At 63.8% G+C, this 55,860-nt stretch carries 50 protein-coding genes and 3 pseudogenes (2 of these 53 running past the window's edge); 27 read left to right on the forward strand and 26 right to left on the reverse strand.

Features of this window, described 5'->3' with window-relative positions; translation table 11 throughout:
- Positions 1-197 (forward strand): annotated as a pseudogene (locus ABD884_RS01165) (dihydrofolate reductase family protein); its annotated part reaches 132 nt to the left of the window's first position; the annotation flags it as partial.
- Between the two features lie 120 nt (positions 198-317).
- Here ABD884_RS01165 and ABD884_RS01170 read toward each other — a convergent pair.
- Entirely contained in the window at positions 318-728 is a 411-nt protein-coding gene (locus ABD884_RS01170) for a carboxymuconolactone decarboxylase family protein (protein ID WP_345034265.1), read from the reverse strand.
- Between the two features lie 113 nt (positions 729-841).
- On the opposite strand from ABD884_RS01170, the gene ABD884_RS01175 reads away from it, so the two are divergent.
- Positions 842-1,477 carry a TetR/AcrR family transcriptional regulator gene (locus ABD884_RS01175; protein ID WP_345034279.1) on the forward strand — a complete coding sequence of 212 codons (636 nt, stop codon included), beginning with the start codon at positions 842-844 and terminating at the stop codon, positions 1,475-1,477.
- Here ABD884_RS01175 and ABD884_RS01180 read toward each other — a convergent pair.
- From ABD884_RS01180 to ABD884_RS01190, 3 genes and pseudogenes are all read right to left on the reverse strand, one after another.
- The gene (locus ABD884_RS01180) at positions 1,464-2,210 is read right to left on the reverse strand and encodes a carboxymuconolactone decarboxylase family protein (RefSeq protein ID WP_345034286.1); all 747 of its coding nucleotides are present in this window, start codon (positions 2,208-2,210) and stop codon (positions 1,464-1,466) included. The two genes, ABD884_RS01175 and ABD884_RS01180, sit on opposite strands and share 14 nt — an antisense overlap.
- Before the next feature lie 91 nt (positions 2,211-2,301).
- Positions 2,302-2,772, reverse strand: coding sequence for a ribose-5-phosphate isomerase (locus ABD884_RS01185; RefSeq protein WP_376953705.1), 471 nt, complete (start codon positions 2,770-2,772; stop codon positions 2,302-2,304).
- A gap of 126 nt (positions 2,773-2,898) precedes the next feature.
- Positions 2,899-3,417, reverse strand: a pseudogene (locus ABD884_RS01190) (DAK2 domain-containing protein); the annotation flags it as partial.
- Between ABD884_RS01190 and ABD884_RS01195 the strand changes: the two are divergent.
- From ABD884_RS01195 to ABD884_RS01210, 4 genes and pseudogenes are all read left to right on the forward strand, one after another.
- Positions 3,391-3,606, forward strand: a pseudogene (locus ABD884_RS01195) (FCD domain-containing protein); the annotation flags it as partial. The pseudogenes ABD884_RS01190 and ABD884_RS01195 sit on opposite strands and share 27 nt — an antisense overlap.
- 73 nt (positions 3,607-3,679) lie before the next feature.
- Positions 3,680-3,886: an antitoxin MazE family protein gene (locus ABD884_RS01200; RefSeq protein WP_028265446.1), complete on the forward strand. Its 207-nt coding sequence runs from the start codon at positions 3,680-3,682 to the stop codon at positions 3,884-3,886.
- Positions 3,883-4,209: a type II toxin-antitoxin system PemK/MazF family toxin gene (locus ABD884_RS01205; RefSeq protein WP_345034314.1), complete on the forward strand. Its 327-nt coding sequence runs from the start codon at positions 3,883-3,885 to the stop codon at positions 4,207-4,209. The genes ABD884_RS01200 and ABD884_RS01205 overlap by 4 nt, the downstream gene beginning before the upstream one ends.
- A gap of 140 nt (positions 4,210-4,349) precedes the next feature.
- A complete protein-coding gene (locus ABD884_RS01210; protein ID WP_345034322.1) occupies positions 4,350-5,804 on the forward strand; it encodes an MFS transporter in 1,455 nt (484 codons plus the stop codon).
- Here the strand turns inward: ABD884_RS01210 and ABD884_RS01215 are convergent.
- The 4 genes from ABD884_RS01215 to ABD884_RS01230 form a co-directional block, all read right to left on the reverse strand.
- Positions 5,767-8,169 carry an ATP-binding cassette domain-containing protein gene (locus tag ABD884_RS01215; RefSeq protein ID WP_345034326.1) on the reverse strand — a complete coding sequence of 801 codons (2,403 nt, stop codon included), beginning with the start codon at positions 8,167-8,169 and terminating at the stop codon, positions 5,767-5,769. The two genes, ABD884_RS01210 and ABD884_RS01215, sit on opposite strands and share 38 nt — an antisense overlap.
- 95 nt (positions 8,170-8,264) lie before the next feature.
- The gene (locus tag ABD884_RS01220; protein ID WP_345034334.1) at positions 8,265-8,621 is read right to left on the reverse strand and encodes a VOC family protein; all 357 of its coding nucleotides are present in this window, start codon (positions 8,619-8,621) and stop codon (positions 8,265-8,267) included.
- A 118-nt stretch (positions 8,622-8,739) separates the two neighbouring features.
- Complete coding sequence (locus ABD884_RS01225; RefSeq protein WP_345034340.1) at positions 8,740-9,213, reverse strand: NUDIX hydrolase; 474 nt, start codon at positions 9,211-9,213, stop codon at positions 8,740-8,742.
- 22 nt (positions 9,214-9,235) lie between these two features.
- Positions 9,236-9,559, reverse strand: a complete 324-nt coding sequence (locus ABD884_RS01230) for a DUF2630 family protein (protein ID WP_345034345.1) — start codon at positions 9,557-9,559, stop codon at positions 9,236-9,238.
- Positions 9,560-9,645: 86 nt separating this feature from the next.
- Between ABD884_RS01230 and ABD884_RS01235 the strand changes: the two genes are divergently transcribed.
- A complete protein-coding gene (locus ABD884_RS01235; RefSeq protein ID WP_376953642.1) occupies positions 9,646-10,257 on the forward strand; it encodes a DnaJ family domain-containing protein in 612 nt (203 codons plus the stop codon).
- Positions 10,258-10,266: 9 nt separating this feature from the next.
- On the opposite strand, the gene ABD884_RS01240 is transcribed toward ABD884_RS01235, so the two are convergent.
- Both ABD884_RS01240 and ABD884_RS01245 read right to left on the reverse strand, forming a co-directional pair.
- Entirely contained in the window at positions 10,267-11,070 is an 804-nt protein-coding gene (locus ABD884_RS01240) for an SDR family NAD(P)-dependent oxidoreductase (RefSeq protein WP_345034355.1), read from the reverse strand.
- Positions 11,067-11,810, reverse strand: a complete 744-nt coding sequence (locus ABD884_RS01245; RefSeq protein ID WP_345034359.1) for a hypothetical protein — start codon at positions 11,808-11,810, stop codon at positions 11,067-11,069. Before ABD884_RS01245 ends, ABD884_RS01240 begins: the two co-directional genes overlap by 4 nt.
- Before the next feature lie 79 nt (positions 11,811-11,889).
- Here ABD884_RS01245 and ABD884_RS01250 point away from each other — a divergent pair, with 79 nt between their 5' ends.
- The gene (locus ABD884_RS01250) at positions 11,890-12,420 is read left to right on the forward strand and encodes a MarR family winged helix-turn-helix transcriptional regulator (RefSeq protein ID WP_345034370.1); all 531 of its coding nucleotides are present in this window, start codon (positions 11,890-11,892) and stop codon (positions 12,418-12,420) included.
- Between the two features lie 142 nt (positions 12,421-12,562).
- Positions 12,563-12,865, forward strand: coding sequence for a DUF4193 domain-containing protein (locus ABD884_RS01255; RefSeq protein ID WP_345054348.1), 303 nt, complete (start codon positions 12,563-12,565; stop codon positions 12,863-12,865).
- Positions 12,866-12,889: 24 nt separating this feature from the next.
- On the opposite strand, the gene ABD884_RS01260 is transcribed toward ABD884_RS01255, so the two are convergent.
- On the reverse strand, positions 12,890-14,440 hold the full coding sequence (locus tag ABD884_RS01260) for a CYTH and CHAD domain-containing protein (protein ID WP_345034378.1): 1,551 nt from the start codon (positions 14,438-14,440) through the stop codon (positions 12,890-12,892).
- Between the two features lie 392 nt (positions 14,441-14,832).
- On the opposite strand from ABD884_RS01260, the gene ABD884_RS01265 reads away from it, so the two are divergent.
- Positions 14,833-15,132: a ribbon-helix-helix domain-containing protein gene (locus ABD884_RS01265; protein WP_345034381.1), complete on the forward strand. Its 300-nt coding sequence runs from the start codon at positions 14,833-14,835 to the stop codon at positions 15,130-15,132.
- 22 nt (positions 15,133-15,154) lie between these two features.
- Here ABD884_RS01265 and ABD884_RS01270 read toward each other — a convergent pair whose 3' ends face one another.
- The 3 genes from ABD884_RS01270 to ABD884_RS01280 form a co-directional block, all read right to left on the reverse strand.
- A complete protein-coding gene (locus ABD884_RS01270) occupies positions 15,155-15,496 on the reverse strand; it encodes a hypothetical protein (protein WP_345034384.1) in 342 nt (113 codons plus the stop codon).
- Positions 15,497-15,691: 195 nt separating this feature from the next.
- The gene (locus tag ABD884_RS01275) at positions 15,692-17,506 is read right to left on the reverse strand and encodes an alkaline phosphatase family protein (protein ID WP_345034402.1); all 1,815 of its coding nucleotides are present in this window, start codon (positions 17,504-17,506) and stop codon (positions 15,692-15,694) included.
- Positions 17,507-17,636: 130 nt separating this feature from the next.
- Positions 17,637-19,811, reverse strand: a complete 2,175-nt coding sequence (locus ABD884_RS01280; RefSeq protein WP_345034420.1) for a transglycosylase domain-containing protein — start codon at positions 19,809-19,811, stop codon at positions 17,637-17,639.
- 206 nt (positions 19,812-20,017) lie between these two features.
- Here ABD884_RS01280 and ABD884_RS01285 point away from each other — a divergent pair, with 206 nt between their 5' ends.
- The 4 genes from ABD884_RS01285 (at position 20,018) to ABD884_RS01300 (ending at position 23,869) form a co-directional block, all read left to right on the forward strand.
- Positions 20,018-20,290 carry a hypothetical protein gene (locus ABD884_RS01285; protein ID WP_345034424.1) on the forward strand — a complete coding sequence of 91 codons (273 nt, stop codon included), beginning with the start codon at positions 20,018-20,020 and terminating at the stop codon, positions 20,288-20,290.
- 65 nt (positions 20,291-20,355) lie between these two features.
- Positions 20,356-21,288 carry a threonine/serine dehydratase gene (locus tag ABD884_RS01290; RefSeq protein WP_345034431.1) on the forward strand — a complete coding sequence of 311 codons (933 nt, stop codon included), beginning with the start codon at positions 20,356-20,358 and terminating at the stop codon, positions 21,286-21,288.
- Between the two features lie 59 nt (positions 21,289-21,347).
- Positions 21,348-21,971, forward strand: a complete 624-nt coding sequence (locus tag ABD884_RS01295) for an adenylate kinase (RefSeq protein ID WP_345034438.1) — start codon at positions 21,348-21,350, stop codon at positions 21,969-21,971.
- Positions 21,972-22,012: 41 nt separating this feature from the next.
- Positions 22,013-23,869 (forward strand): glycoside hydrolase family 15 protein, encoded by a 1,857-nt coding sequence (locus ABD884_RS01300; RefSeq protein WP_376953703.1) that lies wholly within the window; start codon positions 22,013-22,015, stop codon positions 23,867-23,869.
- Here ABD884_RS01300 and ABD884_RS01305 read toward each other — a convergent pair.
- Positions 23,849-26,458, reverse strand: coding sequence for a bifunctional lysylphosphatidylglycerol flippase/synthetase MprF (locus tag ABD884_RS01305; protein ID WP_345034449.1), 2,610 nt, complete (start codon positions 26,456-26,458; stop codon positions 23,849-23,851). The two genes, ABD884_RS01300 and ABD884_RS01305, sit on opposite strands and share 21 nt — an antisense overlap.
- A gap of 237 nt (positions 26,459-26,695) precedes the next feature.
- Here ABD884_RS01305 and ABD884_RS01310 point away from each other — a divergent pair, with 237 nt between their 5' ends.
- The 3 genes from ABD884_RS01310 (at position 26,696) to ABD884_RS01320 (ending at position 28,833) form a co-directional block, all read left to right on the forward strand.
- The gene (locus tag ABD884_RS01310; RefSeq protein ID WP_345034456.1) at positions 26,696-27,535 is read left to right on the forward strand and encodes an SGNH/GDSL hydrolase family protein; all 840 of its coding nucleotides are present in this window, start codon (positions 26,696-26,698) and stop codon (positions 27,533-27,535) included.
- A gap of 65 nt (positions 27,536-27,600) precedes the next feature.
- Positions 27,601-28,473, forward strand: coding sequence for an NAD-dependent epimerase/dehydratase family protein (locus ABD884_RS01315; RefSeq protein WP_345034463.1), 873 nt, complete (start codon positions 27,601-27,603; stop codon positions 28,471-28,473).
- A gap of 114 nt (positions 28,474-28,587) precedes the next feature.
- Positions 28,588-28,833 (forward strand): hypothetical protein, encoded by a 246-nt coding sequence (locus tag ABD884_RS01320; RefSeq protein ID WP_028265426.1) that lies wholly within the window; start codon positions 28,588-28,590, stop codon positions 28,831-28,833.
- A 16-nt stretch (positions 28,834-28,849) separates the two neighbouring features.
- On the opposite strand, the gene ABD884_RS01325 is transcribed toward ABD884_RS01320, so the two are convergent.
- The 5 genes from ABD884_RS01325 to ABD884_RS01345 all read right to left on the reverse strand — a co-directional run bounded on the left by ABD884_RS01325 (position 28,850) and on the right by ABD884_RS01345 (position 35,399).
- Positions 28,850-30,070, reverse strand: coding sequence for a serine hydrolase domain-containing protein (locus ABD884_RS01325; protein ID WP_345034472.1), 1,221 nt, complete (start codon positions 30,068-30,070; stop codon positions 28,850-28,852).
- A 193-nt stretch (positions 30,071-30,263) separates the two neighbouring features.
- Positions 30,264-31,076, reverse strand: a complete 813-nt coding sequence (locus ABD884_RS01330) for a bifunctional allantoicase/(S)-ureidoglycine aminohydrolase (RefSeq protein ID WP_345054353.1) — start codon at positions 31,074-31,076, stop codon at positions 30,264-30,266.
- A gap of 10 nt (positions 31,077-31,086) precedes the next feature.
- Positions 31,087-32,367: a DUF6986 family protein gene (locus ABD884_RS01335; protein ID WP_345034475.1), complete on the reverse strand. Its 1,281-nt coding sequence runs from the start codon at positions 32,365-32,367 to the stop codon at positions 31,087-31,089.
- Positions 32,368-32,369: 2 nt separating this feature from the next.
- The gene (gene aceB / locus ABD884_RS01340; protein WP_345034480.1) at positions 32,370-33,965 is read right to left on the reverse strand and encodes a malate synthase A; all 1,596 of its coding nucleotides are present in this window, start codon (positions 33,963-33,965) and stop codon (positions 32,370-32,372) included.
- 15 nt (positions 33,966-33,980) lie between these two features.
- The gene (locus ABD884_RS01345; RefSeq protein WP_345034485.1) at positions 33,981-35,399 is read right to left on the reverse strand and encodes an NAD-dependent malic enzyme; all 1,419 of its coding nucleotides are present in this window, start codon (positions 35,397-35,399) and stop codon (positions 33,981-33,983) included.
- Positions 35,400-35,610: 211 nt separating this feature from the next.
- Between ABD884_RS01345 and ABD884_RS01350 the strand changes: the two genes are divergently transcribed.
- Positions 35,611-36,366 carry an IclR family transcriptional regulator gene (locus tag ABD884_RS01350; protein ID WP_345034492.1) on the forward strand — a complete coding sequence of 252 codons (756 nt, stop codon included), beginning with the start codon at positions 35,611-35,613 and terminating at the stop codon, positions 36,364-36,366.
- Between the two features lie 140 nt (positions 36,367-36,506).
- On the opposite strand, the gene ABD884_RS01355 is transcribed toward ABD884_RS01350, so the two are convergent.
- Together ABD884_RS01355 and pucL are read right to left on the reverse strand one after the other, a co-directional pair.
- Positions 36,507-38,006, reverse strand: a complete 1,500-nt coding sequence (locus ABD884_RS01355; RefSeq protein ID WP_345034498.1) for a nucleobase:cation symporter-2 family protein — start codon at positions 38,004-38,006, stop codon at positions 36,507-36,509.
- A 171-nt stretch (positions 38,007-38,177) separates the two neighbouring features.
- Entirely contained in the window at positions 38,178-39,092 is a 915-nt protein-coding gene (pucL, locus tag ABD884_RS01360; protein WP_028265419.1) for a factor-independent urate hydroxylase, read from the reverse strand.
- 426 nt (positions 39,093-39,518) lie between these two features.
- Here pucL and ABD884_RS01365 point away from each other — a divergent pair, with 426 nt between their 5' ends.
- Positions 39,519-39,695: a hypothetical protein gene (locus tag ABD884_RS01365; RefSeq protein WP_197023118.1), complete on the forward strand. Its 177-nt coding sequence runs from the start codon at positions 39,519-39,521 to the stop codon at positions 39,693-39,695.
- Between the two features lie 122 nt (positions 39,696-39,817).
- Here ABD884_RS01365 and ABD884_RS01370 read toward each other — a convergent pair whose 3' ends face one another.
- Together ABD884_RS01370 and ABD884_RS01375 are read right to left on the reverse strand one after the other, a co-directional pair.
- Positions 39,818-40,561 (reverse strand): DUF2510 domain-containing protein, encoded by a 744-nt coding sequence (locus ABD884_RS01370; protein ID WP_345034513.1) that lies wholly within the window; start codon positions 40,559-40,561, stop codon positions 39,818-39,820.
- Positions 40,562-40,595: 34 nt separating this feature from the next.
- Positions 40,596-41,999 (reverse strand): 8-oxoguanine deaminase, encoded by a 1,404-nt coding sequence (locus ABD884_RS01375; RefSeq protein ID WP_345054357.1) that lies wholly within the window; start codon positions 41,997-41,999, stop codon positions 40,596-40,598.
- Between the two features lie 389 nt (positions 42,000-42,388).
- Here ABD884_RS01375 and ABD884_RS01380 point away from each other — a divergent pair, with 389 nt between their 5' ends.
- The 5 genes from ABD884_RS01380 (at position 42,389) to ABD884_RS01400 (ending at position 49,776) form a co-directional block, all read left to right on the forward strand.
- Positions 42,389-42,883, forward strand: a complete 495-nt coding sequence (locus ABD884_RS01380) for a nucleoside deaminase (RefSeq protein WP_345034518.1) — start codon at positions 42,389-42,391, stop codon at positions 42,881-42,883.
- Positions 42,884-42,898: 15 nt separating this feature from the next.
- Complete coding sequence (locus ABD884_RS01385; protein WP_376953700.1) at positions 42,899-44,470, forward strand: NCS2 family permease; 1,572 nt, start codon at positions 42,899-42,901, stop codon at positions 44,468-44,470.
- A gap of 301 nt (positions 44,471-44,771) precedes the next feature.
- Entirely contained in the window at positions 44,772-45,992 is a 1,221-nt protein-coding gene (locus ABD884_RS01390) for an XdhC family protein (protein ID WP_345034527.1), read from the forward strand.
- Positions 45,983-46,939, forward strand: coding sequence for an FAD binding domain-containing protein (locus tag ABD884_RS01395; RefSeq protein WP_345034536.1), 957 nt, complete (start codon positions 45,983-45,985; stop codon positions 46,937-46,939). Before ABD884_RS01390 ends, ABD884_RS01395 begins: the two co-directional genes overlap by 10 nt.
- Positions 46,940-46,941: 2 nt before the next feature.
- Positions 46,942-49,776 carry a molybdopterin-dependent oxidoreductase gene (locus ABD884_RS01400; protein ID WP_345034542.1) on the forward strand — a complete coding sequence of 945 codons (2,835 nt, stop codon included), beginning with the start codon at positions 46,942-46,944 and terminating at the stop codon, positions 49,774-49,776.
- Positions 49,777-49,813: 37 nt separating this feature from the next.
- Here the strand turns inward: ABD884_RS01400 and nboR are convergent, their stop codons facing one another.
- Positions 49,814-50,455: a nicotine blue oxidoreductase gene (nboR, locus tag ABD884_RS01405; RefSeq protein WP_345034548.1), complete on the reverse strand. Its 642-nt coding sequence runs from the start codon at positions 50,453-50,455 to the stop codon at positions 49,814-49,816.
- Positions 50,456-50,644: 189 nt separating this feature from the next.
- Between nboR and ABD884_RS01410 the strand changes: the two genes are divergently transcribed.
- Positions 50,645-50,839: a YegP family protein gene (locus tag ABD884_RS01410; RefSeq protein ID WP_345034556.1), complete on the forward strand. Its 195-nt coding sequence runs from the start codon at positions 50,645-50,647 to the stop codon at positions 50,837-50,839.
- Positions 50,840-50,893: 54 nt separating this feature from the next.
- Here the strand turns inward: ABD884_RS01410 and aceE are convergent, their stop codons facing one another.
- Entirely contained in the window at positions 50,894-53,674 is a 2,781-nt protein-coding gene (aceE, locus tag ABD884_RS01415; protein WP_345034569.1) for a pyruvate dehydrogenase (acetyl-transferring), homodimeric type, read from the reverse strand.
- 342 nt (positions 53,675-54,016) lie between these two features.
- Between aceE and ABD884_RS01420 the strand changes: the two genes are divergently transcribed.
- Entirely contained in the window at positions 54,017-55,585 is a 1,569-nt protein-coding gene (locus ABD884_RS01420; protein ID WP_345034574.1) for an NCS1 family nucleobase:cation symporter-1, read from the forward strand.
- 122 nt (positions 55,586-55,707) lie between these two features.
- Positions 55,708-55,860, forward strand: the 5' portion of a protein-coding gene (locus ABD884_RS01425; RefSeq protein WP_345034584.1) for an aspartate/glutamate racemase family protein. 606 nt of this gene lie beyond the right edge of the window; 153 of the gene's 759 nt are visible here — the first part of the coding sequence; it begins with the start codon at positions 55,708-55,710; the stop codon falls past the right edge of the window.

The following is a 55,860-nucleotide window of genomic DNA, read 5'->3' on the forward strand; positions in this document are numbered from 1 at the left end:
TCCTCGACGATCGAGAAGGTCGATTGGAACACCCGTCTGGTCACGGGCGGCGCGATCGACGAGTATGCGATCGTTACCCATCCGGTCCTGGTGGGCGGTGGCACTCCGTTCTTCACCTGGACGGCTGGGTGAACCTAAACCTGGTGGAGACGCGCGAGTTCTTTCCGCGGACCACTCCCGGATGCGCTCCTGGTTGAAGTCGTAGCCGTAAACCTCCTGTCCGAGCTCGGCGAGGTGTGCGCCGATGTTACCGCCGATGGGTCCTAGCCCAATGACCAAATGCATGAGGATTCCCTAAGCGTGATGAGGGGGGTGGATTAGTCGGCGGCTTCCGGGGTGAGGCCCCGCTCTGCCATGACTTCCTTGACGAGGGTCAGGGCGTTGAGCACCCTCGGGAATCCGATATAGGGGATGCAGTGGATCAGGGCGCCGACGATTTTCTCCTTGCTCAGGCCCACGGTGAAGCCCGTATTGATGTGCAGCTTCAGCTGGGGTTCGGTGCCCAGGGCCACCCGTGTGGAGATGGTTACCATGGTTTGCTCCTGTTGGGTCAAACCCGTGCGGGAGTAGATGTCGCCGAAGGCGAAGGAGACGATGTAGTCGGAAAGGTCGGGGTCCAATTCCTTGTATGACTCCACGAGTTTGGCGTGGTCGAAGGTGTTGGCGTGTTCGGTGGAGACGAGCTCCATCATGCGGTCGAGGCCGCGCTGATAGCGATCCGTGATCATGTGCGTATTCCTCTTTGTCTAGTGGGAAATAACGTCCCGTGTACTTTTGCGAAACGCTACGTTGCGTTACAATAGTAGCATCGAACAACGAGTTGCGAAAAGATGGTTGAGGAATGAATTTTCTACAGGGAGTCGACGGTTCCCCGGCCGGCGCGGATGCGGGGCACCGCGCGGGTTCCGGGCATTCGGGACGGCGCGCGCGGTCCGAACAGAAGATTCTTGACGCCACGCGGGAACTTCTGGGGGAGGAAGGGTTCGCCAGCTTAACGGTGGAAGGCGTCGCTGCGCGGGCGGGAGTGGCGAAGACGACGATCTACCGGCGGTACCGTTCCAGGAATGATCTTGCCCTGGCCGTCTTGCTGGACATGGTGGGTGACGTCAGCACCCGGCCATACGCCGAGGAAACCGAAACCGAACTGACGAAGCTAGTGGACCGGACAGCCGAGCTCATGCGCACCTCGGTGATGGGACGGATCATGAAGGGCCTGGTCTCGGAAGTCGCCGCAGATCCCGAGCTTGCACAGGTTTATCGGGAACGGGTAGTGAGCCACCGGCTGGCGGACGTACGTGCCTTGGTTGAGCATGGCATCTCAAGGGGGGAGCTGAGGGCCGACCTCGACGCTGAAATGGTCACGGACCTGCTGCTCGGCCCCATCTATTACCGCTTCTTCCTCAGTGGTGCCCCGTTGGACGAGGGTTTCGCTAAGCGCCTCGTCACCACCTTGCTCCCGGCTTTCACCCCTCGTTGATCACGCGAAGGGCGTTGAGCGTGCGGGGATAGCCGATGTAGGGCAGAAGCTGGGTGACGACGTCGAGCAATATTGCCCGACCGTTGCCGACGTTCATGTTTGCGGCCACGTGCCCCTTGACCTGCGGCTCGCACCCGCCAAGCGAAACGAGCATCGAGAAGGTGAGGAGCTCGCGCATCGGCACAGTGATGCCGGTGCGTGTCACATGGTCGCCGAAGCAGTTTGCCGACAGGTAGCGCTGGAAGTGCATCTCGTCGTCGGGAGCTGAGGCGTACATCTTCTCGATGACCTCGGCCCCGATGATGGCTTTCTGCACCGCGAGGCCCTTCTCCGCCCGGTCCTCGGCGGTGGTGGTCAACTGGCCCGGCAGCGGCAGTTCGACGCCGTTCTCAGTGAGGATCTCGTTCGTGGCACGGATGAAGTCAAGGACCTTGGCCATGCCGACATATGGAACTGCCTGGTAAACGATTTCCTTGATTTCAATCGGCGTGACGCCCACGGTGAGCGCTGCGCCCAGCGTGACCCGGTATTCGCTCAGGGCCTGCGAGGCGATCATCGACGCAAGCTGGACCATGAGGCGGGTCCGTGTGTCCAGGTTTCCATGGCGCAGCACTTCGTCGAAAGCGAAATTGTTGAAGTAGTTGAAGAGTTCGGGATCGGTCACCTGAAGCGGGGAGACACGCCCCGGGAACAGCTCCTCGTGGTTCCTGCGCGCTTCCTCGGTAATGGCCATGGCTGTCCTCCCGAGCCTCGGTGGTCTCCTTCAACCACTCAACACCAAGTCCGAGCGGAAGGGGAGACCCCGCCGCACTCGGCGGCAGGGCTCAGCAGCCCTCGAAATCCGTGAGGACCTTGACCTTGTCCGCTGATGCCGATGCCGGGTCGAAGGAATAACCGAGCCACTCCCGGGCAAGCCTGCTGGCAAGTTCCACCCCGACCACGCGCTGGCCCATGGTGAGCACCTGGCAGTCGTTGGACAGGATGGAACGCTCCACGGAGAAGGAATCGTGCGCGGTGGTGGCGCGGATACCGTCCACCTTGTTCGCTGCGATGGCCACGCCGATTCCCGTACCGCAGAACAGGATGGCCCGGTCCGCATGACCGTCCCTGATGAGCTCGGCCGCCTTGATCCCGACGTAAGGGTACGGCGTGGTGAAGTCTTCCCCAGAGTCGCTGCGGTTGACGCCAATATCGATGATTTCGCTGACCCTCGGATCGTTCCGCAAGTCAGCCATGATCCGGTCTTTGTAATCCACGCCTGCTTCGTCGGAGCCCAGAACGAGTCGGAAACCCATGGTTCGTCTTTTCGTGGTCATGCGATGGCTCCGGAGTGCTTGCCGGAAGCCACGACGGCGCCAGCGGAGCCAGCATTCCTGGGGTGGACAAGGTGCAGCTTCGGCCCAGGCAACTTCCGGAAGGACATCCTCGGACACGAGCTTGTTGAAGGTGTCCACGAAGGGGAGCAGGGCATCCACCATGGTCTTGTCGCCCACGTCGGCCTTCCCCAGTTCGATGATCCGTGCAGCGAACGCTGTCATGCCGGCTGCCAGTTCGCCTGGTCTTGGTCCTTGCTCATTGCCGAGGGATTCGCCGAAAGCCCGAAGGGCTGCGCCCCGCAGAACTCCCGACGTTCCGCCGGCCTTGTCCGCCCAAGCATCGCCGGCGGCCCCCAACATTTCGCCGGCTCCGGCACCGTTGGCCAGCGCCTTCGCGGCGGCCGACGTGGCGGCGTCGATGCCGCGGACCATCCCGCGGCCGTGGTCGCCGTCGCCCGCTACCGCGTCCATGTGGCCAAGCTGCGTTTCGGCGTCATGTAGTGCTTCCCTTGCAGCCTCCAGGGCGGCCGCGCAGTTCGCGGCGTAGTCGCGTGAGTCCGGGGCGGCCGCGAACTCCGGGGCGACAGCGCCGCCGTCCTCACCGGCAACGAGACACTGCTTCATTCCTGGGAATCGCTGGAGGGATCCATCCGGATGTCCATCATGTTCGCGGGGCTGGAAAAGGGCGTCAAGAACATGAGCGTCGAGCGCCACCACGACATTGTGGCCGCCATCGAAACCGGGGATGCGTCACTGGCCCGCAAGACCATCATCGAGCATATGGACAGCGCTGCCGCGGTGTTGGTCGCATAGGGGCTCGACGGCGGGTGCCCGCGGCGGCTTCTGCATCTGTCGCAAGAGAATCGTTACATGTAACATTGATTTCATGGCAGTTCGAGATCGGGTCGGCGAATACCGTAAGCGGATGCGCGAGCACGGCTTCCGTCCCATCCAGATATGGGTGCCGGACGTTCGGTCTCATGGGTTCGACGCCGAAGCCCACCGGCAGGCCGCTGCCGTGGCAGCTGCTGGACAGCACTCCGATGACCAAGAGTTCATCGAGGCTGTGGCAGCGTCCTGGGACGACGAGTGAACCGCGGCGAACTCTGGACAGTAGCCGGCGGCGTCTACGCCTCCAAGCCACGGCCAGCGCTTGTGATCCAGGATGACCGATTCGACGTCACCGATTCCGTTACGGTGCTTCCTCTGACAACAACCCTGATCGGTGCACCTCTCCTGCGGGTCGGTGTGTCCGCCTCGGAGCTGTCAGGCTTGCGGCAAGAAAGTCAGGTGATGATCGACAAGTTGACGACGGTACGCCGTTCCAACGTGCAAAGCCGGGTCGGCCGCTTGACGGCCGCTCAGCTCGTTGAGATTGAAAGGGCTTTGCTGGTATTCCTCGGCCTTGCCGGCTAGCACAGCGTCCGAGCCCTCCGGCGGGCGTCCGCGACGGCGGCGCTCAACTTCGCGGTAACCGCGCCTCCGGTGGGGGTCACTGCCAGTACCCCTCACGGTAGAGACTCCCTCATTTTTCCGGCAGGTTATTTCCTTAACCCATGACACACCCCGAAACCACGTTGCCGGCTCCGGTTCCCCCGTCGGACATGGCCGATGGCCCACGGGCACGCCTCACGCTCGCGATTGCGTCCCTGGGATTCTTTTTGATCACCTTGGATATCCTGATCGTCAACGTCGCGCTCACCAGTATCGGGCGGGAACTCGGCGGCGGGCCGGCCGGGCTGCAGTGGGTCATCGACGGGTACACGCTGATGTTCGCCGCGTTGTTGCTGTTTGCAGGCAACCTGTCGGATCGGATCGGCGCGAAGACCGCGCTGGGATGGGGTATCGCGCTGTTCCTCGCGTCGTCGGTCGCCTGCGCACTAGCGCCGACGTCGGGGGTTCTCATTGCTGCCCGCTTCCTTCAAGGGGGAGCGGCATCCATCATGTTGCCGGCATCGATGGCACTGATTCGACAGGCCTTTCCGGATCCCCGCCGTCGGGCACACGCCCTCGGGATCTGGGCCGTCGGAGGGGCCGTCGCCGGCGCTGTCGGCCCCTTGGTCGGCGGCCTGCTCACCACGGTGAACTGGCGACTCGTGTTCGGCATCAACCTTCCGGTCTGCATTGCGATGCTCGTACTTCTGGCCTCCGTTGCCACCTCGCCCCGCCGCCCCAGCCCTTTCGACTGGGCCGGTCAGGCCGCAGCGGTCGTCGCCCTGACCGCGTCGATGTACGGGCTCATCACGGGTGGTTCCGAGGGTTTCGGCACGGTGACCGTGGTGGCCAGCCTGGTGCTCGCAGCCCTCAGCCTTGCAGCTTTCCTCCTGATCCAGGCGCGCGTGCGGAACCCGATGATGCCCCTTGGGCTGTTTCGCTCCGCTGGCATGCGGATCTCCCTCTCGGTGGGATTCGCGTTCATGATGGGCCACTTCGGGACGGTCTTTGTTGTCAGCCTCTTTCTCCAACAACACCTTGGCCTGACCCCACTTCAGGCTGGTTTCGCTTTCCTTCCTTCTGCGGCATTCAGCATCGTCGGCAACATCGTCAGCGGGAGCCTCTCGAACCGCTTCGGGACGCGGGTGCCCGTGGTGGTGGGGCTGACGTCCATGGTTTGCGGGCTCGTCGCCATGCTCCTCACTGCGCCGCTTGGATCTCCGCTCCTCGTCGCATTGTTCCTGATCCTGACGGGTTCCGGCGGATCAATCGCGATGCCGCAAGTCACCGCCGTCGTCCTCGCAAGCGTGCCTGGCGACAAGGCGGGCACGGCAAGCGCAGTGTTCAACACATTCCGTCAGGTGGGCGGCGCCGTCGCGATCGCGGTTTTCGGCGCGCTGATCGCCGGCCGCGGCGGCTTCGTCCAAGGAATGCAGACGAGCTTCATTATCGCGGCGTCCCTGCTCCTGCTCACCGCCATCGCGAGCCTTTTCATCCACGTTCCGGCCAGGGCTCAGGGGAACGCGCCGTCCCGCTCATTCATGCTCCGACGTAGGCCGCCAAGTGCTTGCCCGTGAGGGTGGAACGAGCCTCGACGAGATCGGCTGGCGTGCCCTCGAAAACGACCTGTCCGCCGTCGTGGCCAGCGCCCGGGCCGAGGTCGATGATCCAGTCAGCGTGCGCCATGACTGCTTGGTGGTGTTCGATGACGATGACCGACTTCCCGGAGTCGACGAGCCGGTCGAGGAGGCCCAGCAGGTTCTCGACGTCCGCGAGGTGGAGGCCGGTGGTCGGTTCGTCGAGGACGTAGACATCGCCCTTCTCCGCCATCTGGGTGGCCAGCTTGACGCGCTGCCGTTCGCCGCCGGAGAGCGTGGTGAGCGGCTGCCCGAGCGTGAGGTAACCAAGTCCGACGTCGACCAGCCGGTCGAGGATCTTGTGGGCGGCAGGCGTGCGCGCCTCTCCTTCGCTGAAGAACTCCGCCGCCTCGGTCATGGACATCGCCAGGACGTCGGCGATGTTGCGACCGCCCAGCGTGTATTCGAGCACGGAGGCCTGGAAACGCCTGCCCTCGCACTCCTCACACGTGGACTCCACGGTCGCCATGACGCCCAGTTCGGTGAAAATCACCCCCGCGCCGTTGCAGCTGGGGCAGGCGCCTTCCGAATTGGAGCTGAACAGCGCAGGCTTCACGCCGTTGGCCTTCGCGAACGCTTTACGGATCGGCTCGAGCAGTCCGGTATAGGTCGCCGGGTTGCTGCGCCGCGAACCCTTGATCGCGGCCTGGTCGATGACCACCACACCTTCCCTGCCAGCTACGGAACCGTGGATCAGCGAGCTCTTCCCGGAACCCGCCACGCCCGTGACCACGCAGAGAACGCCCAGCGGCACGTCGACGTCGACGTCGCGGAGGTTGTGCGTCGAGGCGCCGCGCACCTCGAGGGCCCCCGACGACGTCCGGGCCGATTCCTTGAGCCGCGCCCTATCGTCGAGGTGCCGTCCGGTGATGGTGTCACTCTGCCGCAAGCCCTCCACGGTGCCCTCGAAGCAGACGCTACCGCCCTTGGTACCGGCGCCGGGACCAAGGTCGACCACGTGGTCGGCGATCGCGATGGTCTCCGGCTTATGCTCGACAACCAGCACCGTGTTGCCCTTGTCCCGGAGCTGCAGCAGCAGTTGGTTCATCTTTTCGATGTCGTGGGGATGCAGGCCAATGGTCGGCTCGTCGAAGACATACGTAATGTCGGTGAGGGACGAGCCGAGGTGGCGGATCATTTTGGTTCGCTGTGCCTCGCCACCGGACAGCGTGCCGGCCGGCCGGTCCAAGGAGAGGTAACCCAGGCCGATTTCGGCGAACGAGTCGAGGAGGTGCCGCAGGCCCGCGAGAAGCGGCGCGACCGACGGTTCCTGGAGCCCCCGGACCCAGTCGGCCAGGTCGCTGATCTGCATTTGGCACAGCTCGGCGATGTTCTTGCCCTGGATCTTCGAGGACCGGGCCTCCGGGCTGAGCCGGGTGCCGTCGCACTCGGGGCAGGCTTGGAAAGTGATGGCGCGCTCCACGAAAGCCCGAACATGCGGCTGCATCGCGTCCACGTCCTTGGAGAGCATCGACTTCTGGATCTTCGGTATCAAGCCCTCGTAGGTGAGGTTGATGCCTTCGACCTTGATCTTGGTCGGCTCCTTGTAAAGAAGGTCGTCCAACTCCCTCTTGGTGAACTTCGAGATCGGCTTGTCCATGTCGAAACCGACGCCGCTGAAAATGCGGCCATACCAGCCGTCCATGCTGTAGCCGGGGATGGTCAAGGCACCCCCGGCTAGCGACTTGCTGTCATCGTATAGCGCCGTGAGATCGAAATCGGAAACCGAGCCCATGCCTTCGCAGCGCGGACACATGCCGCCAAGATAGACCGCGTTCCGGACCACGCTCTTCTCGACCCTGCCGCCCTTATCCGTGCTCATCACCCCGCTCGCCTTTCGCGTCGGGACATTGAACGAGAACGCCGTGGGCGGCCCGACGTACGGCGAGCCAAGCCGGCTGAAGAGGATGCGCAGCATGGCGTTGGCATCAGTGGCCGTGCCGACAGTGGAACGGGGGTTCGCACCCATCCGCTCCTGGTCGACAATGATGGCCGTGGTAAGTCCCTCAAGCCGGTCGACGTCGGGCCGGGAGAGGTTCGGCATGAAACCCTGCACGAAGGCGCTGTACGTCTCGTTGATCATCCGCTGCGACTCGGCGGCGATCGTGGCGAACACGAGCGAACTCTTGCCCGAGCCGGAGACGCCAGTGAACACTGTCAGGCGGCGCTTCGGTATCTCAACGGTCACGTCCTTGAGGTTGTTCTCGCGCGCACCCTGGACCCGGATCAGATCGTGGGTGTCGGCAACATGCGTCTCAGGCGACTGTGTTTCCGTCCGCGCGTCCGTTCCGGTGGTAGTGCTCATCGTGTCTCCATCTGTTACGCGGGACCGCGTTTGCGCTCTCCGTCGGCGTCTGGCTCTATCTAACCAGCTTCGAGTAGTACGTCCTTGGCGGTGACTCAGGGATCCTGAAGCAGCCCGAGGACGTTGCCATCCGGATCGGTGACGGTTGCTACCAAACGGCCGCCACCGACGTCATGGGCTGCTTCCTTCACGGTGGCGCCCGCGGCGGTGACTTCCGCCAGCTTCGCCTCGATGTCCGAAACGTGCCAGTACGCTACGGGCGAGGTCATTCCTTGCGGGCCGCCGCCCGGGACCAGCCCGATGTGCTGCCCCGCGGCATCGAAGCCAACGTAGTAGGGACCATCAGCTTGTGGTTGTATGCCAAGCAGGGCGGAGTACACGGCTTTCGCTGCGGCGAGATCGGAAACGGGATGCAGCACGGTCTTGATTCCCTCGGTGGAAGAACCGCTCATGATTTCTCCTGAAGTCGTTGCGGGACGAAGCTGTCGTGGACGGTGTTGTCCATGACCGCCATTCTAGGCGCGGGCAGTGAGAGGCGCTTCTCCAATCCTGACGGGTCTGGTTGCGGACTTAGACCCCGCCCCCGAGGTGCTGGATCAACGCATCGAGAATCGGCACTTGGCCGCCAACCAATTTGGTACGGGCAACACTTGCCGTGGCCCAGACGGCGTCGTCGATCTCCGGGTAGCTCCGGACCACACCGGATCCCTTCGGCCACTCCAGGTCAAAGGTGTTGCTCACGATTTTCTCGGGGTCAAAGTCAGACTCTGCCGCGAAGGCCGTGATGAGCTTGCCCGACGGTTGCCGGAAGGTGCCCAGCTCGAGGTATCCGACGGCGGGTGCGGCAACGCCCATCTCTTCCGCGAATTCACGCTTGGCAGCCACCAGGGGATCCTCGTCTTCGAGGTATTCGCCCTTGGGGATGGACCACGCGCGCTCATCCTTGCGGGCCCAGAATGGTCCGCCCATGTGAGCTATCCACACTTCCAGTTCCGCGTTGGGGCTCTCGCGGTACAAAAGGATTCCTGCGCTTCGAACGGTCATTGTATCCGCGTTTCTTCCGGTTTCAGCCGGTGTAGCCCTCCACCTGTTTGGGCGGCCGTGGTTTGGCGTCGTTCGGGTTCTCGCCGTATTGCCTCTTGGCCCGCCGTTGCCGCAGCAAGTCCCAGCACTGATCCAAGTCCTGTTCGAGGTGCTCCAGCCTTGCGCGGTCAGGGGCATGCCCAGGGCCCGGTGGGGCTGCCTCTGCCTTTTCTCGGAGCTCCCGCTCCTCCTCCACAAGCGACTGGATACGGTCGAGAATGCCCTTTTCGTCCATGGAGTCCTTCTTCCTGAAGTAGCCGTTACCAGTCAGCGTAATGAGGTGCGCTGGGCGTGGCCAGAGGGGCACGTTGCCTGGACCATCCCGGCAACTTCCCGATTGCGGAATACTTGGATTCAGGTCCAGGATTTCCGCAAGCGAAGGCGGTTTGAACCGTGAACGGTGAAAACAGTGCGTTCAGGCACCGGCTGGAGCGTGCCATGGAGCTGCGAACTCTGCGCGCCACCGGCATGACAGCCGAGGAAGAAGCCGAACTTGAGGCCGCCGAGGAAGAAGAGCGGCGGAAGCGCAAGAAGGTGGGCGACGCGGCGCGGGTCGAGTACTTGATCCGCGATGCCATGGCGCAAGGAAAGTTCGACAACCTGAAGTACTCAGGCAAGCCGATTCCCGGGCTGGGGGAGCGCTACGATCCCGATTGGTGGGTCAAAGGCCTCATCCAGCGCGAGCACCTCAGCGGCCTGGGCCCCAAGGCCATCCTGCTGCGCACGGAAGACGCCGAATTGGATGCGAAGCTCGATGCCCTGTACTCAGAGACGCAAGTGCGCGAGGTGGTGGAGGACTTCAACGCCCGGGTCATCGACGCGCGCCGCCAGCTCCAGGGAGGACCTCCGGTGATCACAAAGACCCGCGACGTCGGCGTCGAGCTGGAGCGCTGGCGCGAGCGCCGGGCCGCTGCCCAGGCTGCCGCCGCGGCCCGGGAATCCCTGAACCAGGACCTTGCGAGCAAACAGCCGTGGTGGCGCCGCATCTGGAACGGATCGGGCTAGGCCAGGCCGTCAGCGATTCGCTTGGGTGGTGAATGCGGGCGTTCCGGCCAGCCGGCCGCCGTCGACGGCCACAACGGTTCCAGTGACGAAAGACGATTGCTCTGAACAGAGCCAGAGGGCCGCGGCGGCGATATCGGCGGTTGTGCCGATCCGGCCCAGCGGAACAGCCGCAGCGACGCGCTCCCGGGCGGCTTGGCCCGCGCCTGCAAGCCGTTCGGTGAGGATGGGTCCGGGAGCGATCGCGTTGACCCGGATGCCTTCGGAGGCATAATCGAGCGCGGCAACCCGGGTGAGGCCCCCGACACCGAATTTGCTCGCCACGTAGCCGCTCATCCCGGCGACGCCTTGTTCGCCGGCCGTGGAGGACATGTTCACGATTGCCCCGCCGTTTCCGCCGGCCAGCATGAGCTCAATTTCGTATTTCAGGCAGAGGAACACTCCGCGAAGGTTTACTGAGACGGCACTGTCGAATTCCTCGCTCGCCCACTCGGCCAGCGGCGCCGGGATCCGCCCGCCGCCCGCGGCGTTGTTGACCGCCACATCGAGCCGGCTGAAACGGTCCCGGATCCGGGAGAGCAGGGCTTTCACGGAGTCCTCATTCCCCACGTCCGCGGTCATCGCCACGGCACTGCCGCCCGCCGAAGCGATCGCGGCGACCTTCTCGGACAAGCGCGCGCCGTCCCGGGCGGCAAGGACAACTTGTGCCCCGGCGCCGGCAAGCGCCATGGCGATCTCCGCACCGATCCCGCGGCTGGCTCCGGTGACGAGCGCGACTTTGCCGGACAGCGGCCGGAGGGGATCCGCCGTCGTCATGGCGTTGCCCGGGTGGGGTGGGGCGCGCGCGATCGCGGCTCCCGGTTCGCGGCCGCCCGGGTGTGCGGCAGCAGGAACCCTACGGCAACTAGCCAGAGGAGGCCGCCGAAGCGCCCGATGGGAAGCAGGAATTGCAGCGGCTCGATCGCCATGGACAGGAAGCTCAGTTCGGAGAGGGCGGCAAGGGCAAGGCCCGCCCAGGCCAACCAGCGGGGCACGAACCGCAGGATCAGGGCCGGCACTGCGATGCCCGCCACCATCAAGCCGATTCCGACGACGAAGCCGACCCCTCCGGTGATGAACGCAAGGAACGCGAGGGCGTGGGTGAGCGTCGCATCCGTGGTGATTTCGGGCCGGCTCAAGAGCCACGTCACGGAACCCGAGAACATGAGGAAGATGGCCGCAGTGACGCCTCCGAAAAAGCCGATGGCCGGCCCGGGAACGCGCACGCCCAGCCGAAGCTGCCGGGCGTAGACGGTGGCGGCATAGATCCCCAGCGGCACTGCGGAGCCGAATTGGAGCATGCCGCCGACCCGCATCGCGGCAACGTTTTGCTGGAAGAAGGCGGCCACTTGCCCCGCCGGGGCGAAGGGCGAAACGAACGTTTGGCCGCCGCTCAGGATTGCGGACGTGATGAGGCTGGCCAGGAAAATGCCCAGGCTGACGAGGGCAAGGATGCCGGGGTGCGGGCCGCCTTGCCTGGCCCGGCTGGCGTCACCGGGAATCGAACGACTGCTCATGGCTGAACCTTTCGTAATTGCATCACTACTCAAATAGTTCACCTATGGAATTGTTCTGTCAAGCATGTATTCTGGATGCATGGACTTAGCCACACCGGGCCGGCCGAAACGGACCGCTTTTCTCTTGTCGCAGTTGGGGGCCGTGGCGTCCTCCCGTTTTGCCGATCGCACGCGGGGCATCGGCCTCACGCCCGGCGACGCCGGCGTCATCCGCCTGCTCGGGCGTGCCCCCGGCTTGAGCCAACGCTCCCTCGCAGACAGGCTGGGCGCCGTCCCCAGCCGGGTGGTTTCACTCATCGACTCACTCGAGGAACGCGGCCTCGTGGAGCGGGTGCGCAGCAACACCGACCGGCGGAACTATGAACTCCACCTCACCGACGCGGGCAAGGGCGCACTGCGGGAACTTCGGGAGATTGCCGAACAGCACGAAGCGGAGCTCCTGGCCCCGCTGACAGGCGCGCAGATCGCGCAACTGGACGAGCTGCTGGCACAGCTCGCCAACGGGCACGGCCTGGACAAGGACCTGCACGGCGGCACCGGAAGCGACGCCGGACCCGAGGCCCGCGACGGTGGTCTCGCCGGCCGGCCCGACGGCGGACGAAGGACTTGATCGGACGCCCGGACCGGGTGCCGGCGCCGGACATGGACATGTGAAAGGCGCCACACTTGACGCCGCATTGTGGGGAATAGCAGCAGGATGGTGTATGTTGCACATTCGCCAGTCAATACACAAGAGAAGAGATAAACCCCAAGTGGCAACCGATTACGACGAACTCCGCTCCGACGTCGCGGAATCCCAAAGCACGTCACTTCAGGCCCTGCAGTCCGCCAATGCACCGGACGCCCGCAGCGTTGTACGGGAACTGGACGAGGCCGATGCGTTTGAAGGCAACGAGGTGCCCGGCGGCGAATTCGTGGCCGAGGAACTGGTCATTGCGGTCGTCCCGCAGAAGGAGGACGAGTTCACGTGCTTCTCGTGCTTCCTCGTTCGCCACCGCTCCCAGATTGCCCGAGAAAAGAATGGCCACGCCTACTGCGTAGAGTGCGAAGGCTGAGGCTGCGAGGCGTAGTCCTTTCCGTCACAGGCTAGTCAAGCGCTTCTTCTTAGCGAGCTTTTCATAGCGGCGCTCGGAATCAGTTGCTCGCTGCTCTTCAGCAGCGAGCACGCGGCCAAAGGCTGAATTGTTCTCGGTGGATCCTCCGGTGTCATGTATGAGGCGAAGCAGCACCGACTGCGCGATGACGCTGTCCTGGTGCTCACCCAGGATTTTCTGGATCTTTTGCGCATCACGGGCCAAGCGCGCAGCGGGCTTTCCGTGGACGTCCCGCAGCGCCTCGGCCGCATGCCGTAGCCTTTTTGCGTCTTTGCGGACCTGGTGCAATGCCTTGTCACGTTGTGCGCCGGCCTGCCGTGCTGCTTCCTTCTGGGATCGGTGCACCCGCTTGATGGCTTTTGCTGCCAGCTTGGCTGTGACGGGACGGGCCTTCTTTCCTGCACGCGGAGTTACAGGAGGCTCGTCGCGGAACGCCTCAAGCGCATCCAAGAGCTGGAAATAGCGTTTCGTTCCCAAGGATCGGAGCATCTGGCGGTAACCGGAGTTGAAGGCGTCTTCGAGTTCGTCCGTGAGCTTGGCGGCAGCCGGACCAGACAGGAGTCCATCGGGTTGGGTATTTAGCAATTCCCCGATCCGGTCGCGCAGCACCTCGGCGTCCCGGGCCTTGCCCAGGACCTTAGTCAGCCATTTCAGTTCAGTCTTGAGGCGGCTCCGGGCGTCGGCGTCGAACAACTTGCCGTAGGCGGACAGGGCCGAGCGGAGCCGGCGGAGGGCCGAGCGCATGCGGTGAACGGCGTCGTCCGCACCTTGCCGAACTCCGGAATCCAGTGTGGTGACTTCAGCGATTTGTGCGGCCATGTATGCCACTATCGCGTCTCCGGCAGAACCTTTCGGGCGTGCTTTAGGCGGTGCAGGCATGGGGAGCGGCCAGGCTGTCCCGAACGCACGGGCCAGTTTCGAGGCATGCGCGGACCGGGTCGCGCCTGCCAGCGAAACGACGTGCTCCGCACTCTCCAGGAGATCTTGATCGCCATGGACCAGTTCGATTTCCCATTCCCGCCATTGCCTCTCCACTTGCACCGGGTGCAACGTCTCGGCTGTCACGTGGTCATCGGCGAAATCGGCCAGTGTGAGGTCGTCGCTTCCATGCAGTCGAAGCAGAGTCCGGCGGGTGTGGATCCGGGCCGTGGGCCTTAGTTCGTTGCCGCGGGTGAACACCAGGAGTCTCTCGGCCAACTCCTCGGGGACGGTCTCGGGCTGTCCCAGCGGTGCGTGGATCTCGATGCGACTGTCCTGCTCAGCCGGCAGTTTCAGATGCCAGCCGGCATCGGTGCCTCCAGTACGGCGCCGCAACGTGATGCGATGCCGAGCCAGGGCGAGGTCTGCTGTGTCGAAATAGACGGCTTCAAGGTGATGGTCGACAGGGTTAGCTATCTGTTCCACGCCGGTGATATCCCCGAGCGCGGGGAGGGGCGTCTCCAGGTCAGCGTCATACTTGCGTTCGGTTTCCACGGATTCCAGGGTGGACATGGCGTCCTCGCCTTTCGCGTCGCTGATACAGGCATGTATAGGCATCGTCCCACGCGTCCGCCTCCCGGGAAAGGCTCGCAGCACTTCTCCGGCGGTCCTGGCGCTGGTGGACTTTCCAAGCTCGCGGCAGCTGATTCCCTAGACCGGAGTCAGTCCAGGCCCTAAGATCGCTCTGACGGCACCAGCCCTGCGCTGAGCGATGTCCGTCACGGTCTCACCTAAAACGTGAGCGCCGGGTCCGTTCATCGACTCCCCCAAAGTCCACGAACGGGCCCGGTCGACATCGCTTTGACCACTTGTCCCGTGGCGAAATCAACTTGTCCCGCGGCGAAATCAACGCGGACTCGTACGCTGAAGCGATAGTTAGCGAGTAATTACTCGTAGATGGTGACTGTAACCCGACAACGGAGGATGCTTGATTGTTGGGAGGGAAAATCATGACACGAGATGTTAGTCATTTCGAGCGCCTTTCGGCGTGGACCGAAAACGATATGAAGCCAGCCGTCGGCAAGCTCTTGCGCGGTGATGGCTTGCCTTCCGACGCCCGGGAAAGCAGCCGTCCCTCGCCCCTGGACTTCCAGATCCCCGAGGAACTGGACCGCGCCCTGGAGTCGGCTTCCCAAACACTCAGCCTCACGCCCAGCGAGATCTTGCGGGAGGCCTTGTCTGAATGGCTGGGGAGCCACGGACAGCCGGCCACGGGCCATCACCCGTTTGGGAAGCACACCGCGCTGTAACGAGTGCCGGACCAAGCCGCTTTTAGCTGCCGCAGTACTTGCTGTAAGCGGTGCCGGCGTTCTGGTAACCAGTCTTCAGCGAATCGAGCTTCGCGGAATCCGGGTTGTCCTTCACCGACTCGTCCAGATAGTCCACGATTGCCTTCAACGTCGGCTTCAGCTCGTCTGAGGAGACAGCCTCGATGGGGCGGATCTGGTTGGCGAACTTGATCATTCCAGTCTTGTCTGTGCTGTTCGTGGGGTTCGAGATGACGGTCTTGACCCGGCTGCAGGTGTCCGCGGTGCTCAGCTGCTGCGGTGCGGAGCAGGCTGAAGCGGAGAGGAGGAGCCCGGCCGCGAGTAGGGTAGTGGTGATTTTCTTCATGGTTCCCTCAGTAGTTGCTGACGTCTGATTGTAAGCAGACGCCGAGCGGCACCCAATGCAGGTTTCGCCGTCGGAACGGTCTATTGCCTGCAGCGTGGGTCCGGTTGTGCCACTGGAGGGGTCCCTCAGCCGCCTGGCTGTGAAACCCCTCCAGTGTCTAACGCGCGGTTCGACCAGCGCCGGATCAGCGCTCGATCAGCGCTGGGGGAGGGCCTTGGTTCCTTCGATCTGCACGGCCTGCAACTTGTTCGGGTCCAGGCCAAGAGTCTTCAGGATGGTCGGGGCAATCTGGGTGGTCTCCACCGTGCTATCCACAGTGCGGGCATGGTGGTCGTTGGCGCCGGAGATCACCAGAGGCACGTCGCGGTCGTCGGCGTTGGCACCTCCGTGTTCGGCGATTTTCGACTTGCCGCCGGTGTAGACAACGCCGGTCTGGGCGATGCCCAGGATGTCCGGGTAACGGGCATCGCTGGTTTGGGTACCGAAGTAGCGGGCAACTTCGTTGCCGGCATAGACCTTGCTCAGCCCCGAGGCCGGCACAGTTTTGGCGGCGCTGTTGATGTCATTGCCGGCGGCAGAGTGCGCTGCCAAGTAGTCCTTGGCGAACTGTGCTGCTGCCTGCGAGTGGTCCGAGAGCCACAGCTGCATGATGTCGTCGTCAGTGGAGAACGCCACCAGGTCGGCGGAGCCGGGGTGGGCCGACTTCCACGCGGCGTTGAGGCCGTCGATGATTGCGCTGTCAGGCACCCTGGTCAGCGTCGAGGAGTCCATCGGTGACTGTCCGTGCTTGGCCGAGAGGATCACGGTGGTGTCCTTGGCCTGGCCCGAAGCGGCCAATGCGGACTCGAACTTGCCCACCGAAGAATTGACGAAGTCCAAGGCTTTGCTCAGGAGCGGTCCGGGAACGGCGCCGCCCTGAAGGTAGCCGCCGGTGAGGCCGTCCGACGTCGGGAGCTTCTGCGCCGTCGAAACGGACTGGAAGTTCATCCCGAAGATGCCCGGTACCGCGGCGGTCTTGGTGCCGGAATGGTCCTTGCCGCCGATCTCGTTGAGTACGGCCTGGACCTTGTAGCCGTCGTACTGCTGTGTCGCGGCGTTGTCTTGCGTCCAGTCGCCAGTGAAGGGAGCGGCGGCCTTGCTGTTGATCTCCGGGGTGAACAGGTCATCCACGCCTTTGCCGGAGGGACCGTTCAGGATTTCATAGGCCGGGTGCTTGTCCGACCACGCAGTGCTCAGGCCAGCGCTCTTGGCCACTTCGAAGACCGTGTTTACCTTCAAATACTGGTGCGGGTAGACCGGCTTGCAGCTTGCCGGGTCAACCGGGAGGGCAGCCGGGTCAAGGAGCGCGCCGGGCTGCCCCGTCATGTTCAGGATGCTGCCCGGAAGCCCGGGCAGGCCTTGGCCGGCGTCGAGGGCGTTCTGGTTCTTGTCTGCCGCTTCGGTGAATGCCACTTCGGCACCCGGCGCAGTGTTCTTGCAGTCGGTGGTGCCCGCGGGCAGGAGTGCCCTGTTGAACGTGTCGTCATAGTAGACGCCGGTGGTGCCGGGATTGCCGCCGGTCAGCTGGCCGACCAGACCGGGGAAGGAATCCGAAGGCACGGGAGTCTGGGCGTGCGTGTAGCTGGTGCCATGGTTGACCAGCGACGCCAGCGCTGACGTGGGGTGGTTCTTCACGTACAAGTCCAGGTCCTTCTGGTGGAGGCCGTCCACAGAAAGCAGCAGGACATGCTTGGAGGTTTCACCCTGACCGCCCTGGTCCTTGCTACTGTCCGGTCCCTGCTGGCCCTGGACATTCTGGCCGCCGCGTGAAGCGTCGTCGGCCATCGCTGGCGCTACCGCGGATCCGGCCATGAGCACGGCCCCCAGGACCGCTGCTGTGGCAAGCCCGTTCTTCTTGGCTGTCTTCTTCAAAATAAGGCCCTTCGCTCTTGCGTTCTTATCGATCGGAAAATGCGTCCCCGGACGATTCTTGTGTCCGGGAGGGACCTCGTAACGCCGAATTGGCTTCATCCCTGAAACGTTCACGACAGGTTCAATCAGGAGTTGCCAAACTCTTCCGAAACTCACAGAAGAAACGCGTACCCCTGAGGCGGCCCGAGGTACGGGCTCACTGGCGCTCCACGATCGGGGTCTTCAAGGCTCAGGGGGACGGACTCGCCGTCGGCGTTCCCGTCATGGACGCGGGCGGCGCCGGGAACGCTGCGGCCGGGTACAGGCGGCCCACCTGCGTCATGTAGTTCGCCCACTGAGGCCCGGCCAGCATGTAACCGTCGACGGCGGTGTAGAACTTGCCGTTGATGGTCACGTTTTGTCCGGCTCGGCTTTGCCCGGCCATGGTGTCGCCAAAGAAAGACGCGGTGGCGAGGCCCGTGGTGTATCCGACCACCCAGGTTGAGCCATTGCTATTGTTCGTTCCCGTCTTTGCCGCGGTGGGGAACAAGTCCTGGACCTTGGGTTGAATGTAGATGCCGGATCCCCGTTTCAGGACGTCCTGAAGCACGGAGTTGACCCCCCGGGCTACCTCCGGCTTGATGGCCGGGCGGCAGGAAGCGGCTTGGGCGGGCAACTTGCTCCCGGCCGGGTCCGTCACGCTCACAATGGCGATCGGCGCGCAGTACGTCCCGTCGTTGGCGAAAGTCGCAAAGGCACTAGCCATCACCAGCGGCGATACTTCGGTGCCGCCAAGGAGGTTGCCTAGCTGGTGCATGTTCACGGGGGCGTTGTCCACTCCACTATGGAGGCCCACTGCATCGACTACTTTCTGGATGCCGCAGAAGTCCAGTTGGCTTGCCTCGGCAAAGGTTGCCGTGTTGATGGAGTTGTAGAGCCCGTAGTTGACGGGCATGGGACGGTAGTAGCCCTCGTCGTTGTTGCGGAGATCGTCAGCTGTGCCAAGGCCGGCGATTTCCTGGGCCGTGCTGTATCCGCCCAGGACTTTTCCACAGCTGTCTCTCCAGGGGAATCCGAGGGGATAGACCCTCCTTGACGCGTCCACCACGGTGGTCATTGACTTGCCCTCGTTGAGCCACTCCGTGAAAGTGAACGGCTTCATGGCCGAACCTGGCTGGAACCCTCCGGCTCCGTTGAGGTCATTGCCGTTGGCGTCCTTGGAATCGACATTGAAATTCAGCTGCGTATCGAATTTGCCGGGCTCGGGCAGAAATACCGTGTTTTGTGCCATGGCCAGGATCTTGCCCGTGCCCGGCTGCACCGTGACCAAGGAAGCGCCCCACTTGTCCGGGTTGGCCCCTGCCGTAGCATCGACCTGCTGTTGTGCGACTACCTGCAAGCGGCTGTCGAGCGTCGTGGTGATGGTCAAGCCACCCCGGAACAGAAGCTGTTCCCGGTCTGTGACGCTGGCACCGTAGGCCGGGTCGTTAAGGATGAGATGGGAAATGTAGTCGCAGAAGTACACTGCCGTCTCCGCGGCGGCGCAGCCTTGCCCTCCCGGGGTGATGTTGAGCTTGACGGGCGTGGCGACGGCAGCCGCGTACTCTGCTTGCTGGATCTTGTGTTGGGCGAGCATATCGGCCAGCACAAGATTGCGCCGTTTGATGGAGTTGTCCGGATGGATGGACGGATCGTAGAAACTGGGGCTGTTGACCAGCCCGGCGAGCAGGGCGGCCTGCGGAAGGCTGAGGTCCTTGGCAGAGACGCTAAAGAAATGCTGTGCTGCGGCTTCGATCCCGTACGCATCCCTGTTGAAGAAGACGATGTTCAGGTAGCCCTCGAGGATCTGGTCCTTCGTGAATTTCTTCTCGAGTTCGACGGCGAGCTTCATTTCGCGGATCTTGTCACCGAGGGTCTTCTGTCCGCTCAGGACCACGGCTCCGGTCTGCCCTGCCGCCAAACGGGACTCGTTGAGTACGTTGGTGACATATTGCTGGGTCAGGGTCGACGCGCCTTCTTTGGTGCCCTTAGTGACGTTGGAAGCCAGTGCCCGGAGAATCCCCTGGGGGTCGATGCCGCCGTGAATGTAAAAGCGGCTGTCCTCGACGGCGACGATCGCTTCCTTGATGTAGGGGGACATCTGGTCGAGGCTGACCCTCACGCGGTTCTCCGCATAGAAGGTTGCGATGGTCTTTCCGTCGGAACCAAGAACTCTGGTGGACTGTGACGGCGCATTGACGACGAGGTCACCAGGAAGGTTGTCAAAGTACTGGATGGAACCGCTGATGGCCATCCCTGCAGACGCAACACCGGGGACCACAAGCCCGGCGGCCAGAACGCCGCAAAAAGCGCTCACCACGAAGAATCCGAAGACCCTCCACAGGGCCGCGCTCAAACCCCGTTTTCGACTGTTTTTCGACGCCATTTTTCCAGCTATCAACCGTCCGTGTATCCAGAGTACGCCGCTCTTCCACGCGTCAAACAGGCCCCGAAAATCGTGGCGACACGCCCTGCGCAGTTATGTTCGTCACTTCGCCCGCGCGCTGACAGCACTCCTTGTTTGTCCGGATGCATACTGAAGATATTCGGGTGTGACGAAGGAAGGCAGGTGGGCAGCCGGTGGAGACACTCATGGCTGTTGTGCGAAGCGAATATTTTCCGGCGGGAGCGGTGTTCGTGGGCGTGCTTCTGTTTTGGACGATCGGCTTGCTCGGCGGCTTGTCCTGGTTGAGCGGAGGGCAGCCGCCCCTGGCCATCCTGACGTGGATGATCTTTATCTACGGAGTGGTTGTGCTTTCTCCGCTCGCCGGAATCTGGGCCGCAGTGGACCTGGTCCGCCGTTGGTGGCGGAACCGCCAGGCGCGCCGCCAGCAACTCGGAACGGCCGACGTCGAGTCCTCCTGATTGCGGTAGGCGATAGCCTAGGGCTTAGCCCTGCCATGATTCCCGCACCGAACGAGGAACTTTCCATGATCACACGCGTCGACGTCGATGAGGCAGCTGCCCGGATTGCCGGGAAGATCCGCCGCACTCCGGTATTCGAGGCGGATGCGGGAACGGTGCCCGGCAAATTGTGGTTCAAGTGCGAATTCATGCAGCACACGGGCACTTTCAAAGCGAGGGGTGCCTTCAACCGCGTCCTGGCGAGCCGGGAGCGCGGCGAGCTGAAGGACGACGTGGGAATCGTCGTCGCGTCAGGTGGCAACGCCGGGCTGGCGAACGCCTATGCGGCAGCGCAACTCGGCGTCCCCGCAACCGTTTTCGTCCCCGAAACGGCACCTGCCGTGAAGGTCAACAAACTCAAGGCCAGCGGTGCCACCGTGGTCCTGCGCGGAACCGAGTATGCCGAAGCGTTCGACGCCGCGCTGGCCTATGCTGCGGAATCCGGCGCCGTCTATTGTCACGCCTACGATCAGCCCGAAATTGCCGCCGGCGCGGGCACTGTCGGCTCGGAACTTCTCGAACAGCTGGGCGAAGTCGACACCGTGGTGGTGGCTGTTGGCGGCGGCGGACTCATGGCGGGAATCGCGGCCGCCGTCGAAGGTCACGCCCGGGTGATTGGCGTCGAGCCGAACAACGCACCCACCCTTCATTCGGCACTCGCCGCAGGTACACCCGTTGACGTGGCCGTGTCCGGGATCGCCGCGGACTCCCTTGGAGCCCGGCAAATCGGCCGGATCGGCTTCGAAGTGGCAGTCCGCACGGGCGTCCGGACGGTCCTGGTGTCCGACGACGACATCGCCGCCGCGCGCTCCCTCCTTTGGGAGCAGTACAGAATCGTCGTAGAGCACGGCGCAGCCACCGCGTTCGCGGCCCTGAACGCCGGAGCATACGTTCCCGCGGAAGGGGAACGCGTGGCCGTGATCCTCTGCGGAGCCAACACCGACCCCGCCACGGTCTAGAGCGGCCAGACAAGGCAACCCTGCCGCGAGCGCTCCGGAGTTGCTAAGCTCTAGCCCACATGCCGGGGCAAGAAGAACCGCTTCACGAACGGACAGTGACATTGCGATTAATCATCATGGGCCCTCCTGGCTCGGGCAAGGGCACCCAAGCTGAATACATCGCGAGGCATTTCGGTGTCCCCGCCGTCTCTACCGGGGACATTTTCCGCGCGCATGTCCTGGGCAGGACAGAACTCGGCGCCGAAGCCAGCAAGTACATGCACAGCGGTGAGTTCGTTCCGGATCACGTCACCAATGCCATGGTCCGGCAAAGGCTCGGCGACACCGATGTGCAGACAGGGTTCCTCTTGGACGGCTACCCCCGCACGACGGCGCAAATCGAGGCACTCGACGGCTTCCTGTCCAGCACTCGGCATCGGCTTGACGCGGTGGTCGAACTGACAGTCGACGACGACGAACTCGTGGCTCGCATGCTCCGCAGGGCGAAGGAACAGGGGCGCAGCGACGACACGGCGCCGGTGATCCGCCGCCGTCTGGAGCTCTATCGCGACCAGACGCGGGCCGTCGTCGAGCGGTACCTTGAGCGTGGAATCGTGCTCGCCGTGGATGGTTCCGGCCATCGTGAAGAAATCACCGCCAAAGCCATAGGCGCCATTGAATCAGCTCTAGGGAAGGGACTGTGAACGGTCAACCGTCTACCGGCCAAAGAATCGAAGACTACGCAATGATCGGGGACCTGCATACCGCGGCCCTGGTCAGCACGGCAGGCTCCATTGACTGGCTGTGCCTTCCGCGATTCGATTCGCCCGCGTGCTTCGCCGCGCTCCTGGATTCACCCAAAGCCGGCCGTTGGCTCCTTGCCCCTGAATCCGGGGGCACCTGCACGCGCCGTCAGTACCGGGACGGGACGCTCATCCTCGAAACCGAGTGGGAGACCGAGGAAGGGCACGTACGGGTCACCGACTTCATGCCGCCGCGCGATGACGTCGCGGACGTCGTCCGGATAGTTGAAGGGATCCGCGGGACGGTCAAAATGCGGGGCGAGCTGATCCTGCGGTTCGACTACGGGCACGTGGTCCCGTGGGTGCGTCGCGACAGGCACGGCCTCCACGCGGTGGCCGGCCCGGATTCCGTCTATCTCAAGACCCCGGCGCCGTTGATAGGAAAGAACTTCACCACGGTCAGCGAATTCACGGTGAATGCCGGTGACCATATCCCCTTCGTCATGACCTGGGCGCCCAGCCACGAACGGCGTCCCCGCACGGTCGAGGCAGATATCGCTTTGGATGACACAGCGGCGTTCTGGACGGAATGGTCCAAGCGTTGCACGGTCCGGGGGCCTTACCGGAAAGCGGTCCAGCGTTCGTTGATCACGCTGAAGGCTCTCACCTATGCGCCCACCGGGGGCATCGTTGCCGCTGCCACCTCTTCGCTCCCCGAGCAGATCGGTGGGCCGCGGAACTGGGACTACCGCTATTGCTGGCTGCGTGATGCCACGTTGACTCTGCAAGCCTTCCTGGCCGCTGGCTATACCGAGGAGGCCGCCGCATGGCGCCATTGGCTCCTGCGCGCTGTGGCAGGCGACCCGGCCGACCTCCAGATCATGTACAGCCTGCATGGCCACCGGAGATTGCCGGAGGCGGAGTTGGCGTGGCTTTCGGGATACCAGGGTTCTACGCCGGTACGAACCGGGAATGCGGCAGCCGAGCAGCTCCAGCTGGACGTCTGGGGAGAGGTCCTGGACTGCCTGTCCCTGACCCGCGCATCGCTGTTGACCATCGGCGATGATTCCTGGGATGTCCAGACTGCTTTGATGCGCCACCTTGAGCGCATCTGGAACCAGCCCGACAACGGGCTCTGGGAAGTGCGGGGCCCGCGGCGCCACTTCGTGCACTCCAAGGTGATGGCATGGGTCGCGGCCGACCGCATGGTCCGTGGCATCCGTGAATCGGGGATGCCCGGACCGTTGGATCGCTGGGAGGCTTTGCGGGACACCATCCACAACCAAGTCATGACCAAGGGATTCGACACCGAACGCAACACTTTCGTCCAGTCCTACGGGAGCAAGGAGCTGGATGCGAGTCTTCTCCTGATTCCCAAGGTGGGCTTCCTGCCGCACGATGATCCACGCGTTATCGGGACCATTGATGCCATCCAGCGCGAGCTGACTGAGGACGGCTTCGTGCTGCGCTACCGTCCGGCAGACAGCGACGACGGACTGCCGGGCCGCGAGGGCGTCTTCCTTGCGTGTTCCTTCTGGATGGTGGACGCGCTTCTAGGCGCAGGGCGCCATGCGGAGGCGACGGCGCTTTTCGAGAGGCTCCTCGGCTTGAGCAATGATGTGGGGCTGCTGAGCGAAGAATGGGATGCAAATGCCGGACGGCAACTGGGCAACATGCCCCAGGCCTTCAGCCACTTCGGCCTGGTTCTGAGTGCCTTGCAGCTGCACCACGGCAAAGTCCATCACAGCAACGCCCCGATTGGCGGGGTACCGCCGTCGGACTCAACGGCAGCATCGACGGAAGCGAGGGCGGCAACGAGGCCGGCGTCGTCTGCGACCTCAGGCCCGGCGTCGAACTGACGTCCGGGAGCGTTGGGGCCAGCGGAAGATCCGGCCCAGCAACGCCAGCCCGGCCCCGAGGTTGAGCATTGGGAGGTACGCCCTTGCCACCGCAGTTCCGACGGCGGGTAAGGAAGCGGCATCCGGGTAAAGCATGTAGAGGGGCTCGTACCGGGGCCGGAATTTTGCTTTGAAGGCCAGGAGGGACCTGAACCCGTACACCGGCTCCAAGGTCGCCCCCAACCAGTCGAGCAAGCGGTCGAGGTTGCCGGGAGGCCGGGATCGTGGTCTTGGCCTGGGGTTTTCGGAAGGATCCTCCTCGGCCCGCGCCAGGGGTGCTCCGGAAAGGCTCAGGAATTCGCATCCTTCGTCCTTGAGGCTGAGAGCTGCGGAAGCGATGAGGAATTCGATGCTGGCGCGGAAGCCATTGCTGCGGCGCCGCATGAAATCGAGGGTCCAGCCGACGATGTGCCCGTTGCGGTACACGGGCAACCACGACGTGACAGCGTGGACGGTATGGCGCTGGTCAATGGCGAGCAAGCAGCGGACCTCGGGATCGTCGAGCTCGTCCAGGCTGCCGAGGGTAAACCCCATCTCCGGCATGTTCTTGTCGGCCACCCATTCTTCGGAGATTTCCTCGATCTGGACCTGGACGGAGAACGGAGCCGAGGCGTAACTCGTCCATTCGTAGCGGATGCCTGCCTTCGCAGCATTGTTCAGGGCTGTACGGATGTCCTGGAACTTCTTTCCCTTGAAGGAAACCGAGTGCAGTGGCAGGACCGTCTCTTGGGCCACTTGTGCCGAACTCCAGCCGGAGGAGTCCGCGTGGTCGCGCAAACCCTGGGGTACGGAATAGAAACACGGTGTCCACCCGTTGCCCCTGCAATAGCGGGCAAATTCCGCGAAGGTGGCATTCATCTCGGATTTGGGTCCCACCGGGGCGCCGAGCGTGAGCGCAATCCCCGTGCTGACCCGATACGCGACAAAGGACTTTCCTGAAGCGGAGAACCAGTACATGTTTCCTGGCCACGTGGTCATCCAGGATAGCGAGCTGCCTTCCCCGGTCCTGATGACCTTCCGGGCGCGCTCCGTGCTGGCATCGGGCCGGGTATGCGCATGGCGGAGGAATGTCCGGAATATCAGGAAACCTGCAACGGCCCAAAAGACAACTCCGACGCCCTCGTACACGAGGACGGCGGCCGTGCCAATGGGGAAGAAAGCCGGGGGCACGTCCAGTACGAAGCCCAGTGGCAGGAAACGGTCAGGGACATCCGCGAGGAGGTCCGGCCATCCTGGCACAGGAGAGAAGTCCCGGGCCAAGACGAGAGCTGAACCGACGTACACCACACTGAGGGCAGCCGCGATGGCAAGAACCTGGAAAAGGAGGCGCCGGTAGCTCCCTTTCGGCGCCTTGACGTGAAAGAGGCGCCGGGTCGTCAAAAGAACGATGGTCAGGGCAACGGGCAGCAGCAATGGCAGGGCGAGGGTGAGCGGCTGGGAGGAGGCGGATCCCTCGATTGCGGCGATCCCTTCGCTCGCCCCGGTATCCGAAGTAGTCGGTTGCAGGACTCCGGCAATGGCAATTCCCGCCAGGACGGAAAGGCCCACCTGGATCAGCAGGACTCCCACCCAAGCGAAACGCCGTCCGCGACGTAGGCCCTCCGCGAGCAACAGCAGGAGGAACGAGGGGAGTATGGCCATAAAGAGCCCGCCGGCCCCGGCGCGCAACTGCAGTTGTGCGACGGCACAGTCCTTCGTTTGTGCCGGATCCGAGCAAAGATTCTGGAGCGTTTGGGGATCCACGGGCTGGATGTTGGTAAACAGGAACCGCAGGATCGACAACGGTCCCACCGCATGCGGGATAAGTCCGGCAACCACCGGGCCGATCGCTGACGCGGCGATGAGCAGCGATAGCAGCACGCGTGCTTCATGCCGGGAACTGAGCAGGCGCCCGAATCGCGGCCGGCGGCCCATCAGCAGTGGACCTAAGGCCACGCCTACCGCTGCGGCCCCGAGCCTCACGAGATCCGCAAACCCTCCGCTGTAGAGCGCCAGGAGCACCAACAGTGCGAAGGCGGCCAGCCTGATACGGCGCCTCCACAGGGTTGCCATGGACGCTGTTCCTGCCATGGCCGTGCCGATGATGAACGCACTCGGACCGATAAAGAGATGGCTGCCCATCTCGGTGGTCCAACTGCCCAACAAGCCTTGGGCCAAGGCCAGGAATCCAAGGGAAACACCGACGCCCAGAACCTGGCTGGAAACGGCGGCGAGGGCAAATGCCCGCCGTCCCATTCGACGTTCCAAGGGCACCCCGAGCAGCAGCACCATCAAGGTTCCCAGCACATAGCCCGCCAGGTCCTTTGCCCACAGCGCCGAAGCCATGACGGTCCACCAGTGATCGGTTACCGAACGGGGCGTCAACTCGACGTTGAGCCGCCATGGGGCGTCCGGTCCAGCAGCAAGGCTCGAGGTGAGGGCACCCAAACCCCAAAAGACGACGATAAAACCCAGGGTGAGCTGCGCCGAACGCAGTCTTCCGGTCCACGATCGTCGCGATCGGACGTCGGGGACAGGAGGGGTTCCCGGCTCGGGCGCCGGTGCGTGCACGGGGTTCCTTTCTGGGCGTTGGAAGGAAGGGATCCGAAATGAAATTCTTCCATACCGGCCGTCCTACGAGGATAGTTCCCCCCTCGTTGTGACGAGCCTTGCCCAGATCCAATAGACTCCGACTTAGCAGGTTCTCCGGTCGATTTTCTCGCTCGCAAATGGGCAGGACAGCCGCATTTGCACGTTGAGCCACAATTCCACGTTGAGACCTAGAGAAAGCAAGCCCGGGACAGGACGATGCATAAACCCCGCACATTCCATTTCGCTGCAGCCGTGATCGCCGCCGGTTTGGTGTTGGCGGGCTGCGCACAGACGCCCGCCACGTCCTCCGACGGGCCGCAGACGGCGGCGCCCGTAGCGCCCTCCGGAAGCCCGGCGGCAGCGGCCCAAACTCCCAAGAAGCCCGTCACTGGGCAGGATCCGCTCAAGCTTCCGGTGGGGTCCTTATACAAGAATCCGAGCAACAACCGGAACGAAATCATCCTCGCTGACGTTCGGCACACCGCCGTCCTTATTGGCGACTCGCAGTCGCAGCCTGAGGGATCCTGGCCGCGGGCGGCACTGGGCTCCATCGGTTACAAGGTGTACACCGTGGGCCGTGGCGGAACAGGCTTCGTGGCGGCAACGGCCACCACCGGCAATTACATCGATGCGCTGCAACGCGGAGACTGGGTGCTGCCTTTTGGGACGCCACCATTGATCGTGATCCAAGGCGGAGGCAACGACGCCGCCCACAACGTGAGCGATGAGCAGATCACGGCCAATGCCAACAGGCTTATCGCGGCGCTCAGGAAGAGGTATCCGCCGGCCAAGATCGCGATGATCGGAACTCTCGCCAAGGGCGCCAACGACGGCGGAGGCCGCCGCACCCAAGTTGACGCACTGCTGGGCAACATCGCGGCGAAAGCCGGGGCGACGTTCTTCAGCGTCGGCGACTGGGTCACCAAATATCACGTCGGAGGGGATCTCGTGGACGGCGTGCACCTGAACGCTGCCGGGCATGCCAAGCTCAGCGGTATATTGGCGGCAGATATGGCCGCAGCGGGGCTTCGCCTGCAGCCGGACCCTGCGGGCTGAGCCGCCCCCGCCATTTCGCGCCATCAGGACGATCTAGCCATCAGGACGAACTAGAGGAGTGTTTCGTGAGAATCGCGGTAACCGGAGGAAGCGGAAAACTGGGCAAGAGCGTGGTCCGCAGGCTGAGCGCCGACGGGCACGAGGTCATGAACTTGGACCGCGCGGGCGGGAGGGAGCGCGGCACAGTCACAGTGGACCTCCGCAACTACGGCCAGGTTGTGGACGTGCTCCTTGGATTGGACGATCGTCATGACGGGTTCGACGCGATCGTCCACCTCGGCGCAATCCCGGCTCCAGGGCTGCTTCCGGACGTCGCAACCTTCGAAAACAACATGCTCTCCACCTACAACGTCTTCCAGGCCGCCAGACGGGCGGGAATCAAGAAAGTTGTCTACGCCTCCAGCGAGACAGTGCTGGGGCTGCCGTTCGACGTCGATCCTCCTTATATCCCGGTGGACGAGGCATATCCGGCGCGACCGGAAAGCACCTATTCCCTGGTGAAGCACCTGGAAGAACAGATGGCCATCGAACTTACGCGCTGGGATCCCCAACTGAGCATCGTGGCCTTGAGGTTCTCCAACGTGATGGACCCGGAGGACTACGAAGCCTTCCCGTCCTTTGATGCCGACGCGAAACTTCGCAAGTGGAACCTTTGGGCCTACATCGACGGACGAGACGGTGCACAAGCAGTGGCGCGTGCTTTGGAGACCGCCACACCGGGTTTCGACGCGTTCATCATCGCGGCGGCGGACTCGGTCATGGGCCGCTCAAGCGCCAGCCTCGCCGCCGAAGTCTTCCCTGGGGTCAGCGTGACCAAGGAATTGGAAGAACACGAAACCATGCTGTCCATCGATAAGGCCAGACGCGTCCTGGGGTTCTCCCCGGAACACAGTTGGCGGGACTACCACTCGAACCGGACCACACCCACCGAAGACTAAGCCCACCGAAGGCTGAGGCGCCCGACGGCGGTACGTGCCTTGCGCCGTCGGGCCCTGCTGTCCGAACCAGACTCAGGTCTGGCAGAACTCCCCGCGCCGGGGAACAATTGATTCATGGTCAGCTACTCAGCGCTTGAAGCAGCGTCCAGCAAGAATCCGCATGACTGGGGCCGGGCGATGGCAACGGCAATGACGAAGCTCCTGGATGCGGCCCGCATTGATGGACGGCATTTTGAACATGAGTTCCTCTACGGCGAGGAACTGTGCATGAGGATCGACGAAAACAACGACGGAGCCACGGTCAAGCTTACGTGGACCCCCACGGACCCGGAGCCCAAAGAGGAGGAACCTGCGCAGTAGCCGCCATGGATATTACTCAGCAGAGGCCGTTCATGGCAGCGACGGCGACGTCCAGGAGCTGCTGGAACTCCGGCTGGCTGCTACCGTCCAGGGATTCAAGGTGCTTGGTCGTGTCAGACGGGTAGGCGAAGCTCACGGCGATCTGGCGTGTCCCGTCGCTGGTGGAGAAGGCGATGCTGGCAAACCATGTGCTGCCGCCGTGGCCGTAGTAGAAACCGTTGGTGCATTCGTCATTCCAACGCTGCAGTCCGAGTCCGTAGTTCTCTTCCCACATGGTTTGCATTTCCCGGAGGGTGTTCGCACTGAGTAGCCGGCCCTCCATGAGCGCAGCGTAGAAGGTGTTGATATCGCCGACCGTGGTGATGACTCCCTCTGCGGGAGAACCCAGGAGAAACCCCGGCTGAGAGGCGTTGACGCGCTCGCCGTCGATGAATTCGTAGCTCTGGATCATGTCGCGCGCATCCAGGACCGGCTCGGCGGACAGTGATGTGTGGTTCATTCCGAGCGGAACGAAGATGTCCGAAGCCAAGACGTCGCCAATCGGCTGGCCACGGAGCTTTTCGACGAGCGCGGCCAAGGCGTAGTAGTTGGCGCCCGAGTAGCGGAAGGGCTGGAAGTGCGCGGACCCCCATGGCACGGTTCCGGCCATCCGAAGGTAATCCTCGATGCCGAACCTCGTGTTCATGGCCTGCTTGGGCGTCATGGCCTTCAAGATGGCTTCCGGCGCGTCGGGCAGCCCGGAGCTGTGGTTCAGCAGGGAACGGACCGTCACTGGTCCCGGCGGGTGGACGAGTTGTTCGAATTCCGGCAAGTACTCCGTGATGGCGTCGTCGAGCCCTACCTTGCCCTCCTCCACCAGTTTGAGCACTGAAACTGCCACCATGGACTGGGTGATGCCGCCAGCCTGGATCAGGTCGTTGACGGCGGCAGGCTCCCCGGTTTCGACGTCCTGGCTGCCGTAGGCCTGGGACCATTCGCGTCCCCGGACTTTGATCCGGACGACGACCGCCGGTGCGCCCCGGCTGAGCATTTCATGGGCGAAGAAATCCACGGCGGGGGATTCGGGCAGTGCTGTTGGCGATGCGGACGCTGAGGTACTTGGCGGGGATTCAGGTGTCAGGGGGTAGGTGCACGCGGCGGAAGACAAGGTGAGGACAACACTGGCGGCCACCAGGAGCCTTGCAAGCGAAGGGGTAGCTCTCGACCGGGAAGTCGGGGCTACCCGCGCAGCCTGCATGACTGCCTCCTGAAGCTATCCCGGGGCAACGGCTAGGCGCCAGTGCCCCCGTAGTTTCGATCGTCCTCTTCGGAAGCGAGGGGGTCAACGCTGAAGACACGGGTGCGTCCCCGCCCAACTAGCTCGCAGTAGTTGTCGTTATGAGCGCTCAAAACGACAACTACTGCGAGTCAGTTGGGTAGTCGGGGGAGGACTAGGTCAGCTTGATCTGCCGGTTGACGTCCTTGTACAGCAAGTACCGGAACGGACCCGGGCCGCCGGCGTAGCAAGCCTGCGGGCAGAAAGCGCGCAGCCACATGAAGTCGCCTGCCTCGACTTCCACCCAGTCGTTGTTGAGCAGGTACATGCCCTTGCCCTCCAGGACGTACAGGCCGTGTTCCATGACGTGGGTTTCCGGGAAGGGTATGACCCCGCCGGGCTGGAAGGTCACGATGTTGACGTGCATGTCGTGGGCCAGGTCATTGGGGTCCGCGAAGCGGGTGGTTGCCCAGACGCCATTGACGTCCGGCATTTCGCCGGCCTCGACTTCAGCATCACTCGTGACAAAGGACTTGGCTTCGTAGCCCTCAAGGCGCTCGTAGGCCTTGCGGATCCAGTGGAAGGAGACGATGTCATCCGAGATGTTTTCCAGGCCCCACGTGGAACCGGCAGCCAGGTAGGCGTAGCCACCCTCCTCGAGCTGGTACAGTTCCCCGTCAAGGGTCAGGTTGACCTTGCCCTTGGTGACGAAGACGACGCCTTCAACGCCTGCCTCGAACTCGGCCTTGGGAGCGCCGCCACCCGGACCGATCTCAACGATCAGCTGGGAGAAAGTGGTGGCGAATCCCGAGATCGGGCGGGCAATGATCCAGGAACGCGTGTTGGAGAAGCCAGGCAGGTTGCTGGTCACGATATCGGTCAGCACGCCCTTGGGGATGACCGTGTAGGCCTCCGTGACGATCGCGCGTTCCGTAGTCAGGTGGGTCTGCGGCGGCAGGCCGCCTTGGGGATAGTAGTACTTGCCCATCATTGGATCCTTACTTGGAGGTGGTGTGTGCGAGCCGGGGATGCGCCAGTGCGGTCAGCCGGGAGAGTTCGACGCCGGCAAGCGCCAGCACTTCTTCGGAACCCACCGCTCCGCACTGGACGCCGCGCAGGACGAACGCGGCCAGGGCACGGGCGGTTGCGGGTTCGTCCATGATGCCGCCTTCGGTACGCTCCATGTAATTGCGGAGGCGGGCCGCGGCGGCAGGCAGGCCCTCGCGGTAGAAGGCATACGTTGCCGCGAAACGGCTCGGCAACTGGGCGGCATGCAAGTCCCAGCCCTGATAGTAGCCACGTTCAAGGGATCGCCGCACCAAACGGCCGTGCAGCTTCCACGCGTTCTCCACGTTGTCGCCCACCGGGATGATATTGGTGGAGCCGTCGGAGAGTCGGATGCCCGTTCCCGCAACGGCCAATTGCATGACTTCCTTGGCGAAGTCCGCCACGGGGTGCTCCATGGACTGGTACTCGGCCGAGATCTGCAACGAGGCCGAGTAGTCGTAGGTGCCGTAATGCAGTGCGCTGATGCGGCCCGGAACTGCGTGCGGGAGCTGAGCCACGGGGGAGGTTCCCTCCGGGCCCAGGATGAGCTGTGGCGTCTCGACCTGGACTTCGAAGCGGAGCCGGCCTGCCGGAAGGGAGTGGATCTCTTCCAAACGCGAGACCGCGAAGTCCATTGCCTGCACCTGGGCCACCGTGGTGACCTTCGGCAGCGTCAGGATGAGGCCCTCCGGGAGCTCTCCTGCGGATGCCAAGGTGGAGACGAACAGGTCCAAGGTCTTCAAGCCACGTGCCCGGGTGGGGGCCTCGAAGCACTTGAACCTGATCCCGATGAACGGCGGGGCCGAGCCCGCGGCAACGGCTTCGCTGACAGCCTGGGCCGCTGCGACCGCTGCGACGTCTTCCGTTTCGTCGCCGCGATCGCCGTAGCCGTCTTCGAAGTCGAGGCGCACGTCCTCGATCGGTTCGCTGCGGAGCTTGGCAGCCACACGGGTGGCGACGGCGGCAGCCAGCTCGGGCTCCTGGCCCAGCAACGTGCCGAGCCTTTCGAGACCGCCGTGGGCCTCCGCCGTCGTGATCGCCTGGGCGCCCCATTCAGCGGAGAGCGACGGCGTGAAACGGTCCGCCGGGACGTATACCGTGTGCACGGGCTGGCGGGTGCCATCGTCACCGGGGTAATTGCGCTCCAGGAGCTGGTCGGTGGCGGCCAGCTGGGAGTCGATCGCGGCGAGATCTGCCGGAGTCAAGGACGCAAAAAAAGAGGAAGCGGCCATCCCTACACCAGCTCGTAAGCGGGAGTGGTGAGGAAGTCCGTGTAGTCCTCGGAGAGACAGATGTCCGCGATCAGGCGGCTTGCTGGCACGTAGAACTTCTCGAAGGTCTCGGCGTCAACCTCGCTCCGCAGGCGATCGGTCTCCTCGCCGAGGATCCGGGTGACCAGTTCGCGGGTCACCGTGTTGCCGGTGTCGGCAAGGACGGACTTGTTGCGGATCTGCTGCCAGACCTGGGAACGGGAGATTTCCGCGGTGGCGGCGTCTTCCATGAGATTGTGGATGGCAACGGCGCCGCTGCCGGAGAGCCATACGGCGGTGTATGCAACGGCGACGTAGAGGTTCAGGCGAAGCCCGGCCTCGGTCACGTGGCCACCGGCGGAGGAAATGTCCAGCAGCTGCTCGGCGGTCACGGAGACCTCGGGGCGCTGCTTGTCCAGCTGGTTGGGCCTATCACCCAGAACCGCGTCGAAGACCTCGCGGCAGGTGGAGACCAGGTCCGGGTGGGCCACCCAGGAACCGTCGAAACCGTCGTTGGCTTCGCGGGTCTTGTCGGCCCGGACCTTCTCGAAGGCCTGTGCCGTGACTTCGGGTTCGCGGCGGTTCGGGATGACCGCTGCCATGCCGCCCATCGCGAAGGCGCCGCGCTTGTGGCAGGTCTTGACCAGCAGTTCCGTGTAAGCGCGCATGAACGGGGCCGTCATGACCACAGACGCGCGGTCCGGCAGGATGAAGGACTCGCCGGCGTCGCGGAAGTACTTCACGATGCTGAACAGGTAGTCCCAGCGGCCTGCGTTGAGGCCGGAAGCGTGGTCGCGCAGCTCGTAGAGGAACTCGTCCATTTCGAACGCGGCCGGGATGGTCTCGATCAGCATGGTGGCGCGGACGCTGCCCTGCGGGATGCCGAGGTAGTCCTGGGCGAAGACGAAGATCTCGTTCCACAGGCGGGCCTCTAGGTGGCTTTCCATCTTAGGCAGGTAGTAGTACGGGCCCTGGCCGTTGAGCAGGAGCTGCTTGGCCACGTGGAAGAAGTGCAGGCCGAAGTCCACCAGCGCGCCCACGGTGGGTTCGCCGTCGATCAGCAGGTGCCGCTCGTCCATGTGCCAGCCACGGGGGCGCGCGACGACGACGGCGAGCGGCGCGTCCGTGCGGAGCCGGTATTCCTTGCCCTCCGGTGAGGTGTAGCTCAGGGTGCCCTGGGCTGCGTCGCGGAGGTTGAGGATGGCGTCGACGACGTTGGCCCACGTCGGAGTGCTGGCATCCTCGAGGTCGGCGAGCCACACCTTGGCGCCCGAGTTCAGGGCGTTGATGGCCATTTTGGCAGGAGAGGCCGGACCGGTCATTTCGACGCGGCGATCCTGCAGGGCCGCAGGTGCCTCCGCAACTTTCCAGTCGCCGTCGCGGATGTCCTGCGTTTCCGGGAGGAAATCGAGCCGGCCGGTGCTGGCCACTTCTTCGCGCTTGGCGGCGCGGGCCGCCAGGAGCTCGCTGCGGGTGCCGGCGAAGCGGCGGTGCAGTTCCTCCACGAAGGCCAGCGCTTTGGGAGTCAGGATTTCCTCGGCTCGTTCGATCGGCCGGGGGTCTGTGACTGTGAGAGCCATGGGGGTGGTCCTTTCCTAGAGAGCGCTAGCGGCGGTGGCAGATGCTGCAGCTGCCGCTTGTGCTACCGCACTGGCGACGTCGGCGGCAACGTGGGGGTCGAAGACGCTGGGGATAATGTAGCTCGCATTCAGTTCATCATCCGCAACCCGGTTGGCGATAGCCTCTGCGGCAGCCACCAGCATCTCCGGGATGATGTCCGATGCTCCGGCGTCGAGCAGTCCGCGGAAGAAGCCCGGGAAAGCCAGTACGTTGTTGATCTGGTTCGGGAAGTCACTCCGGCCGGTGGCGACCACCGCGGCGTGCTTGGACGCAATCACCGGGTCGATTTCCGGGGTGGGGTTGGCCATGGCGAAAACGATCGCCTTCTCGGCCATCGAGGCGACCTGCTCTTCGCCGATCACGTGTGGAGCGCTGACGCCGATGAACACGTCGGCACCCTTGAGGGCTTCGTGCAGCGTGCCGGAGAAGCCTGCCTCGTTGGTGTTCGCGGCGATCCAGGTGCGGTGCTCGTCGTCGTACTTTTCGCCCGAGTGGATGGCGCCGGAACGGCCTGCGGCGACGATGTGCTGCGCGCCTTGGGCCTTGAGGAGCTGGATGATGGCCGAGCCCGCAGCGCCGACGCCGGAGACCACGATCTTGACCTCGGAGAGCTTCTTGTCCACTACGCGCAACGCGTTGACGAGGGCCGCAAGGGTGACGATTGCCGTACCGTGCTGGTCGTCGTGGAAGACGGGGATGTCGAGCTCGTCGCGGAGGCGCCTTTCGATTTCGAAGCAGCGCGGCGCAGCGATGTCCTCGAGGTTGACGCCTCCATAGACCGGGGCCAGGGCCTTGACGATCTTGATGATGTCCTCGGTGTCCTGGGTGTCCTGGGTGTCCAGGCAGACCGGCCAGGCATCGACGTTGGCAAACTGCTTGAACAGTGCGGCCTTGCCTTCCATGACCGGTAGGGCGGCGGCCGGGCCGATGTTGCCCAGGCCGAGTACCGCGGAACCGTCAGTGACGACGGCGATGGTGTTCCGTTTGACCGTGAGGTTGCGGGCAGCAGCCGGGTCTTCGGCGATGGCGAGGCAGACGCGTGCGACGCCGGGAGTGTAGGCGCGCGAGAGATCGTCGCGGTTGCGCAGGGCCACCTTGGGGACGACCTCGAGCTTGCCGCCCAGGTGCATGAGGAAGGTGCGGTCCGAGACGTGCTGGACGGTGACGCCGTCGAGCGCGTTGAGGGCGTCTTTGACGCGGTTGGCGTGGTCTTCGTCTGTTGTGTTGCACGTGACGTCGACAACCAGGGTCTCGTGGTGGGACTCGGTCACGTCCAGTGCGGTGACGGCTGCGCCTGCGGCAGCGACGGCCGCTGCGAGCTCGCTGGTGGCGGTGAAGCTCGACGGCGCGGCGACGCGCAGGGTGATCGAATTTCCGGGGCTCGGGTTCGCCATTGAATTTCCTCCTCGTGCAGGCCCGTAGCGGGCCTTCGCTCAAATCGAATGTTTTCGTATTATGGATATTATTATCTGCAAAGTGGAAATACAAGCCCTCGTTGTAGAGGTAAGCATTCCGGCGTCGCGTGCTGTATCTTGAGTGTTCTAAGCAATTCTTTTCACGATGTGGATAAGAGTTGTCGGATTCCGAGCCATAGGAGACAACGGAATGGCTGAAAAGCCCTCGGGAGGCGTGCAGTCCGTCGAGCGCGTCTTCGAACTGCTGGAACTCATCACCGACGCGGGCGGAGACGTGACGTTGAGCGAGCTGTCGTCGTCAACAGACCTGCCGCTCCCCACCATCCACCGCTTGCTGCGCACCTTGGTGTCCCTCGGCTATATCCGGCAACTTGCCAATCGTCGCTACGCCCTGGGACCCCGGCTCATTCGGCTGGGAGAGGGGGCCAGTAAGCAGCTCGGAGCCTTGGCGCGTCCCCAGCTGAAGTCACTCGTGGACCGGCTCGGCGAGACGTCCAACATGGCCGTGCTGGATTCCGACATGGTCATCTACGTGGCCCAGGTTCCGTCCCTGCACTCAATGCGCATGTTCACCGAGGTGGGCCGTCGCGCCCATACGCACGACACCGGCGTCGGCAAGGCCATCCTGGCCCAGCTGGATGACGAGGTGGTCCGCGGCATCGTGGCCCGCACGGGCATGCCCACTCCCACGGCAAAGAGCATCGGGGACATCGATTCCCTCCTTGCTGACTTGAACCGGATCCGCGAACGTGGCTATTCGATCGACGAGGAAGAGCAGGAGGTCGGCGTCCGTTGCTTCGCGATGGCCGTCCCCAACGCGCCCACGCCGACGGCTATCTCCGTTTCCGGACCGGTGTCCCGTGTAGACCAGCACTTTGCCGACCGCGCCGTTCCTCTCCTTCGCGAAGCAGCGCAGGCGATCTCCGACGAGCTGAACCAGAACTAGCCTTCTCTTCGTCGCGCGAACTGGCAGTTGTTGCCCCTTTTCTTGCGAAGTAGGGTCATTAGCTGCCAGCTCGCGCGGAAACGCCGACGCAAATGCCGCCCGACACGCGTGTGTCGGGCGGCGTTCGCGATTAAGAGCCGTCAGTGATCGACGGCGGTGGTTGAGGTCGTTGACTTGAGCGGCACTTCCTTGCCTTCCGCGTCGATCAGTTTGCCGTTCTCGAATCGGTCGCCGTGCGCAAGGCAGGCAATGTCCGCTTCGCTGACCACGCGCTCCGTTCCTGCCACGAACACCGACTGGTTGTCCGAGTTGCCGGCCTTGAAGTGGTTGAACAGGACATTGAGAAGGATTGCCATGAGGGCGGCCGAGCTGATGCCCGAGTGGAAGATCGTGCTAAACCACGCAGGGAACTGGTCGTAGAATTTCGGGGCCGCGATCGGGATCATGCCGAAGCCGATTGATGCAGCCACGATGATCAGGTTCATGTTGTTGTGGTACTCCACCTTGGAGAGCGTCCGGATACCGCTGGCGGCTACGGTTCCAAAGAGTACGACGCCGGCGCCGCCCAGGACGGGCGTCGGAACCGCTGCGACGACTCGGCCCAGGACGGGCAGCACACCGAGCACCACCAGGATGAGTCCGCCGGCGCTCACCACGAAGCGGCTCTTGATGCCGGTGATTGCCACGAGGCCGACGTTCTGGGCGAAGGCGCTCTGGGTGAAGGAATTGAAGATTGGCGAGACGGCACTGGAGAGCATGTCCGCACGCAGGCCGTTCCCGATGCGCTTGGAGTCGACTTTGGTTCCCACGATTTCGCCGACGGCGATGATGTCCGCCGAGGTCTCGGTCAGGGTGACCAGGATGACGATCAGCATGGAGACGATTGAGGCGATCTCGAAGGTGGGGGCGCCGAAGGCGAAGGGGGTGGGGAAGGCCACCACCGGACCCTGGCCGACCTTGGAGAAATCAGCCATTCCCGTGGCGAGGGCGACGATGGTTCCGATCACCATGGCAAGGAGGATGGACAAGCGCGAGATTGCCGCATTGCCGATCTTGCTCAGAAGCAGGACGATTCCCATCGTGGCCGCGGCGAGGCCGATATTCGCCACGCTGCCGTAGTTGGGCGCGGTGCTGTTGCCACCCATGGCCCAGCTGGCTGCGACCGGCATGAGGGTTAGCCCGATAGTGGTGATGACTGTACCGGTGACCACAGGCGGGAAGAATTTGATGATCTTGGAGAAGAGGGGTGTGATGACCAGTCCGATCAAGGAGGCCACCATCACCGAGCCGAACACCGCTTGGATCCCGCCGCCGCCGTTGACGATCGCCACCATGGTGGAAACGCCGGCGAAGGACACTCCCTGGACCAGCGGCAGCTGCGATCCGAAGAAGGGGATGCCGATGGTCTGCAGGATGGTGGCGACGCCGCCGACGAAGAGGCAGGCCGCGATCAGGAGGCCGATATCCTGCGAGGACATGCCTGCGGCCGCTCCAATGATGAGCGGCGGAGCGATGATTCCGCCGTACATGGTCAAAACGTGCTGGAAGCCGTAGGCGAATGTGCTCCCGATCGAGAGGCGCTTGTCCTCGGGCCGGCCCGGCACGGGCTCTGCGGGAGGGGTTTTCTTCTTGGTGTTCATGGCAGACTCTCTTGGTTCATGGCAGACGTCTTTGTCTGGCTAACAATGTCTGGCTAACGAATGTTGAGTTTTGGGTACGGCCGCCCAACTGACTCGCATTTGATGTCGTTTTGACGCTCCAAAACGACACTTACTGCGAGTTAGTTGGGCGGGTACCCGGGGGCTGGGGGCTTAGCAGAACCCGGCGATACCGCTCCAGGCGATGGGGGCAGGCGTCGTGTCGTCGCGCTGGACCGTGGCTTCGATCAAGCCATACGGGCGGTCAGCGGCGAAGAAGACCTCGTTGGGGTTGTCGAGGCCGAACGGGCTAAGGTCCACCAGGAAGTGGTGCTTGTTGGGCATGGAGAACTTGATCTCGTCCACTTCGCTGTGGGCTTCGAGGACCTTCTTGCCCATGTCGAACAGGGTCTGCTGCAGGGCGTGGGAGTAGTTCTCCGTGAAACCCTCCAGGAGCAGGGCTTTGATGTCCTCGTAGCTCTTGTTGAAGTCCGTCCCGGCAAGATCCAGGCCGGTGCTGTAGCGCCAGCGGGCCGAAACGTCGGTGGCGAGGATGCGGTCCGTGGTTTCGGGCAGCGTGGTGTACCGGTCGCGGGGATAACCCACGAAGCCGGACTGCGTGGTCTTGAGGACGGTCAGGTCCTTGAGGCCGGAAATGACGTGCGTGGTGTTGCCTTCGCGGACCACGACGGCGGTGCGGACTTCCTGCCCCTTGCGGACAAAGCTGTGGTCGTGTTCGGAGCCGTGGGCTTGGATGCGGTCCCAGGTGTAGGCCTCGGCTTCCCACCGGCCGCCGGTGACCCACTCGAAGCCCGAGGTGAAGTGTTCGCTCAGGCGCAGGAGGAAGGCCTCGGGGGAGCCGATGCCGTCACGGGCAAAGGCGTAGATGGTGTTCTTCTGGGTGTCCGTGGCGACGATGTGTGCGTTGTCGCCTTGGAGGTGCGCAGCCTGGAAGTCGCCACGCAATTGCGACGTGACGTTAAGGTCTTCGATCTGGTGGCGGTCGGTATCGCGGGTGACTTTGACGACGCGGACTTCTGCCTTGCCGTACTGGTTGTCTCCGAGGACGATGTTGTTGCTCATGGTCATATCCCAACTTCTATGAGGTGGAAACACTAAGGTCCACCAATGAAATTAAGCGCGTGTTTCATACGCGTTTCTGGTGGAGCCGACCCAACAAAAAAGAGCCGGCATCCGTTGATGCCAGCTCATTACGACCCTGCCTGCTGCTCCCAGGTTACGTGACCTGCGCCACGAATTGAAGAAAGCGTAGCCCATGTTTGCTAGTGGTGTACATCACCCCTGGAGAATCGTTATCTACTTTCCGAATGTGACCGCCACTGTCCGACGGCGGGAGCGCGGTCCGGCGGGCGCCTCTTGACGCGATTTCGGGAGGGCTTTAGTATTTTCCATATAACAAAAAAACTTTTCCAAGATGCGGAATGACTCTCTCATGTCTGAGAGTCTGGGTTCGCATCACCACGGATAACTTGAACGTATGAACGAGGAGGGCAGATGGACTCGCAGGATAAGAACAACGTGGTCGAATTCCCGGCGCCCGGCCAAGAACTGTACCTGCCGTTCGGCGCTACGGATCCTGACTTTTACATTCCGGCCGACTGTGACCGCAAGCCCGGGACATTCTCGCGATGGCTGCGTGCAATTCCGGCCTTCGGCCAACAGCGTTCCTAGGGCGCCTGCCCCTGGGGATGAATGACTCTGCGCAACAGCGTCAAGGTGGGCGGCACTGACCCCTCGCAGGGTGGTGCCGCCCGCCGCTTTGCGTTCCGTGACAGAACGTCAGCCGGGGGAATCTACATAGTCATGGCCCTGGCGATGGTCGAAGCAATCATGCTCACTTTGACGGCCACCAGGATGAAGCCCACAGCAAACAGGCCAATCAGTGCCCAAACCGGCGCGAGTCCGCGCTGTGGGGCGACCTTGTGGACGATCACGGAGCGGCCCACCACGTAGACGCCCGCGCCGAGGAAAGCCCATGCCCAGTGGAAGGGGCGGACCACCCCATCCCTTTGCAGCTTTTGCCAGTCGAGGTAAGACAAGAGAACGCTGACCCCGTAGATGAGCCAACCAGTGGCGATGAGCAGGAAGTATGGAACGCTGAACGAGCCGGGATCGAGGACCGGAACACGTCTGGCGCCCGCATACCGCAGATGAAAGACCGGGTTCCAGATAAGCAGGATGATCAGAGTGATCACCGGCAGTAGGGTGACGAGCCAGATGAATGGGTTGTAGACCGGGGTCTGCTTGCCGATTTCCGGGCGCGGCGTGGGCTGGAACGGTCCCGCGTATTGCCAACGGCCGGCGAACTGCCCAGGGCCGGCGAACTGGCCAGGGCCCCCGTATTGTCCTGGCCGCGCGGCCGAGGGCCACGCTGCGCCGGGCTGACCTGCCCCCGCCTGGGCGGCCGCGGCTTGTCCCGGTGAATTCCACGCGGTTCCGGTCCAGGCGTTGCCGTCCCACCACCGTAGTTGCCCTGAGCCTGAGGGGTCCGGGTACCAGCCTGGAGGGGTCGGCGTGTTGTGCTGGGGGACGGTCATAATATGCCTCCTGATCTACGACCTAATCGAGAGGCTACTCCAAACCTCTGATGATTTTCTGTGCGGCGGCTGAATGTTTGGCAATAAGTTCCGGGATGTCCAGATCCGGAACCCGGCCGTCCACGACGCGCCACTTGCCTCCCACCATGACACGGTCGGCGCGGTCCGCCGCACAGAGCAACAATGCCGCGATGGGATCGTGGCTGCCGGAGAATCGCAGCCCGTCCAGCGTGAACATGGCAAGGTCTGCCTGCATTCCGGGGGCGATCTGGCCAATGTCCGTCCTGCCCAGGGCTGCGGCGGATCCCCGCGTCGCCCAGCCGAGGGCTCTCTCCACGGGGACGTCCGCGCCATAGCGGAGCCGCTGGAGGTACAGCGCTTGCCGCGCTTCGAGGATCATGTTGGAAGCATCGTTCGACGCCGAGCCATCCACTCCCAGCCCCACCGGAACCCCGGCCGCCTCGAGTTCCAACACCCTTGCGGTGCCGGACGCGAGCCGCATGTTCGACGTCGGGCAGTGCGCGACGGCGGTGCCCGCGGCACCCAGCCGGGCGATCTCGTCGTCGTCGAAATGGATGCCGTGGCCAAGCCAGGTTCGTTTGCCAAGCCAGCCGACACTGTCCAGGTAGTCCACGGTGCGCAGCCCGAACATCTCGCGGCAAAAATCTTCCTCGTCGACGGTTTCGGCGAGGTGCGTGTGGAGCCGGACATCCAGCCGCTCGGCCATGGCGGCGCTCTCGGCCATGATCTCCCTGGTCACCGAGAACGGCGAACAAGGGGCCAAGGCAATTTGGATGACCGCCCCGTCCCCGCGTTCGTGGTACTTCCCGATCAGCCTTTCGCTGTCGGCCAGGATCACCTCCGGGCGCTGCACGGTGGACCGCGGCGGCAGGCCGCCGTCGTCCTCGCCCAGCGTCATGGACCCGCGGGTGAGCATGGCGCGCATGCCGAGTTCACGCACGACGCCGGCCTCAACATCGATCGCGTCCTCGAGTCCCGCGGGGAAGAGGTAGTGGTGGTCGGCTGCGGTGGTACAGCCGGAGAGCAGCAGTTCCGCGAGGGCCACTTTGACGGCAAGCTCCAGGCTGTCCGGGGTGAGGCGGGCCCAGACGGGATAGAGGTTCTGTAGCCAAGGGAACAGCGGCGCGTTGGCCACCGGGCCCCAGGCACGCGTGAGCGTTTGGTAGAAGTGGTGGTGCGTGTTGATGAGCCCGGGCAGCAGGACATGGCGGCCGGCGTCGAAGCTTTCATCGCAGGGTGCGGAAGGTTGCTTTCCGGCGGGGACGAGCTCGGCGATTTTCCCGCCACTGACAACGATGCCGCCATCGGCGTCGAGTCCGTTGGCGGTGAAGACTGCGAGGGGATTCTTGATCCAGAGCCGGGAAGGGCTTGGATCCGTTGCTGGGGCCGCTGGCTGGAAATCGGATTTCGGGGACATGGGAATCCTTGTCTGGTCGGCGTAGTTGCGTTCCAGCTCAGTGGTTCCCGTCTGCTGATCCAGGTTCCGGCGGTCAACCCTGCCGGTGGCACCCAGCGTAGGTGGCTCCCCGAAATGCGTCAATGTGACCGGCGTAGGCACTCTGCACTCTGCACCCGGCCGTAGACGTAAATTTCACATGTCGAAACTTTTTTTCCAGAAACTATGGCGCGGCTCACATCTCCGGTGCTAATCTCATTTTGCCAAAGGCGGGCACCCGGACTCCGGGAAGCTATCTACCAGGCGAAACCTTCACAAGCACATGCTGAAGCCTGGTAATCGCAGCACTGGTCTGTCATGTTCAGATGCCTCCCTGGTTACAGGCTTCCTCAGCACTAAGGAAGTCGCACATGAGTACCACCGTCACGGCCGAACATTTCCTGGCCACCTCCATTGGGCTGGCAACAGCCAATGTCCTCAACAGCGGCGGGCCGTTCGGTGCCGTCATTGTCACCGCGGATGGCCGCGCCTTCGAAGGCGTCAACCGGGTCACCGCTACCAACGACCCCACGGCGCACGCCGAGGTCACCGCCATTCGCAGTGCCTGCCGCGAGCTCGGCACCTTCGATCTCAGCGGAGCCACCCTCTATACGAGCTGCGAGCCATGCCCCATGTGCTTGGCCTCGGCCCTCTGGGCACGCGTCGGCAACGTGGTTTTCGCGGCAGACCGGCACGACGCCGCCTCCGTCGGCTTCGACGACGCCGTCTTCTACGAATACTTCGAGAACGCGGACCGGGACAAGCTCATGCCGGTCACCAAGCTGGAGCTGGGCGGCCCCCAGGCGCCGGCCATCCTGGAACCGTTCATCACTTGGAACACGCTCGATTCCAGGATTGACTACTAGGGCCCGGTGGCTGAAATGACAATCCTGGACCCCGCAGAAATGCGAACGGCAACTGAAAAGCAGGCTGCGCCCTTGGACGCAGGGCAGACAGAGGCACGCGAAAAGCACACGGCAACGGGACTGGCGACGCGGGGCAACGCCCCCAAGCCCCCGGCGTCGAACTCTTTCCTGGACGGTTTCTTCCAGATCACCAAGCGTGGCTCCACGCTGGCCCGCGAATTCCGCGGCGGCATTGTCACGTTCTTCACGATGGCGTACATCGTCATCCTCAACCCCCTGATTCTGGGCGGATTCTCGGCCCAGAACGCACCCACGGACGTGGCCGGCGGATGGCTATCGGCGGCGCAGGTCGGGGCCGTCACAGGCTTGACGGCCGGCGTCATGACGGTCCTCTTCGGCCTCATCGCGAACCTGCCGTTCGGGCTCGCCGCGGGCTTGGGCATCAACTCGTTCCTGGCAGTCGCCGTCATCCATGAAGTCACGTGGCCGGAAGCCATGGGCCTGGTGGTCATCAACGGCATCCTGATTGTCCTGTTCGGCGTCACGGGTGCCCGGACTGCGATCTTCAAGGCTGTCCCCAAGAAGCTCAAGGCCGCCATCACCGTTGGCATCGGCCTGTTCATCGCCTTCATCGGCTTCGTCGACTCCGGCTTCGTCCGCCCCACCAAAGGCGGACCCCCGGTTCAGCTCGGCACGGATGGTTCCATCACCTCCATCCCCACTCTCGTTTTCATCGTCGGTCTGTTGGTCATGGGTATCCTCGTGGCCCGCAAGATCCAAGGCGGACTCCTGATCGGAATCGTCGCCACCACGGTCCTCGCCGCCGTCGTCGAGGCCGTCATGCACATCGGGCCTGGCAGCGCCGCCAATCCCGGTGGCTGGCACCTCAATACTCCGGTACTGTCCGGCCAGCTGGTCTCCGCCCCGGACTTCAGCCTGGTGGGCCACTTCGACCTTTTCGGCTCGTTCACCCGGATCGGCGGCCTGGCGGCCACGATGCTGGTGTTCACGCTCGTGTTCACCAACTTCTTCGACGCCATGGGCACCATGACCGGCCTCGCCAAGAGCGCCGGCGTGGCTTACAAAGACGGCACGTTCCCCAAACTGAAGTCGGCCTTCATCGTCGAAGGCCTGGGCGCGGTAGCCGGCGGCGCGACGTCGGGCTCGTCAAACACCGTGTACATCGACTCCGCTGCCGGCATTGGCGAAGGTGCCCGCACCGGCCTGGCTTCCGTGGTCACGGGCCTGTTGTTCCTGGGCTCGATGTTCCTGACCCCGCTCACCAGCGTGGTTCCGCTCGAGGTCGCAGCCGCAGCCTTGGTGGTAGTGGGAGCCATGATGATGGCACAGATCCGCGAGATCAAATTCTCCAAGTTCTCGGTGGCTCTGCCGGCCTTCCTGACCATCGTCACCATGCCCCTGACGTACTCAATCGCCAACGGCATCGGCGTCGGGTTCATCTCCTGGTCCGTGATCCACGCGGCATCGGGCAACGGCAAGAAGGTCCATCCGCTCATGTGGGTGGTGACCCTGGGCTTCCTGATCTACTTTGCCCGCGGGCCGATCAGCACCCTCTTGGGATCGTGACCTAGGATAGCGGGCCATTGAGACGGCGGTCCGGCCGCGCTTCACCGCAATGAATAGGCGTCCTCCGATCGCTCTCCAACCGCACAGGACGGACGACGACGGCGGACGGCGGCAAAGCGTGGCCGCGCCGCCCAGGACCGGGGTGGGAAATGAGAGGCCCGCCCCGGTCCTCTTCACCCAACGGGCTGTTTGTTTACCCGAAGCCCTCCTGTACAGACGCAAGGAATGAGAATATGAGTCAAGATCGCACACTGCCCCGGGCGGGCCTCCGGCCCGGGACCGCGGTAAAGGAAGTGGCGCCATGCTGGATTTGATGCCTTCTCTGAGCACATGGCGGCCTGCGGTCTCTGGCCAGCGCTGCGCCGTCGCCACGATCGTGGCCGCGGAAGGCTCCGTGCCCAGGCCCCTCGGCACTTCCATGCTGGTCTCCGAATCCGGCGATGTCCTCGGCAGCCTCTCCGGAGGGTGCGTGGAAGGCGCCGTGGTGGACGCCGCCCTTGAAGCAATTCGCGACGGCGGCAGCCGCCTTGAGTGGTTCGGCTACAGCGCCGAGGACGCATTCGCCGTCGGGCTCAGCTGTGGCGGCGAGCTGGAAGTACACATCCAGCCAATCCAATCAACCAGCGCCGCGGGCCTGGACTTGGCTTTGCTGGGTGCCGTGAGCGGCCGGCCGTCTTCCCTGGCACTCATCCGCAGGCTCGACGCCGCGGGAAGCGCCGTGGTGGTCCTTGATCCGGCGCACTTTTCCGCCGAAGGTTCACCGGAACTCTCAGCGCTGCTTGGTGGGGATGCCGCCGTGATCCGTGCGGCAGCGCAGCTCGAACCGCTTCTGCATGGTGGCCGTGCCGGCCTGGTTCGGCTCGCCCCGGCCGAGGGCTGCGGGGGCTCCGTGTCGGAAGCCGAACCCCTCACCCTCCTCGTGGAAAGCCGCTTGCCCGCATCCCGCATGCTCATCTTTGGTGCCAACGACTTCGCCGCGGCACTGCTCCCCGCCGGAAAACTGCTGGGCTACGACGTCACCCTCTGCGATGCCCGGCCCGCATTTTCGGGCCAGGACCGGTTCCTTGCAGCCGATCAAATCGTCAACGATTGGCCGCACCGCTACCTGGCCGCAGAAGCAGCCGCCGGCCGCATCGATTCCCGCACCGTGGCGTGCGTGCTCACCCACGATCCCAAATTCGATATTCCGCTGCTGGAAACCGCCCTGGGCCTGGGCCTGGTGTATGTGGGAGCCATGGGTTCGCGGCGCAGCCACCGGCAGCGGATCGATGCGCTTGCCGCTCGCGGAGCCACGGTCGAGGCCCTGGAACGCCTGCATTCGCCGATCGGACTGGACCTCGGTGCCGTCACTCCCGCCGAAGTGGCGGTCTCCATCACCGCCGAGATCCTCGTTTCCCGTGCTCCGCGAGCGCCCCGAGCTGCTTCCGGCTGGGGTTCCCTCAAGGACGGCGCAGGCTCGATCCACCAACGCACCCCCGCGAACCGCACTGTGGAAGACAGCAAGGTGAACCCATGGACATGAACACCATTGAAGCCGTGGTTGCCACCACCGATCCGGGCCAATGGCGCGAGGGCGACGCCTGGCTTGCCGGCGGCACAGTCCTGTTCTCCTACGGCAGCCCTGTGTCCACCGAAGAACCACTGAAGCGGTTGCTGGACCTCGGTCATGCCGGGTGGCCCGCCGTGACCGTGAGCGACGCCGGCATCGAGCTGGCTGCCACCTGCACCGTCGCGGAGCTGTACGCGCTCCCGGTGTCGGACGCCGTGGCGGGACGCGACTGGCCAGGACTGGACATGTTCCGTCCGTGTTGTGATTCGTTCGTCGCTTCCTTCAAGGTGTGGAACATGTCCACCGTTGGCGGCAATCTGTGCACTTCGCTCCCGGCGGGTCCCATGATTTCGCTGTGCGCCGGCTTGGATGCCACGGCCACCATCCTTGGCCGGCACGGCAGCAGCCGCACTGTTCCGGTGGCTGAATTCGTGACCGGGGACGGAAAGAACTGCCTGGCACCCGGCGAACTCCTGCGCAGCATCCAGCTGCCGGCGTCGTCCGTTTCCGCTCGGGTCGCTTTCCGCCGGCTCTCGCTCAGCAACCTCGGCCGATCTGGCGTGCTGCTGATCGGAAGGCGCGACGCCGATGGCAGCCTGGTCCTCACCGTCACCGCTGCCACCAAGCGGCCCGTGCAGCTGCGGTTCGCCGCAGCGGAGCTGCCGGACGCCGGCCAGCTGGCCGCCGCCGTCGAACGCTCCATCCCCGCGGGGCTGTACCACGACGACATCCACGGGCTCCCGGAATGGCGCCGCGACATGACCCTTCGGCTTGCCGAGGAGATCCGTGCGGAACTGTGTGGCCCAGAAGAGCCGGGCGGACCGCTCACCGTCTCGGGCGATTTCTGGCCGCCGCACGCCACCTCGCCGCAACCGTCCACCCAAGCAGCATTCAACCCCGAGCAGCAGAAGGAGGCCTGAGCATGGCAATCGAGATCAACGGAACAGCCACCGAGGCCGCACCCCGCCCGGGCCAGTGCCTCCGGACGTTCCTGCGCGAACAGGGCAACTTCGGCGTCAAGAAAGGGTGCGACGGCGGCGACTGCGGCGCGTGCACCGTCCACGTGGACGGTAAACCCGTGCACAGTTGCATCTACCCGGCCGTCCGCGCCGAAGGGCACACGGTCACCACCATCGAGGGGTTGTCCGGTGCGGGAGTGTCCGGTGGGGAAGAGCTGCATCCCGTGCAGCAGCAGTTCCTGGAGAACCAGGGCTTCCAGTGCGGCTTCTGCACAGCAGGCATGATGATGACTGCCGCCACTTTCGACGAGGAACAAAAGGCCAACCTGCCGCGCAGCCTCAAGGGAAACCTGTGCCGCTGCACAGGCTACCGCTCCATTGCCGACGCTGTGTGCGGCGTCGCCCGCAACGGGCAAGACACCTCCGACGGCGGTACGGCAGCTCTGGCCTCCTCCGGCCAGCTCGGCGACGACGTCCCCGCCCCGGCAGGCCACGCCGTCGTCACGGGCACAGCCCGCTACACCCTCGACGTGCCGGTGGAGCATCTCCCGGGAATGCTCCACCTCAAACTGCTGCGCTCACCCCACGCGCACGCCCGGATTGTCTCGATCGATACGACGGCGGCCCTCCAAGTACCCGGCGTCGTCGCCGTGTTCACCCACGAGGACGCGCCGGACCGGTTGTTCTCCACGGCCCAGCACGAGCTTTACACCGATGATCCCGATGACACCCGCGTCCTCGACAACGTCGTGCGCTTCATCGGCCAGCGGGTTGCCGCCGTCGTCGCCGAATCCGTGGGCGCAGCGGAATCCGGGGCCCGGGCTATCAAGGTGCAGTACGAACTCCTCGACGCCGTCTTCTCGCCGCAGGACGCGTTGCTGCCCGGCGCGCCCGCGATCCACGGCGAGAAAGACGCGGAAACGGCCCGGATCTCCCGCCCGCACCACAACGTCGTGGCGGAGGTCCATTCCGAGCTCGGGAACGGCGAAGCCGGATTCGCCGAGGCCGACTTCATTCATGAGAACACATACCAAACCCAGCGCGTACAGCACGTCGCAATGGAAACGCATGCCTCCATCGCGTGGATGGAAGCTACGGAGGTCCCGGGGGAGGACCGGCTCGTGGTGCGTTCCTCCAGCCAAGTGCCGTTCCTGGTCCGGCGCACCCTGGCCCGCGTGTTCGATCTCCCCGAGGCCCGCGTCCGCGTGGTGGCCGGCAGGGTAGGCGGTGGCTTCGGCGGCAAGCAGGAAGTGCTCACCGAGGACCTCGTGGCGATGGCGGCCCTTAAGCTGCGCCGCCCCGTACAGGTGGAATTCACCCGCACCGAACAATTCACCGCCACCACCACACGTCACCCCTTCACTATCAAAGTCAAGGCCGGAGCCAGCCGCGACGGCCACTTGACAGCGCTGCAGCTGGACGTCGTCACCAACACGGGGGCGTACGGAAACCACGCGCCCGGAGTCATGTTCCACGGTTGCGGCGAGTCCTTGGCCGTCTACAACTGCGCGAACAAGAAGGTGGACGCACAGGCTGTCTACACCAACACCGTTCCGGCCGGTGCCTTCCGCGGCTACGGCTTGAGCCAGATGATCTTCGCGATCGAATCCGCCGTGGACGAGCTCGCCATCGAAATCGGCATGGATCCGCTGGACTTCCGCCTCAAGAACATGGTCCGGCCCGGTGACCACATGCTCTCCACCAACCCTGAACCGGAAGAGGACGTCTTTTACGGCAGCTACGGCTTGGACCAGTGCGTGGCGTTGGTTCGTGATGCGCTCGAACGGGGCGAGAAACGCTACCGGGACGCCGGACTGGACAACTTCGGCCCGGGGTGGGTCACCGGCGTCGGCTCCGCGCTGTCGATGATCGATACCGTTCCGCCGCGCGGCCACTTCGCCCACACGCGCCTCAGGCTCCTTCCGGACGGCACGTTCGATGCCGCCGTCGGGACCGCCGAGTTCGGCAATGGCACCACAACGGTCCACGCCCAACTCGCTGCGACGGCCCTTTCCACGGGCGCTTCGCAGGTGGCCGTGCGCCAGTCCGACACGGACCTCGTGGAACACGATACCGGCGCGTTCGGCTCCGCAGGCACCGTGGTGGCCGGGCAGGCAACCTTACTCGCGGCGCAGGAGCTCGCACTCCGGATCCGGGCTGTGGCGGCCGCGCTCGCGGGTGTTGCGGAGGCAGACTGTGTGCTCGAGGAATCTGCTGTGCGCTGCGGTGAGCGGCTCTTGGCGCTGAAGGAGGTGTACGACGTCGGGCAGCAACAGGGCATGGAACTCGCCACGGAGGGCCGTTGGGGAGGCACCCCACGTTCGGTCGCGTTCAACGTCCACGGGTTCCGGGTGGCCGTGAACACCGGCACGGGGGAGCTCCGGATCCTGCAAAGCGTTCAGGCCGCAGATGCCGGCGTCGTGGTCAATCCGCGGCAATGCCGTGGTCAGATTGAAGGCGGGATCGCCCAGGCGCTGGGTGTCGCCCTGTACGAGGAAGTCCGCGTGAACGACGCAGGCAAGGTCACCACCGACATCCTGCGGCAGTACCACATTCCTTCTTTCGCGGACGTGCCACGCAGCGAGGTCTACTTCGCGAAAACGAACGACCAGATGGGTCCGCTCGGTGCGAAGTCCATGAGCGAGAGCCCGTTCAACCCCGTGGCGCCCGCGCTGGCCAATGCCATCCGGAACGCCACCGGGGTGAGGTTTGCCTCTCTCCCCATCGCCCGGGACAAGATCTATCTGGCGCTCAAGGACGCCGCCGCTGCCGCCCCCACCCAACTAACTCGCATTTAACGTCGTTTTGAGGCGTTTTAGCGACAACAACTGCTAGTTAGTTGGGTGGCTGGTCGCTGAGGAGGCGCAGCTGGTCCTTCGTATCCACGTCGGCTCCGTCGGCGAGGTCGCTGCAGTCGACGACGTCCACGAGCCCGGGGTGGGCTTTGAGGAAACGGCGGGCTCCGGCGTCGCCGGCGGCGGACTCGGCGACCTCGGCGCGAAGGGCGGCGTCGATGATCAAGGGATGGCCGCGCCGGAGCTTTATTGTGCTGCTGCCGTCGTAGACAGTGTCCGGGTATCCCGCTGCTGTCACGCGGCCGGGTAAGTGCGCGGCCAGCAGCCGGGCGACGACGGCGGGGGTCACCCCGGGCTGGTCCACCAACGCCACCAGGACGTTGTGGCCGTCCGCCGCAGCGGCAAGACCTGTCCGGAACGAGCCGGCCATGCCGGACGCCCACTCCGGGTTGTCCACCACGAGGTACTTCTCCAAGTCCGTGGCGCGACGGACTTCCTCTGCTCCGGCTCCAAGCACCACCACTACGTCATGGCAACCGCCGTCGAGCAAGGTCTTGGCAAGTACCTCGACCAAGGTGTGGCCGCGGTACGGCAGCAAGGCCTTGGGACCCAGGCCCAAGCGTGTCCCTGCGCCCCCGGCCAACAGCACACCCGTCGTGGAGCTGGGGCTGGTAACGTTCATGGGTTCACCCTATCGATGCTCTCTAGCCTTACTTTTCTTTCCGAGATACGTCTACCGAAAAAGGTTGAATATTACCCGTGGGTAGGCCTTCTGAGAGACCCCCATGCCGGATATTCTCTTAGGGGCTTCACGAGAGTCAGTGGTCATCGGAAGGGATGCAATGAGGCATCCGCGGTGGAAAGAGGGTTTATGTCTGGCATTTTCGAAATCTTGGCAACAGGGGAGCAATCCTTTCGATTCCGGCTCAAAGCCGATGATGGAACCATCGTGGCGGTGTCGCCCAAGTTCCCGGATATCGCGGCCCTCGTGGCCGGAATCCATGCAGTCAGGGAGAATGCCGCCACAGGATTCGTGGTGGATCACCGCTCGCTCGGAGCGCAATAACAAAATCGGCGGTGGCGCTCATAGGGCGCCACCGCCGATTTTTTATTTCGACACTTAGGACTCGCCGCCTGCACCACCGGTCATGCCGGCGGTGACGTCCAGCAACTTGTACCGGTCAATGGCGTACGACGGCGCACTCGGGTCGACCTCGCCCCTGGCCGCGAGGAGTTGGAGGGTTTTGGTGACGATGGAGTGGGTGTCGTTTTTGAAGTAGCGGCGGGCGGCTTGGCGGGTGTCGGAGAAGCCGAAGCCGTCGGCGCCGAGGGAGGCGAATTCGTTGGGGATGAATTGGCGGATTTGGTCGGGGACGGCTTTCATGTAGTCGGTGACGGCGATGACGGGTCCGGTGGCGTTGGCGAGTTGCTGGGCTACGAAGGGGGTGCGGGGTTCGTCGCCGGGGTTCAGGAAGGCGTGTTCTTCGGCGGCGAGTCCGTCGCGTCGGAGTTCGTTCCAGGAGGTCACGGACCAGACGTCGGCTGAGACTGCCCAGTCGGTGGCGAGGATGTGTTGGGCTTCGATGGCCCAGGGGACCGAGACGCCCGAGGCCAGGATGTGTGCGGGGGGCCGGTTGGTGTGTTGGTCTGCTGGTTCCGCGGGGGAGAGGAGGTAGATGCCTTTGAGGAGGCCTTCGGTGTCGAGGTTTTCCGGTTCCGCGGGTTGGCTGATGGGCTCGTTGTACACGGTGAGGTAGTACATTACGTTTCTATCGGATGCGGCTTCGGTTCCTTCGCCGCTTGCGGCGGGTCCGTACATGGTTTCGAGTCCGTGGCGGATGATGTGGCCGATTTCGTAGCCGTAGGCGGGGTCGTAGGTGCGGACGGCGGGGTTGGTGGAGGCCAGGATGGGGGAGTGGCCGTCGGCGTGTTGGAGTCCTTCGCCGGTGAGGGTGGTCCGTCCTGCGGTGGCGCCGATGATGAAGCCGCGGGTCATTTGGTCCGCGGCGGCCCAGAAGGCGTCGCCGGTGCGTTGGAAGCCGAACATGGAGTAGAACACGTAGATCGGGACGAGGGGTTCGCCGTGGGTGGCGTAGGCGGTGCCGGCGGCGGTGAACGCGGCGACGGCGCCGGCTTCGTTGATGCCGGGGTGGATGAGTTGTCCCATGGGGGATTCCTTGTAGGCCAGGACGAGGTCCCGGTCCACGGAGAGGTAGTTCTGGCCCTTGGGGTTGTAGATTTTCGCGGTGGGGAAGAACGCGTCCATGCCGAAGGTGCGTGATTCGTCCGGGACGACCGGGACGAAGCGTTTCCCGAAGTTCTTGTCCCGCATGAGGTCTTTCAGGAGCCTCACGAAGGCCATGGTGGTGGCGGCTTGTTGTTTGCCGGAGCCGCGTTTGGCGACGTCGTAGGATGTGGCCTCGGGCAGGGTGACCGGGGTGTGGGTGTGGCGGCGTTCGGGCACGGGCCCGCCCAGGGCCGCGCGGCGTTCCATCATGTACCGGATTTCCGGGGCGTCGGGGCCGGGGTGGTAGTACGGGGGCCGGTAGAGGTCGGTGTCGAGTTGTTCGTCGGTGATGGGGATGCGCAGGTGGTCCCGGAAGGCTTTGAGGTCTTCCATGGTGAGTTTCTTCATCTGGTGGGTCGCGTTGCGGCCTTCGAAGTGGGGTCCGAGTCCGTAGCCCTTGACGGTCTTGGCCAGGATCACGGTGGGTTTGCCCTTGAACTCGGTTGCGGCCTTGTACGCGGCGTAGACCTTGCGGTAGTCGTGGCCGCCGCGTTTGAGGTTCCAGATCTGTTCGTCGTCCAGGTCCGCGACCATGTCCTTGGTGGCCGGGGTTTTCCCGAAGAAGTGTTCGCGGACGAACCCGCCGGACTCGGCCTTGTAGGTCTGGTAGTCCCCGTCGACGGTTTCGTTCATGATCTTCACCAGGGACCCGTCGGTGTCTTTGGCCAGGAGGGCATCCCATTCCCGGCCCCAGACGACCTTGATCACGTTCCAGCCCGCGCCGCGGAAGAATGCTTCCAGTTCCTGCATGATCTTCCCGTTGCCCCGGACCGGTCCGTCCAGGCGCTGGAGGTTGCAGTTGATCACGAAGTTCAGGTTGTCCAGGTTCTCGTTCGCGGCGAGCTGGAGCAGGCCGCGGGACTCGGGCTCGTCCATTTCCCCGTCGCCCAGGAACGCCCAGACCTGCTGGTCACTGGTGTCTTTCAGGCCGCGGTCGTGCAGGTAGCGGTTGGACTGGGCCTGGTAGATCGCGTTCATCGGGCCGATGCCCATGGACACGGTGGGGAATTCCCAGAACGCGGGCATCAGGCGCGGGTGCGGGTAAGAGGAAAGGGCGTGGCCTTGTTTGGACTTTTCCTGCCGGAACCCGTTCAGGTCCTCTTCCGTGAGCCGGCCTTCCATGAACGCCCGGGCGTACATGCCCGGGGACGCGTGTCCCTGGAAGAAGACCTGGTCTCCGCCGCCGGGGTGGTCCTTGCCGCGGAAGAAATGATTGAAACCGACCTCGTACAAGGTCGCGGCACCGGCATAGGTCGAGATATGCCCGCCGACCCCGATATCGGCCCGCTGCGCCCGGTGCACCATCACGGCCGCGTTCCAGCGCATGTATGCCCGGTACCGTCGCTCGAATTCCTCGTTGCCCGGGAACGGCGCTTCCTGGTCCGCCGGGATCGTGTTCACGTAATCAGTCGTCGTGACCATCGGTACCCCGACCGACTGCGAACCCGCCCGCTGAAGCAGGCTACGCATGATGAACTGCGCCCGCTCCGTGCCCTGCTCCCTGATCAACGCATCCAAAGACTCAACCCACTCGGCAGTCTCTTCCGGATCACGATCAGGCAGCTGGGAAGTCAACCCGCTAAGGATGTGTGAGGTCTCTTCTCCTGCAGCCACGTCCAACCTCTCTTCATTGAATGTCTGGGCGCTTGCACTGTAGTGCTCGCTGAAACGACATGGAAATTTCGTAATGTGAGAATAAAATTCTGTATTTTGAGATTAGCCACGAGCCCGCTCAGCGTCAATCTGTCGTTACGGAGACGAGTGCCCGCAAGGCCTTTCGGCGTCAGGCTGCCGTTTGTGACCGCCGTCGGGCGCGCAGCCCTTGACCAATGGTGACGTAGCTCATACAGTTATTCCACTATTCAATAACTAGATTCCACGATACGAAAAGCCTTATTCCCTCTCGCAGTGTCTCGGAAGCCTAGTTGCAGCACCACAAAGAAGTGGAGATCCACGATGCAAGCGACTCCCCCAGTCGGCGTCACCACGGCCCCGGAGCAGACCGCGCTGCCAGGCAGCTCCGTCCATCCCTCAGTAGGAAATGAAACACTTTGCGAGGTAGCCTCCGTCGCAGCAGGCCGGACCATCAGCTCCAGCCTCTACAACCTCGACCTCGCGCCCACGAAGAAGGAGGGGAGGCGCTGGACCAGCTACAGCATCTTCACCCTCTGGGCCAATGACGTCCACAGCCTTGGCAACTATGCGTTCGCCATCGGCCTCTTCTCCCTTGGCCTGGGTGGATGGCAAATCCTCGTTGCCCTCGGCATCGGTGCGGTTTTGCTGTTCACACTCCTGACCTTCTCCGGATTCATGGGCCAGAAAACCGGAGTCCCCTTCCCCGTGATGAGCCGGATCAGCTTCGGTATCCGCGGCGCGCAGCTGGCCAGTCTGGTCCGCGGCGCCGTAGCCATCGCATGGTTCGGAATTCAGACCTATCTCGCCTCCGTAGTACTCCGTGTCATGCTCGTCGCCATGTTCCCCGGACTGAAGAACATGGATGCCAACTCGATCCTGGGATTGTCCACCCTCGGTTGGATCGCCTTCGTGTCGCTCTGGATTGTCCAATTGGTCATTGTCAGCTTCGGTATGGAAATGATCCGCAAGTATGAAGCCTTTGCCGGGCCCATCATCCTTGCCACGATGCTGGCCATTGCCATCTGGGTGTTCGCGGAGGCCGGGGGCGCCATCCAATGGTCCGGCATCAAAGGCCTCGAGGGCGGCGAGATGTGGCGCACGATCTTTGCCGGCGGCGCTCTCTGGGTCTCCATTTACGGAACTTTCGTCCTGAACTTCTGCGACTTCACCCGTTCTTCGGTATCCAGGAAGTCGATTGTCCGCGGCAACTTCTGGGGCATTCCCATCAACATGCTCCTGTTCGGCGCAATCGTCGTGATCATGGCCGGCGGGCAGTACAAGATCAACGGCAAGATCATCGAAAGCCCCTCGGACATTGTGCAGAGCATCCCCAATACGCTCTTCCTGGTCCTGGCCTGTCTTGCCTTGTTGATCCTGACGATCGCGGTGAACCTCATGGCCAATTTCGTGGCGCCCGTCTACGCCCTGACCAACCTCCTCCCCAAGCACCTCAACTTCCGCAAGGCAGCTTGGGTCAGTGGAACTATCGGCCTGATCATCCTGCCGTGGAACCTCTACAACAACCCGCTGGTCATCGTGTACTTTCTGGGCGGACTCGGCGCGCTGCTCGGCCCGCTGTTCGGCGTCGTCATGGCCGATTACTGGCTCCTGCGTCGGGGCAAGGTCAACATCCTCGACCTCTACACGGACCATCCCTCCGGGACCTACTTCTACAAGCGGGGCGTCAACCCCCGGGCGATCGCCGCCATGGTTCCGGCCGCCGTCGTCGCAGTCCTTATCGCTTTCCTTCCCGCGCTGGAGGCCGCAGCGCCGTTCGCTTGGTTCTTCGGCGCCGGCATCGGGGCGTTGTGCTACTACCTGCTCGCAGACAAGAACCAGAGGCACAGCGACGTGTCCGGCGAGCCGATCGCCGTCGTCAGCAACCACTAGCACCCAACTGACTCGCAGTTAACGTCGTTTTGAGCCCTCAGAACGACAATAACTGCGAGTCAGTTGGGCCACCCCGGGCCACCCCGGGCCACCAATCCAGGCCCGCAATCCAGGAGCAAGCCATGCGCATCCTCGTCGCAAACGTCAACACCACCCAATCCATGACCGACTCCATCGCAGGCCAGGCGCGGACCATCGCGGCTCCCGGGACCGAGATCATCGGCCTCACGCCGCGATTCGGCGCTGATTCATGCGAGGGGAACTTTGAAAGCTAC

The organism is Arthrobacter methylotrophus, assembly GCF_039539965.1.
GTDB lineage: Bacteria > Actinomycetota > Actinomycetes > Actinomycetales > Micrococcaceae > Arthrobacter > Arthrobacter methylotrophus.

Coding starts and splice junctions, on each gene's coding strand:
- ABD884_RS01260 (WP_345034378.1), bottom strand. CDS start 14,440: ATGCCTATACATGCCTGTATCAGCGACGCGAAAGGCGAGGACGCCATG.
- ABD884_RS01300 (WP_376953703.1), top strand. CDS start 22,013: ATGATCGGGGACCTGCATACCGCGGCCCTGGTCAGCACGGCAGGCTCC.
- ABD884_RS01320 (WP_028265426.1), top strand. CDS start 28,588: ATGGTCAGCTACTCAGCGCTTGAAGCAGCGTCCAGCAAGAATCCGCAT.
- ABD884_RS01390 (WP_345034527.1), top strand. CDS start 44,772: ATGCTGGATTTGATGCCTTCTCTGAGCACATGGCGGCCTGCGGTCTCT.
- ABD884_RS01385 (WP_376953700.1), top strand. CDS start 42,899: ATGACAATCCTGGACCCCGCAGAAATGCGAACGGCAACTGAAAAGCAG.
- ABD884_RS01175 (WP_345034279.1), top strand. CDS start 842: ATGAATTTTCTACAGGGAGTCGACGGTTCCCCGGCCGGCGCGGATGCG.
- ABD884_RS01375 (WP_345054357.1), bottom strand. CDS start 41,999: ATGTCCCCGAAATCCGATTTCCAGCCAGCGGCCCCAGCAACGGATCCA.
- ABD884_RS01180 (WP_345034286.1), bottom strand. CDS start 2,210: ATGGCCATTACCGAGGAAGCGCGCAGGAACCACGAGGAGCTGTTCCCG.
- ABD884_RS01250 (WP_345034370.1), top strand. CDS start 11,890: ATGGACTTAGCCACACCGGGCCGGCCGAAACGGACCGCTTTTCTCTTG.
- ABD884_RS01220 (WP_345034334.1), bottom strand. CDS start 8,621: ATGAGCGGTTCTTCCACCGAGGGAATCAAGACCGTGCTGCATCCCGTT.
- ABD884_RS01325 (WP_345034472.1), bottom strand. CDS start 30,070: ATGCAGGCTGCGCGGGTAGCCCCGACTTCCCGGTCGAGAGCTACCCCT.
- pucL (WP_028265419.1), bottom strand. CDS start 39,092: ATGACCATGAGCAACAACATCGTCCTCGGAGACAACCAGTACGGCAAG.
- ABD884_RS01345 (WP_345034485.1), bottom strand. CDS start 35,399: ATGGCGAACCCGAGCCCCGGAAATTCGATCACCCTGCGCGTCGCCGCG.
- ABD884_RS01420 (WP_345034574.1), top strand. CDS start 54,017: ATGCAAGCGACTCCCCCAGTCGGCGTCACCACGGCCCCGGAGCAGACC.
- ABD884_RS01330 (WP_345054353.1), bottom strand. CDS start 31,076: ATGGGCAAGTACTACTATCCCCAAGGCGGCCTGCCGCCGCAGACCCAC.
- nboR (WP_345034548.1), bottom strand. CDS start 50,455: ATGAACGTTACCAGCCCCAGCTCCACGACGGGTGTGCTGTTGGCCGGG.
- ABD884_RS01245 (WP_345034359.1), bottom strand. CDS start 11,810: ATGAGCAGTCGTTCGATTCCCGGTGACGCCAGCCGGGCCAGGCAAGGC.
- ABD884_RS01355 (WP_345034498.1), bottom strand. CDS start 38,006: ATGAACACCAAGAAGAAAACCCCTCCCGCAGAGCCCGTGCCGGGCCGG.
- ABD884_RS01200 (WP_028265446.1), top strand. CDS start 3,680: ATGGCAGTTCGAGATCGGGTCGGCGAATACCGTAAGCGGATGCGCGAG.
- ABD884_RS01310 (WP_345034456.1), top strand. CDS start 26,696: ATGCATAAACCCCGCACATTCCATTTCGCTGCAGCCGTGATCGCCGCC.
- ABD884_RS01210 (WP_345034322.1), top strand. CDS start 4,350: ATGACACACCCCGAAACCACGTTGCCGGCTCCGGTTCCCCCGTCGGAC.
- ABD884_RS01350 (WP_345034492.1), top strand. CDS start 35,611: ATGGCTGAAAAGCCCTCGGGAGGCGTGCAGTCCGTCGAGCGCGTCTTC.
- ABD884_RS01265 (WP_345034381.1), top strand. CDS start 14,833: ATGACACGAGATGTTAGTCATTTCGAGCGCCTTTCGGCGTGGACCGAA.
- ABD884_RS01275 (WP_345034402.1), bottom strand. CDS start 17,506: ATGAAGCCAATTCGGCGTTACGAGGTCCCTCCCGGACACAAGAATCGT.
- ABD884_RS01365 (WP_197023118.1), top strand. CDS start 39,519: ATGGACTCGCAGGATAAGAACAACGTGGTCGAATTCCCGGCGCCCGGC.
- ABD884_RS01295 (WP_345034438.1), top strand. CDS start 21,348: ATGCCGGGGCAAGAAGAACCGCTTCACGAACGGACAGTGACATTGCGA.
- ABD884_RS01410 (WP_345034556.1), top strand. CDS start 50,645: ATGTCTGGCATTTTCGAAATCTTGGCAACAGGGGAGCAATCCTTTCGA.
- ABD884_RS01400 (WP_345034542.1), top strand. CDS start 46,942: ATGGCAATCGAGATCAACGGAACAGCCACCGAGGCCGCACCCCGCCCG.
- ABD884_RS01395 (WP_345034536.1), top strand. CDS start 45,983: ATGGACATGAACACCATTGAAGCCGTGGTTGCCACCACCGATCCGGGC.
- ABD884_RS01335 (WP_345034475.1), bottom strand. CDS start 32,367: ATGGCCGCTTCCTCTTTTTTTGCGTCCTTGACTCCGGCAGATCTCGCC.
- ABD884_RS01380 (WP_345034518.1), top strand. CDS start 42,389: ATGAGTACCACCGTCACGGCCGAACATTTCCTGGCCACCTCCATTGGG.
- ABD884_RS01280 (WP_345034420.1), bottom strand. CDS start 19,811: ATGGCGTCGAAAAACAGTCGAAAACGGGGTTTGAGCGCGGCCCTGTGG.
- ABD884_RS01370 (WP_345034513.1), bottom strand. CDS start 40,561: ATGACCGTCCCCCAGCACAACACGCCGACCCCTCCAGGCTGGTACCCG.
- ABD884_RS01170 (WP_345034265.1), bottom strand. CDS start 728: ATGATCACGGATCGCTATCAGCGCGGCCTCGACCGCATGATGGAGCTC.
- ABD884_RS01225 (WP_345034340.1), bottom strand. CDS start 9,213: ATGACCGTTCGAAGCGCAGGAATCCTTTTGTACCGCGAGAGCCCCAAC.
- ABD884_RS01240 (WP_345034355.1), bottom strand. CDS start 11,070: ATGACGACGGCGGATCCCCTCCGGCCGCTGTCCGGCAAAGTCGCGCTC.
- ABD884_RS01215 (WP_345034326.1), bottom strand. CDS start 8,169: ATGAGCACTACCACCGGAACGGACGCGCGGACGGAAACACAGTCGCCT.
- aceB (WP_345034480.1), bottom strand. CDS start 33,965: ATGGCTCTCACAGTCACAGACCCCCGGCCGATCGAACGAGCCGAGGAA.
- ABD884_RS01270 (WP_345034384.1), bottom strand. CDS start 15,496: ATGAAGAAAATCACCACTACCCTACTCGCGGCCGGGCTCCTCCTCTCC.
- ABD884_RS01185 (WP_376953705.1), bottom strand. CDS start 2,772: ATGGGTTTCCGACTCGTTCTGGGCTCCGACGAAGCAGGCGTGGATTAC.
- ABD884_RS01290 (WP_345034431.1), top strand. CDS start 20,356: ATGATCACACGCGTCGACGTCGATGAGGCAGCTGCCCGGATTGCCGGG.
- ABD884_RS01285 (WP_345034424.1), top strand. CDS start 20,018: ATGGCTGTTGTGCGAAGCGAATATTTTCCGGCGGGAGCGGTGTTCGTG.